This window comes from Streptococcus gingivalis (genome assembly GCF_035544715.1).
GTDB lineage: Bacteria > Bacillota > Bacilli > Lactobacillales > Streptococcaceae > Streptococcus > Streptococcus gingivalis.
On the sequence record NZ_JAYKTO010000002.1, the window covers coordinates 230,686 to 288,356 of the forward strand.

51 protein-coding genes, 23 tRNA genes and 3 rRNA genes (2 of these 77 only partly in view) are annotated in these 57,671 nt (G+C 38.4%); 56 read left to right on the plus strand and 21 right to left on the minus strand.

All coding sequences use genetic code 11. The annotated features are described in order from the left end of the window. The 4 genes from mnmG to apf all read right to left on the minus strand — a co-directional run. Nucleotides 1-219: the beginning of a tRNA uridine-5-carboxymethylaminomethyl(34) synthesis enzyme MnmG gene (gene mnmG / locus SM122_RS07330; protein ID WP_195327045.1), read on the minus strand. 1,692 nt of this gene lie to the left of the window's left edge; only the first 219 of its 1,911 coding nucleotides appear in the window; its start codon is at nt 217-219; its stop codon lies off the left edge, out of view. An 8-nt stretch (nt 220-227) separates the two neighbouring features. Further along, nucleotides 228-683, minus strand: a complete 456-nt coding sequence (locus SM122_RS07335; RefSeq protein WP_195327046.1) for an NUDIX hydrolase — start codon at nt 681-683, stop codon at nt 228-230. 137 nt (nt 684-820) lie between these two features. Then, on the minus strand, nt 821-1,942 hold the full coding sequence (gene mnmA, locus SM122_RS07340; protein WP_195327047.1) for a tRNA 2-thiouridine(34) synthase MnmA: 1,122 nt from the start codon (nt 1,940-1,942) through the stop codon (nt 821-823). Between the two features lie 204 nt (nt 1,943-2,146). Then, nucleotides 2,147-2,689 (minus strand): aggregation-promoting factor, encoded by a 543-nt coding sequence (gene apf / locus SM122_RS07345; RefSeq protein WP_195327048.1) that lies wholly within the window; start codon nt 2,687-2,689, stop codon nt 2,147-2,149. Between the two features lie 228 nt (nt 2,690-2,917). On the opposite strand from apf, the gene sdaAB reads away from it, so the two are divergent. Genes sdaAB through SM122_RS07360 form a run of 3 tightly spaced genes read left to right on the plus strand, consistent with a single transcriptional unit; the run spans nt 2,918 to nt 5,102 of the window. Further along, nucleotides 2,918-3,589: an L-serine ammonia-lyase, iron-sulfur-dependent subunit beta gene (gene sdaAB / locus SM122_RS07350; RefSeq protein WP_023919982.1), complete on the plus strand. Its 672-nt coding sequence runs from the start codon at nt 2,918-2,920 to the stop codon at nt 3,587-3,589. Between the two features lie 9 nt (nt 3,590-3,598). Next, on the plus strand, nt 3,599-4,471 hold the full coding sequence (gene sdaAA / locus SM122_RS07355; RefSeq protein ID WP_023919983.1) for an L-serine ammonia-lyase, iron-sulfur-dependent, subunit alpha: 873 nt from the start codon (nt 3,599-3,601) through the stop codon (nt 4,469-4,471). 1 nt (nt 4,472) lies between these two features. Further along, the gene (locus SM122_RS07360) at nt 4,473-5,102 is read left to right on the plus strand and encodes an HAD hydrolase-like protein (RefSeq protein WP_023919984.1); all 630 of its coding nucleotides are present in this window, start codon (nt 4,473-4,475) and stop codon (nt 5,100-5,102) included. Nucleotides 5,103-5,126: 24 nt separating this feature from the next. On the opposite strand, the gene SM122_RS07365 is transcribed toward SM122_RS07360, so the two are convergent. The 8 genes from SM122_RS07365 to yfmF form a co-directional block, all read right to left on the minus strand. Further along, a complete protein-coding gene (locus SM122_RS07365) occupies nt 5,127-5,768 on the minus strand; it encodes a LysM peptidoglycan-binding domain-containing protein (protein WP_023919985.1) in 642 nt (213 codons plus the stop codon). A 157-nt stretch (nt 5,769-5,925) separates the two neighbouring features. Next, complete coding sequence (locus SM122_RS07370) at nt 5,926-6,723, minus strand: energy-coupling factor transporter transmembrane component T family protein (RefSeq protein ID WP_195327049.1); 798 nt, start codon at nt 6,721-6,723, stop codon at nt 5,926-5,928. Then, nucleotides 6,716-7,558, minus strand: a complete 843-nt coding sequence (locus SM122_RS07375; RefSeq protein ID WP_227197677.1) for an energy-coupling factor transporter ATPase — start codon at nt 7,556-7,558, stop codon at nt 6,716-6,718. The genes SM122_RS07370 and SM122_RS07375 overlap by 8 nt, the downstream gene beginning before the upstream one ends. Then, complete coding sequence (locus tag SM122_RS07380) at nt 7,543-8,367, minus strand: energy-coupling factor ABC transporter ATP-binding protein (protein ID WP_003018376.1); 825 nt, start codon at nt 8,365-8,367, stop codon at nt 7,543-7,545. Before SM122_RS07380 ends, SM122_RS07375 begins: the two co-directional genes overlap by 16 nt. Next, nucleotides 8,368-8,907, minus strand: coding sequence for a CDP-diacylglycerol--glycerol-3-phosphate 3-phosphatidyltransferase (pgsA, locus tag SM122_RS07385; protein ID WP_003009208.1), 540 nt, complete (start codon nt 8,905-8,907; stop codon nt 8,368-8,370). A 31-nt stretch (nt 8,908-8,938) separates the two neighbouring features. After that, nucleotides 8,939-9,346 (minus strand): helix-turn-helix domain-containing protein, encoded by a 408-nt coding sequence (locus tag SM122_RS07390; RefSeq protein WP_195423607.1) that lies wholly within the window; start codon nt 9,344-9,346, stop codon nt 8,939-8,941. A gap of 26 nt (nt 9,347-9,372) precedes the next feature. Continuing rightward, nucleotides 9,373-10,647, minus strand: coding sequence for an EF-P 5-aminopentanol modification-associated protein YfmH (gene yfmH / locus SM122_RS07395; protein ID WP_272106822.1), 1,275 nt, complete (start codon nt 10,645-10,647; stop codon nt 9,373-9,375). 8 nt (nt 10,648-10,655) lie between these two features. Continuing rightward, nucleotides 10,656-11,903, minus strand: a complete 1,248-nt coding sequence (gene yfmF, locus SM122_RS07400) for an EF-P 5-aminopentanol modification-associated protein YfmF (protein ID WP_195327053.1) — start codon at nt 11,901-11,903, stop codon at nt 10,656-10,658. A 155-nt stretch (nt 11,904-12,058) separates the two neighbouring features. Between yfmF and yaaA the strand changes: the two genes are divergently transcribed. Beyond that, entirely contained in the window at nt 12,059-12,421 is a 363-nt protein-coding gene (yaaA, locus tag SM122_RS07405; protein WP_049483330.1) for a S4 domain-containing protein YaaA, read from the plus strand. Continuing rightward, nucleotides 12,421-13,515, plus strand: coding sequence for a DNA replication/repair protein RecF (gene recF / locus SM122_RS07410; RefSeq protein WP_125826820.1), 1,095 nt, complete (start codon nt 12,421-12,423; stop codon nt 13,513-13,515). Before yaaA ends, recF begins: the two co-directional genes overlap by 1 nt. A gap of 45 nt (nt 13,516-13,560) precedes the next feature. Here the strand turns inward: recF and guaB are convergent, their stop codons facing one another. After that, nucleotides 13,561-15,042 carry an IMP dehydrogenase gene (guaB, locus tag SM122_RS07415; protein ID WP_155170354.1) on the minus strand — a complete coding sequence of 494 codons (1,482 nt, stop codon included), beginning with the start codon at nt 15,040-15,042 and terminating at the stop codon, nt 13,561-13,563. Between the two features lie 141 nt (nt 15,043-15,183). After that, nucleotides 15,184-16,212 (minus strand): tryptophan--tRNA ligase, encoded by a 1,029-nt coding sequence (gene trpS / locus SM122_RS07420; RefSeq protein ID WP_155170352.1) that lies wholly within the window; start codon nt 16,210-16,212, stop codon nt 15,184-15,186. 205 nt (nt 16,213-16,417) lie between these two features. Here trpS and SM122_RS07425 point away from each other — a divergent pair, with 205 nt between their 5' ends. Next, nucleotides 16,418-18,043 carry an ATP-binding cassette domain-containing protein gene (locus SM122_RS07425; RefSeq protein WP_003009224.1) on the plus strand — a complete coding sequence of 542 codons (1,626 nt, stop codon included), beginning with the start codon at nt 16,418-16,420 and terminating at the stop codon, nt 18,041-18,043. Between the two features lie 49 nt (nt 18,044-18,092). Further along, nucleotides 18,093-20,660 (plus strand): YfhO family protein, encoded by a 2,568-nt coding sequence (locus SM122_RS07430; RefSeq protein ID WP_155170350.1) that lies wholly within the window; start codon nt 18,093-18,095, stop codon nt 20,658-20,660. Nucleotides 20,661-20,761: 101 nt separating this feature from the next. Here SM122_RS07430 and SM122_RS07435 read toward each other — a convergent pair. The 6 genes from SM122_RS07435 to rlmH all read right to left on the minus strand — a co-directional run bounded on the left by SM122_RS07435 (nt 20,762) and on the right by rlmH (nt 24,004). Then, nucleotides 20,762-20,835, minus strand: a tRNA-Asn gene (locus SM122_RS07435). Between the two features lie 8 nt (nt 20,836-20,843). Further along, nucleotides 20,844-20,915 (minus strand) — tRNA-Glu (locus SM122_RS07440). A 50-nt stretch (nt 20,916-20,965) separates the two neighbouring features. Then, nucleotides 20,966-21,724 (minus strand): response regulator transcription factor, encoded by a 759-nt coding sequence (locus SM122_RS07445; protein ID WP_003009229.1) that lies wholly within the window; start codon nt 21,722-21,724, stop codon nt 20,966-20,968. Further along, complete coding sequence (locus SM122_RS07450; RefSeq protein ID WP_195327054.1) at nt 21,721-23,061, minus strand: sensor histidine kinase; 1,341 nt, start codon at nt 23,059-23,061, stop codon at nt 21,721-21,723. The genes SM122_RS07445 and SM122_RS07450 overlap by 4 nt, the downstream gene beginning before the upstream one ends. 347 nt (nt 23,062-23,408) lie before the next feature. Then, a tRNA-Arg gene (locus SM122_RS07455) sits at nt 23,409-23,482 on the minus strand. A gap of 42 nt (nt 23,483-23,524) precedes the next feature. Then, nucleotides 23,525-24,004, minus strand: a complete 480-nt coding sequence (gene rlmH, locus SM122_RS07460; protein ID WP_003009233.1) for a 23S rRNA (pseudouridine(1915)-N(3))-methyltransferase RlmH — start codon at nt 24,002-24,004, stop codon at nt 23,525-23,527. Between the two features lie 204 nt (nt 24,005-24,208). Here rlmH and SM122_RS07465 point away from each other — a divergent pair, with 204 nt between their 5' ends. The 5 genes from SM122_RS07465 to SM122_RS07485 all read left to right on the plus strand — a co-directional run bounded on the left by SM122_RS07465 (nt 24,209) and on the right by SM122_RS07485 (nt 29,349). Continuing rightward, entirely contained in the window at nt 24,209-25,390 is a 1,182-nt protein-coding gene (locus SM122_RS07465) for a S1C family serine protease (protein WP_324737924.1), read from the plus strand. Between the two features lie 71 nt (nt 25,391-25,461). Beyond that, entirely contained in the window at nt 25,462-26,223 is a 762-nt protein-coding gene (locus SM122_RS07470) for a ParB/RepB/Spo0J family partition protein (RefSeq protein ID WP_324737925.1), read from the plus strand. Between the two features lie 267 nt (nt 26,224-26,490). Further along, the gene (gene dnaA, locus SM122_RS07475; protein ID WP_031574821.1) at nt 26,491-27,849 is read left to right on the plus strand and encodes a chromosomal replication initiator protein DnaA; all 1,359 of its coding nucleotides are present in this window, start codon (nt 26,491-26,493) and stop codon (nt 27,847-27,849) included. Between the two features lie 159 nt (nt 27,850-28,008). Next, a complete protein-coding gene (gene dnaN / locus SM122_RS07480; protein ID WP_021154169.1) occupies nt 28,009-29,145 on the plus strand; it encodes a DNA polymerase III subunit beta in 1,137 nt (378 codons plus the stop codon). A 12-nt stretch (nt 29,146-29,157) separates the two neighbouring features. Then, a complete protein-coding gene (locus tag SM122_RS07485) occupies nt 29,158-29,349 on the plus strand; it encodes a DUF951 domain-containing protein (protein WP_003002008.1) in 192 nt (63 codons plus the stop codon). A gap of 35 nt (nt 29,350-29,384) precedes the next feature. Here the strand turns inward: SM122_RS07485 and SM122_RS07490 are convergent, their stop codons facing one another. Beyond that, nucleotides 29,385-29,882: a DUF1307 domain-containing protein gene (locus SM122_RS07490; protein ID WP_031574824.1), complete on the minus strand. Its 498-nt coding sequence runs from the start codon at nt 29,880-29,882 to the stop codon at nt 29,385-29,387. A gap of 177 nt (nt 29,883-30,059) precedes the next feature. Here SM122_RS07490 and ychF point away from each other — a divergent pair, with 177 nt between their 5' ends. The 44 genes from ychF to plsX form a co-directional block, all read left to right on the plus strand. Then, nucleotides 30,060-31,175, plus strand: a complete 1,116-nt coding sequence (ychF, locus tag SM122_RS07495; protein WP_003009244.1) for a redox-regulated ATPase YchF — start codon at nt 30,060-30,062, stop codon at nt 31,173-31,175. Nucleotides 31,176-31,243: 68 nt separating this feature from the next. Continuing rightward, nucleotides 31,244-31,813, plus strand: coding sequence for an aminoacyl-tRNA hydrolase (gene pth, locus SM122_RS07500; RefSeq protein WP_324737926.1), 570 nt, complete (start codon nt 31,244-31,246; stop codon nt 31,811-31,813). 4 nt (nt 31,814-31,817) lie between these two features. After that, nucleotides 31,818-35,312, plus strand: a complete 3,495-nt coding sequence (gene mfd / locus SM122_RS07505; protein ID WP_024056450.1) for a transcription-repair coupling factor — start codon at nt 31,818-31,820, stop codon at nt 35,310-35,312. A gap of 68 nt (nt 35,313-35,380) precedes the next feature. After that, the gene (locus SM122_RS07510; RefSeq protein ID WP_003002258.1) at nt 35,381-35,647 is read left to right on the plus strand and encodes an RNA-binding S4 domain-containing protein; all 267 of its coding nucleotides are present in this window, start codon (nt 35,381-35,383) and stop codon (nt 35,645-35,647) included. Continuing rightward, the gene (locus SM122_RS07515; RefSeq protein WP_003009251.1) at nt 35,640-36,008 is read left to right on the plus strand and encodes an FtsB family cell division protein; all 369 of its coding nucleotides are present in this window, start codon (nt 35,640-35,642) and stop codon (nt 36,006-36,008) included. Before SM122_RS07510 ends, SM122_RS07515 begins: the two co-directional genes overlap by 8 nt. A gap of 3 nt (nt 36,009-36,011) precedes the next feature. Then, complete coding sequence (locus SM122_RS07520; RefSeq protein ID WP_003009253.1) at nt 36,012-36,140, plus strand: SP_0009 family protein; 129 nt, start codon at nt 36,012-36,014, stop codon at nt 36,138-36,140. Continuing rightward, nucleotides 36,112-37,398, plus strand: a complete 1,287-nt coding sequence (locus tag SM122_RS07525; protein ID WP_155170346.1) for a serine hydrolase — start codon at nt 36,112-36,114, stop codon at nt 37,396-37,398. Before SM122_RS07520 ends, SM122_RS07525 begins: the two co-directional genes overlap by 29 nt. Further along, nucleotides 37,398-38,672 carry a tRNA lysidine(34) synthetase TilS gene (tilS, locus tag SM122_RS07530; protein ID WP_155170344.1) on the plus strand — a complete coding sequence of 425 codons (1,275 nt, stop codon included), beginning with the start codon at nt 37,398-37,400 and terminating at the stop codon, nt 38,670-38,672. The genes SM122_RS07525 and tilS overlap by 1 nt, the downstream gene beginning before the upstream one ends. A 4-nt stretch (nt 38,673-38,676) precedes the next feature. Continuing rightward, a complete protein-coding gene (gene hpt / locus SM122_RS07535) occupies nt 38,677-39,219 on the plus strand; it encodes a hypoxanthine phosphoribosyltransferase (RefSeq protein ID WP_045760073.1) in 543 nt (180 codons plus the stop codon). Nucleotides 39,220-39,229: 10 nt separating this feature from the next. Further along, a complete protein-coding gene (gene ftsH, locus SM122_RS07540) occupies nt 39,230-41,203 on the plus strand; it encodes an ATP-dependent zinc metalloprotease FtsH (protein ID WP_324737928.1) in 1,974 nt (657 codons plus the stop codon). A gap of 91 nt (nt 41,204-41,294) precedes the next feature. Next, a tRNA-Glu gene (locus SM122_RS07545) sits at nt 41,295-41,366 on the plus strand. 154 nt (nt 41,367-41,520) lie between these two features. Beyond that, nucleotides 41,521-42,000 (plus strand): sigma-70 family RNA polymerase sigma factor, encoded by a 480-nt coding sequence (locus tag SM122_RS07550; protein WP_003009261.1) that lies wholly within the window; start codon nt 41,521-41,523, stop codon nt 41,998-42,000. 242 nt (nt 42,001-42,242) lie between these two features. Then, nucleotides 42,243-43,790 (plus strand): 16S ribosomal RNA (locus SM122_RS07555). Nucleotides 43,791-43,843: 53 nt separating this feature from the next. Continuing rightward, nucleotides 43,844-43,916, plus strand: a tRNA-Ala gene (locus tag SM122_RS07560). A gap of 124 nt (nt 43,917-44,040) precedes the next feature. Further along, a 23S ribosomal RNA gene (locus SM122_RS07565) occupies nt 44,041-46,944 on the plus strand. A gap of 79 nt (nt 46,945-47,023) precedes the next feature. Then, nucleotides 47,024-47,139, plus strand: a 5S ribosomal RNA gene (gene rrf / locus SM122_RS07570). Together the 16S, 23S and 5S rRNA genes with 19 tRNA genes alongside form the textbook arrangement of a ribosomal RNA operon. 133 nt (nt 47,140-47,272) lie before the next feature. Further along, a tRNA-Val gene (locus SM122_RS07575) sits at nt 47,273-47,345 on the plus strand. 2 nt (nt 47,346-47,347) lie between these two features. Beyond that, nucleotides 47,348-47,420, plus strand: a tRNA-Asp gene (locus tag SM122_RS07580). A 24-nt stretch (nt 47,421-47,444) separates the two neighbouring features. Next, nucleotides 47,445-47,517, plus strand: a tRNA-Lys gene (locus tag SM122_RS07585). A gap of 6 nt (nt 47,518-47,523) precedes the next feature. Beyond that, a tRNA-Leu gene (locus tag SM122_RS07590) sits at nt 47,524-47,605 on the plus strand. A 17-nt stretch (nt 47,606-47,622) separates the two neighbouring features. Beyond that, a tRNA-Thr gene (locus tag SM122_RS07595) sits at nt 47,623-47,695 on the plus strand. A gap of 23 nt (nt 47,696-47,718) precedes the next feature. Then, nucleotides 47,719-47,790 (plus strand) — tRNA-Gly (locus SM122_RS07600). A gap of 7 nt (nt 47,791-47,797) precedes the next feature. Continuing rightward, nucleotides 47,798-47,883, plus strand: a tRNA-Leu gene (locus SM122_RS07605). A 19-nt stretch (nt 47,884-47,902) separates the two neighbouring features. Next, nucleotides 47,903-47,976 (plus strand) — tRNA-Arg (locus tag SM122_RS07610). Between the two features lie 36 nt (nt 47,977-48,012). Next, nucleotides 48,013-48,086 (plus strand) — tRNA-Arg (locus SM122_RS07615). A gap of 19 nt (nt 48,087-48,105) precedes the next feature. After that, a tRNA-Pro gene (locus SM122_RS07620) sits at nt 48,106-48,179 on the plus strand. 6 nt (nt 48,180-48,185) lie between these two features. After that, nucleotides 48,186-48,259, plus strand: a tRNA-Met gene (locus SM122_RS07625). A gap of 16 nt (nt 48,260-48,275) precedes the next feature. Further along, nucleotides 48,276-48,349: transfer RNA gene (locus tag SM122_RS07630), tRNA-Ile, on the plus strand. A gap of 10 nt (nt 48,350-48,359) precedes the next feature. Continuing rightward, a tRNA-Ser gene (locus tag SM122_RS07635) sits at nt 48,360-48,449 on the plus strand. 9 nt (nt 48,450-48,458) lie between these two features. Next, nucleotides 48,459-48,532: transfer RNA gene (locus SM122_RS07640), tRNA-Met, on the plus strand. 3 nt (nt 48,533-48,535) lie between these two features. Continuing rightward, nucleotides 48,536-48,608, plus strand: a tRNA-Phe gene (locus tag SM122_RS07645). A 16-nt stretch (nt 48,609-48,624) separates the two neighbouring features. Then, a tRNA-Gly gene (locus SM122_RS07650) sits at nt 48,625-48,695 on the plus strand. Nucleotides 48,696-48,728: 33 nt separating this feature from the next. Then, nucleotides 48,729-48,802 (plus strand) — tRNA-Ile (locus SM122_RS07655). 4 nt (nt 48,803-48,806) lie between these two features. Beyond that, nucleotides 48,807-48,894, plus strand: a tRNA-Ser gene (locus SM122_RS07660). A gap of 62 nt (nt 48,895-48,956) precedes the next feature. Beyond that, nucleotides 48,957-49,775: a rod shape-determining protein MreC gene (mreC, locus tag SM122_RS07665; protein WP_070675998.1), complete on the plus strand. Its 819-nt coding sequence runs from the start codon at nt 48,957-48,959 to the stop codon at nt 49,773-49,775. A 1-nt stretch (nt 49,776) separates the two neighbouring features. Further along, nucleotides 49,777-50,277 carry a rod shape-determining protein MreD gene (gene mreD, locus SM122_RS07670; protein WP_024054580.1) on the plus strand — a complete coding sequence of 167 codons (501 nt, stop codon included), beginning with the start codon at nt 49,777-49,779 and terminating at the stop codon, nt 50,275-50,277. A 93-nt stretch (nt 50,278-50,370) separates the two neighbouring features. Next, nucleotides 50,371-51,636, plus strand: a complete 1,266-nt coding sequence (pcsB, locus tag SM122_RS07675; RefSeq protein WP_324737929.1) for a peptidoglycan hydrolase PcsB — start codon at nt 50,371-50,373, stop codon at nt 51,634-51,636. 181 nt (nt 51,637-51,817) lie between these two features. Next, the gene (locus SM122_RS07680; RefSeq protein ID WP_049490632.1) at nt 51,818-52,792 is read left to right on the plus strand and encodes a ribose-phosphate diphosphokinase; all 975 of its coding nucleotides are present in this window, start codon (nt 51,818-51,820) and stop codon (nt 52,790-52,792) included. A 49-nt stretch (nt 52,793-52,841) separates the two neighbouring features. Further along, the gene (locus SM122_RS07685; RefSeq protein ID WP_173018797.1) at nt 52,842-52,982 is read left to right on the plus strand and encodes a hypothetical protein; all 141 of its coding nucleotides are present in this window, start codon (nt 52,842-52,844) and stop codon (nt 52,980-52,982) included. Nucleotides 52,983-53,207: 225 nt separating this feature from the next. Further along, complete coding sequence (gene abpA / locus SM122_RS07690; protein WP_134974866.1) at nt 53,208-53,828, plus strand: amylase-binding adhesin AbpA; 621 nt, start codon at nt 53,208-53,210, stop codon at nt 53,826-53,828. 88 nt (nt 53,829-53,916) lie between these two features. Next, nucleotides 53,917-54,765 carry a class B sortase, LPKTxAVK-specific gene (gene srtB, locus SM122_RS07695; RefSeq protein WP_125826835.1) on the plus strand — a complete coding sequence of 283 codons (849 nt, stop codon included), beginning with the start codon at nt 53,917-53,919 and terminating at the stop codon, nt 54,763-54,765. Nucleotides 54,766-54,920: 155 nt separating this feature from the next. Then, nucleotides 54,921-56,102, plus strand: a complete 1,182-nt coding sequence (locus SM122_RS07700) for a pyridoxal phosphate-dependent aminotransferase (protein WP_070464565.1) — start codon at nt 54,921-54,923, stop codon at nt 56,100-56,102. Further along, on the plus strand, nt 56,086-56,865 hold the full coding sequence (gene recO / locus SM122_RS07705) for a DNA repair protein RecO (RefSeq protein WP_070666601.1): 780 nt from the start codon (nt 56,086-56,088) through the stop codon (nt 56,863-56,865). Before SM122_RS07700 ends, recO begins: the two co-directional genes overlap by 17 nt. After that, a protein-coding gene (gene plsX, locus SM122_RS07710; protein ID WP_049506930.1) for a phosphate acyltransferase PlsX crosses the window boundary here: on the plus strand, nt 56,862-57,671 show its 5' portion. 186 nt of this gene lie beyond the right edge of the window; 810 of the gene's 996 nt are visible here — the first part of the coding sequence; it begins with the start codon at nt 56,862-56,864; its stop codon lies off the right edge, out of view. The genes recO and plsX overlap by 4 nt, the downstream gene beginning before the upstream one ends.

A 57,671-nucleotide genomic window follows, 5' to 3' on the forward strand; every position in this document is an offset into this window, starting at 1 on the left:
CGCCATTTCTCCACCGAGGGCATCGACTTCACGCACGACAATCCCCTTAGCGGAACCACCAATAGAGGGATTACAAGGCATAAAAGCCAGCATTTCAATGTTAATAGTCGCAAGTAAGACCTTACAACCCATACGGCTAGCAGCTAGGGAGGCTTCTACCCCCGCATGTCCCGCACCGATTACAATGATATCGTATTCTTCAATAAAATTATAAGTCATTTTTTCTCCTATTTCTCAAGATGGATGTGTCGTAATTTTCCGTCCCATTCTGGTAGGGCTGATTTTAAAAAGGCCGGTTTCAGGTCAACAGTGTGTAAATCATCGAAAGCAATCCAACGGCAAGGTAATTGCTTGGTATCTTCCTGCATGACCAAAGGTGCATCTTCTAGCAAGTCCACCAAATAATGAAATTCAATGTTATGGTAGTGGATTCCAGCTTGTTCAAAGTGATTTTCAACCACGAAAGCTAACGGCCCTGCTGTAGATGTGACACCAAGTTCCTCTTTGACTTCCCGAACTACAGCATCTTCTGTAGTTTCATTGACTTGAATAGCACCTCCGATTGTATAACAGCCGTCCTCATCTTCTATGACGAACAAGCGATTATCTTTTACAATCAAAGCAGTCGCTCTCACGCCAAAAACAGTAGAACCTATTTTCGTCCGAAAATCCTGTTGCCTCATTTTACTTCCTTTCGAAATCACACAAAAATAGTCAAAACTCTGAGAAGTGCAGGACAAAAAAGCCTGCAACATCCATGAGCTTTGACCATCATTTCTATTGCTTTTATTATTGTAGCAAATTGAGAAAATTTGTCAATTTAAATATACTGACAAACTTTTCCATCCCGATAAGCATTGTCAATCAAGCCACCGCCTAGACACTCTTCACCGTCGTAAAAGACAACAGCTTGTCCTGGTGTAATGGCTCGTTGAGGTTCTGCGAAAATCACTTCTGCCTTGTCACCTTTAACGTGTACAGTCACCTTGGAGTCAGGCTGACGATAGCGGAACTTAGCTGTACACTCTAATGTAAACTCTTCTGGCATATCTCGTGTAAAGTGAACTTGACTAGCCTGTAAACTTGTTGACATCAATGCTTCATGATAGAAGCATTGACCGACATAAAGAATATTTTGACTGAGGTCTTTCCCAACTACAAACCATGGAGCATTGTCTCCACCTTGTTGGCCACCAATTCCAAGTCCACCCCGTTGACCGATTGTGTAATACATCAAACCAGCATGTTCACCCATATCTCGTCCATTGATAGTCATCATTCGACCTGGTTGGGCAGGAAGGTAGTTCCCTAGAAATTCTTTGAAATTCTTTTCTCCGATAAAGCAAATCCCAGTTGAGTCTTTCTTTTTAGCTGTTGCTAATCCAGCTTCTTCAGCTAGACGACGAACCTCTGGCTTTTCCAAATGTCCCAATGGGAACATGGTTTTTTGAAGTTGTTCTTGTGACAGCTGGCTTAAGAAATAAGTTTGGTCCTTCCCGTTGTCAACGCCACGTAACATATGGACAATGCCATCCTCATCGCGCACCACGCGCGCATAGTGCCCTGTCGCTACATAATCGGCACCGAGTGTCATAGCATAATCTAGAAAGGCCTTAAATTTGATTTCCTTATTACACATGACATCCGGATTTGGTGTGCGACCTGCACGGTATTCAGCAAGGAAATATTCAAAGACACGATCCCAGTATTCTTTCTCAAAGTTGACAGAATAGTAAGGAATGCCAATTTGGTCTGCAACCGCTGCTACATCTTTGTAATCTTCTGTAGCTGTACAGACGCCATTTTCGTCTGTATCATCCCAGTTTTTCATGAAGATGCCGATGACATCGTAACCCTGTTGCTTTAATAATAAAGCTGTTACAGATGAATCCACACCACCACTCATACCAACAACAACACGTGTTTTCGAGTTATCACTCATAGGTTTCTCCCATCTTTTCGTTTCTCACGATTGAAGGTCGTGGTTTGCTTCAACGATTGAAGGTCGTTTTGAGCAGTTACCATTTTAACACGCTTTATATTAGAAAACAAGCATCTTACTATTTTTTTTGTTGATCATTATCGATGGGTTTACAGGTCTGTAAATTAAAAAAGAGTCCTATTCAAGAACTCTTTTTAAACGAATTTAATACCAACCATTTGCTAACCAGAAATTTTTAGCTGCTGACCATGATCCATAACGGTTGACAACATATTGATTGGCCACTTTTTCTTGGTTTGCAGGTGATAAATCACCATTCAAATAAGTGATAGTCAATTGGTAACGACCATAAAATTGGCCATTTTGTGCTGTATAACTACCACTTGACTCTTTTTGGGCAATCCATTCCTTAGCAGCTGCATCTTCCGCACTCAAGCCATCTGAAGCAGAGACAGTAGTTGTTGCTTGTGTAGTATCCGTTTTACTAGCAGGAGCTTGCTCCGTAGTTTTCTGCGTTGTATTTGCATCTTCAATCTCAAGAACTTGACCAACTGAGATGAGATTCACGTTACTAATCTTATTTTTCTTAGCAATTGCATCAACCGTTGTGTTCTTCTCTTTAGCAATAGCTGATAAAGTATCACCTGATTTTACAGTATAAGAATCTGCATTCGCTACAATTGGAAGGAAAAGTCCTGCAAGTAAACTAAGTCCAATCATTCGTTTCATCATTTGTTTTTTATTCATTATTATGTACTCCTTTATTGGTATACCTCTATACTACACAAGAAATATTTCATATTTATTGAAATAATGTGTCAAATATTTCAGTCAGATGTTAGAAATACTAAAAATCAAGGATAATATAAATGCTTTAAGTTCCCTTTAAGATTTCTCAGATATTTCGGGAAAAATAGAAGAAATCATCAGCCATATCTGATATAATGAAGTAAAGTGATCACAAAGGAGCAGAGCATGAACTCTTTAAAATTCCAATCAGTTTTTGATATTATTGGACCTGTGATGATCGGCCCATCCAGTAGTCACACTGCAGGTGCTGTTCGAATTGGTAAAATTGTTTCTTCTATCTTTGGAGAGGAACCAAAAGAAGTTGAGTTCCAATTATTTAATTCCTTCGCCAAAACCTATCGTGGTCATGGAACAGATTTAGCCTTAGTAGCGGGCATCTTAGGAATGGACACGGATGATCCTAGAATCCCAGATAGTCTAAAAATTGCACATGAACGAGGCATTCGGATTGTTTGGTCTATTCAAAAAGAAAGCAATGCTCCTCACCCAAACACAACGACTATTACTGTTAAAAATGATCATAAAACGATTTCTGTCACTGGAATCTCAATTGGTGGTGGGAACATACAGGTTACTGAGTTAAATGGCTTTGCTATCTCGCTAAATATGAATACTCCAACCATTATCATTGTTCACCAGGACGTCCCTGGAATGATCGCTCATGTGACAGAAGCTCTTTCTCGCTATGATATTAACATTGCACAAATGAATGTGACGCGGGAAAAAGCTGGAGAAAAAGCGATTATGATTATAGAAGTTGACTCAAGGAGTTGTGAAGCAGCGATCGACGATATCCGTAAAATTCCTCATCTTCATAATGTCAACTTTTTCAAATAAGGAGTTCATATGTTTTATTCAATTGTAGACCTCGTAGAACAAGCAAGCACGCAATACCAAGGAAACGTCGCAGAGTTAATGATTGCGACTGAATTTGAACTAACTGGTCGTGAACGAGAAGAAGTCCTACGATTAATGACCCGTAATTTAGAAGTGATGATTGATTCTGTAAGGTTAGGGTTAAATGAAAACCACTCTCGTAGTGGGTTAACCGGTGGGGATGCCGCAAAATTAGATCGCTATATCAAATCAGGAAAAACGTTATCTGACTTGACCGTCCTAACCGCAGCGAAGAATGCTATTGCTGTCAACGAACACAATGCTAAGATGGGACTGGTCTGCGCAACACCCACTGCAGGATCTGCTGGCTGCCTTCCCGCAGTTCTCACTGCAGCAACTCAAAAATTAGGGTTAAACCGTCAGCAACAACTAGATTTTCTACTGACAGCTGGAGCTTTTGGTTTAGTCATCGCCAATAATGCTTCTATTTCAGGTGCAGAAGGTGGTTGTCAAGCAGAAGTTGGTTCTGCTTCAGCTATGAGTGCGGCTGCATTGACACTTGCTGCTGGAGGAACTCCTTATCAAGCGAGTCAAGCAGTCTGTTTTGTCATCAAAAACATGCTTGGGCTCATTTGTGATCCAGTAGCAGGACTCGTGGAAGTTCCATGTGTCAAACGAAACGCAATGGGAGCCAGCTATGCCTTCATTGCTGCTGACATGGCCTTAGCAGGTATTGAATCAAAAATACCTGTGGATGAAGTGATTGACGCCATGTACCAAGTTGGTTCTAGTCTTCCGACTGCCTTTAGAGAAACAGCTGAAGGAGGATTGGCAGCAACACCAACCGGACGTAGATTACAAAAAGAGATATTTGGAGAATAACATGCAAGCCTTATTTTTTGATTTAGATGGAACATTAGTTGACAGTTCCAAGGGAATTACAGAGAGCTTTCAACATACATTCGATACTTTGAAGGTTCCTCAACCCGATCTCAAAACCATCCGTAGTTTTATGGGACCACCTTTGATTTCTAGTTTTGAAGCTACCCTTCCTGAAACTTTGGTAGATCAAGCAGTGACGATCTATCGCCAGTATTATCATGAAAAAGGTCAATACAAATCAACTCTGTTTCCTCAGATAGTAGAAGCTTTGAAAGCATTACAAGACGAAAACATTCCTCTTTATGTAACTACTTCAAAACATGAACCGGTTGCTTTACAGATGTGTCAAGATTTAGGTATCGCTAAATACTTTAAAGGAATTTATGGATCAAATTCAGATCGTATCCACAAAGCCGATGTCATTCGATACGCCTTGTCAATCAATGACCTTCCAAAAGAGGAGACAGTGATTATTGGAGACACAAAATTTGACCTCATTGGAGGTCAAACAGTTGGCATAAAAACCATGGCAGTCACTTGGGGATTTGGAGATCTTGAAGAGCTACTTTTTTACTCACCAGATTTTATTTGTCACTCTCCACTTGACATTCTTGAGACATTAAAAAAATAGGTTTACAAATTGTAAACCTATTTTTTAATAACCCCAAGCTGATAAACCTTGTGAACTATATGCATTGTATGCAGCCTGGATTTGATCATCAACTGTTGCAGTTGAACCCCAACCTGGCATTGTTTGGAACAAACCACTGGCACCAGAAGCATTTGCTGCATTTACTTGACCATTTGATTCACGGGCAATAATTGCTTCCCAAGTAGAAGCAGGTACACCAGTCATTTCAGCCATACGAGCAGCTGCATAAGATCCTTGTTCTCCAGCAGTATTCCCATTTGATAGAACAATTCCACCATTTGTTGATTGTGCAGAAGTCACTGCAGCATTTGCTGCATAAGTTGTTTGTTTTTGAGCAGTTTGTGCTGCTGCAGGTGCACTTTCAGCAGGTTTTGCTTGCTCTTGTGGAGCAACTTTATCAATCATAGATTTTGAACGCTCACCTAACTCAATAATTTGTCCTGCATAGATCAAATCTTCATTAGTCAGATTGTTAGATGCAATAATATTTTCTACTGAAGTGTTATTTTCTAGTGCAATTTTTGATAGAGTATCTCCAGACTTCACTTCGTAAGTTTCAGCATTCACTGTAGCAATACCAGAAATGAAAAGTGATGCTGCTGAAAGTAGGGAAGTGACTGTCCATTGGAACTTTTTACTGTTCATGAATTCTATTCTCCTTTCGAACATAATTCTATCATACACACAAAATGTTACAGTTTATTGTAGAATATATTACAAATGTTACAAGAATATGTGAATTTAATGTAAAAAGCGCTTTGTATAGCGCTTTTTCCTTATTTTTGAACCAATTCAACTAGCTCTATCCATTTTTTAGATAAAAAACTATCAACATGAGGCACAGAATAACGAGCAATGCCAGGGTATCTTTTACTCCCCACTGCAGAGTCCGATAGCGTGTTCGTCCCTCACCGCCTTTGTACCCTCTCGCTTCCATCGCAATTGCTAATGCATCTGCGCGTTTAAAACTTGAGGCAAACAAAGGAATGAGGATTGGAATAAAGGAACGGATCCTTTTTAATAGATTTCCTTCACCAAAATCAACACCACGCGCCCTTTGCGCATTCATGATTCGATTCGTATCATCTACTAAGGTTGGAACAAAGCGCAAACTCATAGATAACATTAACCCAATCTCATGAGCCGGAACCTTAATAATTTTTAGTGGTGTAAGGAGCTTTTCAACAGCATCTGCTAAACTCAATGGTGTCGTCGTCACTGTTAAAATCGTCGAATAAAAAATGATTAAAATAAATCTACAAAATATGATGGCAGCTTGCATCAATCCTTGGTCGGTTAATTTAAAAAACCACCATTGATACAAAATAGTTCCTTGAGAGGTCGCAAATAATTGAAAAATAGTTGTAAAAGCAATGATAAAAATCATTGATTTTAAGCCTTTAATATAAAAACTAACCGAAATCCTCGTTAGATACATTAATACAAAAATAAAACCAAAGAGAAGAACATTTGTCTGGATATTATTTGCCCAAAACAGAAGAAAAATGAACAAAAACATTGAGAGCAACTTCCCACGAGGATCTAGTTGGTGGATAATGGAGTTTCCAGGAATATACCTTCCCAAAATCATATTATTCATGAAGTAACAGCTCCTTTAGTTCCTCAATTTTGATTGGTAGTCTGCCCAGAGAAAGCCCTCTTCGTTTCAATTGAAGAGCAAAATTCGTAATTTGTGGAACTCCTAATTGAAGTTTTTGTAAATAATCAACCTGTTGAAAGACTTCCCTTGGGGATCCTTTTAGGACAAGTTTTCCCGCTTCCAAAGCAAATACGGTATCTGCAAAATTGGCTACATCATCCATCATATGAGTTACCAGAACTAGGGTCATCCCATTTTTATGTAATGCCTCAAACAGCGCCATCAATTCCTTTCTCCCAGCAGGATCTAACCCTGCTGTCGGCTCGTCCAATACTAAAATCTCTGGTTCTATAGCTAAAATACCCGCGATCGCAACTCGCCTCATTTGTCCACCAGATAGTTCAAATGGACTTTTATCATAGATAGACTCTTCTAAACCAACGATCGCTAATTTTTCTTTAGCTATTTCCTCAGCTTTGTCCTTAGGTACCCCAAAATTCTGTGGTCCAAAGGCTACATCAGCTAGAACAGTTTCCGCAAATAGCTGACTTTCTGGAAATTGAAAAACCAAACCGACTTTTTTTCTCAGGCACTTCATTTCTTTTGGCTCAGAATTGTTATCTAAAACAAAATTTTCAAATTGAATCGTTCCTTTAGTCGGACGCAGTAAACCATTTAGTAATTGCAACAAAGTAGACTTGCCACTACCAGTATGCCCGATGATGGCTGTATAAGATCCATCTTTTATTTCCAAACTAATATCAGAAAGCGCCTGCCCTTCAAAAGGACTTCCCTCTTGATAAGTATAATAGACATTCTTTAAAGAAATTCCCATAGTTGGTCTAATAACTCACTTTCTGTTAGATAGTCCTGCTTTAGCGGAAAATGCGAGCTGAGAGATTCTTGGACCTGCTTACTAAAAGGCTTATCTAGTCCAATCTCATTCAGATCATTTCTTGAAAACAATTCCCGTGGCGTCATAGAAGACTCTAGTTTTCCTTTTTGAAACACGAGTGTTCGATCACTTAAGGCAATTTCGGATAAATCATGGGTAATGGAGATAATCGTTAATTGGAACTTTTTCTGAAGTTCTCTCATTACTGCCATTAGGTCCTCTCGGCCTTCCGGATCTAACATACTAGTTGCTTCATCAAGGATAATAATAGTTGGTCTCAAGGCGATAATACCTGCTATAGCCACTCGTTGCTTTTGACCACCTGACAAACGAGATGGTTCACGATCTTTAAACTTCAGCATACCAACTTGGTCAATAGCCTTTTCCACACGTTGAAGCATTTCTCCCCGTGGAATTCCTTGATTTTCTAAACCAAAGGCTACATCATCTTCTACTGTCGCACCAACAAATTGGTTGTCAGGATTCTGAAATACAATTCCAATTTTACTACGGATTTCCCATATAGTTTCACGAGTCAGTTTTTTTCCATCAATGTAAATCTCACCAGACTCAGCTTCCAAAAGACCATCAATCAAGCGTACAACTGTAGATTTCCCACTACCATTGTGTCCGACAATCGAAAGCCACTCTCCTTGTTTCACGTGAAACGAAACCGTGTCAATTTGATATTCTTCTACTGTTTTATCGTATCGAAAGGATACATTTTTTAGCTCAATAATCTGTTTCATTTATTTAAATGTGTCTTTAAAGAGATAACTACTTCCCTTAAAGTAGTCGTAACCAGAATAAATTGTGAAAATCAATGCAATATAAAGCAACACTTGCCCTGGAAGAGTCCAATGGCAAAGCAAAAAGATAATGGCAAACATTTGGCTAAAGGTTTTAATTTTTCCTGGCATAGCTGCAGCAAGAACTGTACCACCTGTCTCAACAAGTAGAAGACGCAAACCAGTAACAGCTAACTCACGACAAATGATAACGGCTGCAATCCAAGCAGGAACCATTTTTAATTCAATCATCATGATAAAGGCTGACATAACCAATAATTTATCCGCCATTGGATCTGCAAATTTACCAAAATTACTAACCACATTCCATTTTCGTGCTAGAAAGCCATCCAAATAATCTGTAATACTTGCAATTGCAAAAATAACTGCCGCTACAATATGTCCTAGATAAGAGTGACTTAAACTTAAAATAGCAATAAAAATAGGAATCATCACAACCCGAATTAATGTCAATGCATTAGGAATATTTTCTTTTTTCATACTTCCTCCAAAAAATAAACTATCTTTACATCTATTTTACAGATGCTGTAAACTCATAAAAATATACGATATAAATCACAAAACCAAGAATAGCAAAACTAACTAGCAGATAATACAGAATTGGTAACCAGCTTGTTTTCTGTCTTAATTTTCTTGAATGAAGCTCTTCGTCATCTACAAGTATTTCTTCATCAAATAACAATTCTTTTCCTTCGCGAAAAGCTGTCAATAGGATGGACTCATCTAATCCCAAAGCCCATGATAACTTTTTAAGATAGATCTGGGCATAAAAGGGACTCGGTAATAGATCAAACTCATCGTTTTCCAACGCTTCTATATATGGAATTTCGATGGCTGTCTTACTTGACACATCTTGTAAACTCAAGTGTAAATTTACTCTTGACAATCTTAACACTTGACCAATCGTTCTCTTCTTCATGTTTTCCCTTCTTAATACATTGTGTACTACTTTTGAAAAATCATATAGTCAACCATCTCAGCTTGGTCGACGAATTGACGACCTAATTTGATGATATCTTGTAAACTAATACCTTGTAAAATCTTTGGAAGATCATAAGAAGTGCTACCGTCTGAAAAATATTCAAACTGAGTGGCACTATACTCAAGCGAATTTAAACCTTGTAAGAAATCACCAAACATTTCGCTTTTAATCGTATCCAAATGTTCCTGATTGACATCTGGATCCTTTTCAAATTGTTTGATCGCTGACCTAAATTGATGAGATAAGGAGACCGGTTCTTGAGTATCCATTGTCAAAATAACGAAATGAAATAATTCCTCAACCTCGACTTCAAGTGTCAATGAGTTGTCAATCTTCCCGGCTTCATATAAACTTTGAAACCGTTGCGAGGTCCAACCAAACATCATCGAAAATAGTAATTTCAACATCAATTTATATCGAAATTTTTCCTCTTCCCTAATGATATCATTTCCTCGAATTCCAATTGCCAACTTAGGAGTAGCAACTTCCATTCTACAAGATTGATTCAATCTTACTTCATTTTTTTCTACAGGAAAACGTTCTAACTCCACAGATGGATGAAGAGGAACTCGATCATATTTCTTTACTACTTGCAATACTTCATCAACATCAAAGTTTCCGATCACTAATAAGTGCATTTGAGAGGGATGATAGAATAGGTCAAAGTTTTCACGGAGATTGTCTATTGTAATGTTAGAAATAGAATCCCTCGTCCCAGCAATATCGTCTGCTAAAGGTGTTCCAGGATATAAATTTTCTAACGCACCAAAAAATAATCGATAGTCTGGGCTATCTTGGTACATTCCAATTTCTTGTTGAATGATTTCTCTTTCCTTAGATACAGATTTTTCTGTAAAGGAAGCCTTTGAAACCATCTCCAATAACAATTGAATATTTTCAGTGACTTTTGAAGTTGTTGAGAAAAGATAACTTGTCTTTGTAAAGCTTGTAAAGGCATTGCTTTCCGATCCTAAATGAACGAATTTTTTTAAATAATCTTGACCATTTTCATCTTCAAATACTTTATGTTCTAGAAAATGAGCAATTCCTGCAGGATATTGTCGTTCATCCCCATTCACTAGAATTCGTGTATCCACTGAGCCAAACTTAGTTGTGATGATTCCATAGGTTTCATAATAATCTTCTTTGGGAATTAAATGAATAGTCAACCCATTTGACAAGCGTGTAAAGTAAACTTGCTCGCCAACTGATTCATAATATTTTTCTTTAATTTTCAATCTTTACACTACTTTCCTTCCATAAAATAAACAGACTGTAAATTAATTGTTTTTGCCACTTCAATAATTTCTTCTCTACTAACCTTATCGATGGACTCTAACCACTCTTCTAAAGAAAGGACTTTCGTTCCTAGGATCGTTTTCAGATATTCCCTTTCAATCAAGGTATTTTGCCGATCCTGTGCTAATAAGGTCGTATTCACCAACATTTCTTTTGTCAATTGAAGCTCTGACTCTGTAAACTTTCCCCGTTTTAAATCATTCAACTGTCTCATAATCAAGGTCATTACTTTCGTACGAGATTCCTTATCAATGCCTGCAAAAACTCTCATAAAGCCTGTAAAAATATCAAAATGGCTTGAGATAGTATAAGCAAGACCTTCTTTCTCTCGAATAATTTGAAAAAGTCTCGAATGCGAGAAAGCTCCCAGCATCCCATTTAATACAACTAGTGGGATATGGAGAGATTCTCCATACTGGGTAGAAAAATGGTAACCTAATTCTAAAATAGATTGTTGGTTTTGTTTTTGCTCTAACTTTTCTCTTACAACATTTGTAAAAGGTTGTTGATAGGTGACAGACAAATTGTTATCACGTGGCTTGAATTCAAACTGGTTCACTCGATCCACAATAGCGACCTCATTAAAGTCACCTATGAAAAAGAAGTCAATGTTATCTAATTGGAGCATCTGATGAAACTGTTCAAGAGAACTTTGAGCTGTCTCTTGTCTCGCTAAATCAACTTTCCCCAATCTTGACATCCCGATTGTTTCGTCTTCAAAAAATAGTTGATTCAATTGCCCATGTGCATAATAATAAGGCTCTTCAATTTCTGACTCCAAATCGGAAATCGTATTTTTCTTTTCAACGTCAAATGTATCACTGTCAAAGTGATCTTCTACTACCAAAGGTGAAAAGAAGATAGTTTCTATAATGTCCAAAACCTCATCAGTAAGAACATTTTTCTTACTCAAAAAGTCATCGCGCACAAAGGAAATATTCAAATCAACATAATGAACACGCCCCCTCTTAGAGACTGAGGTTGACAATTCTACCCCGTATAGACTCGCTAATTTTTCACGGAATAATTGTGAAGTTGGATATTTTTGATTTGCAGTTTCCATCATACAGGCTACTAAAACACGCGCAGCCACGATATTTTCATCTAATGGCGATGAAAAACGGACCTTAATTTTATTGGTTTTAAATTTTTTTGATTGAAGAAAGTGAAGATTCACGCCCTTTACTAATTCCATTTTCATCCTCGTTCTACTCAATAGTAACTTTCATTATAACACGAAATCACACTAAAATCCTAATTCAAACTGTGAAAAAGCTCCTCAAATCACTCAACATTCTCTACCCTAGAAAAACTAAAAATATGGTATAATAACACGCAAAGAGGTGAACTATGAATTACAAATTATTTGATGATTTTATTACATTACAAGCAATCTTAAAAGAACTCGGTATTATACAGAGTGGTGGTGCAATCAAAGCCTTTCTTCAAGAAAAAGAAGTCTTTGTTAATGGTGAATTAGAACAACGGAGAGGCCGTAAACTTCGTGTCAATGATCAAATTGACATTCCTGAACTGAGCATAACTATCACCATTCTTGAACCTTCTCAAGAAGAAATAGAAGAGCATCTTAAAGAGAAAGAAGAAAAGGAACGTGTTGCTAAACTTGTCAAGCAACTCAATCAACAACAAAAGAAACTACCGACAAAGACTAACAAAAAAGAAAAAGCAATTCGCTTTCCTGGTATCTCGTAATGTGGTTAAAACAGTTATCCATTCAACATTTTCGTAATTATCAAGAACTTGAAGTCGAGTTTCATCCTGGATTAAATATTTTCCTAGGTCAAAATGCTCAAGGAAAGACCAATATTCTCGAATCAATTTATTTTCTAGCTTTAACCAGAAGTCATCGAACACGAAATGATAGAGATCTCATCTATTTTGAATCCACCGATTTTAAAGTTTCTGGTCAATTACAAAGAGAAACTGGTCCCCTTCCATTAGAAATTTCCTTGACACCAAAAGGTCGGATAACTAAGGTAAATCATTTGAAACAAGCCAAATTATCGAACTATATTGGCCATATGAATGTTGTCCTTTTTGCACCCGAAGATTTGCAACTGATCAAAGGATCACCTGCAGGGCGTCGAAAGTTTATTGACATTGAATTAGGTCAGATGAAACCTCTCTATTTATCCGACTTATCTCAATACAACCATGTACTGAAACAAAGAAACAGTTATCTAAAAAATTCGGAAAAAATTGATGCTACATTTTTGGAGGTCTTAGATTTACAACTAGCTAATTTTGGAAGTCGCGTCATCCATCATCGGCTTGAGTTTATTAAAAAATTAGAAGCTAAAGCAGAAGAAAAACACACTCGACTTTCTGACAACAAAGAAGACCTATCGATTCAATATCAGTCAACTGTTTTTTCTGAAGAAGGAAATGATATAGAAGAGCAGTTTCTCTCTATGTTGGAAAAAAACCGTCAGAAGGATATTTTTAGGAAAACAACAAGTATTGGGCCTCACAGGGATGATTTGGCATTTTTTATCAATAATATGAATGCTACCTTTGGTAGTCAGGGCCAGCATCGAAGTGTTGTTCTCTCTCTAAAATTAGCAGAAATCGAATTGATGGAAGAAATCACAAGAGAAAAGCCTATTTTATTACTTGACGATGTCATGAGCGAACTTGACAATTATCGTCAACTTCAACTACTTGAAACCATCTCTAATAATATTCAAACATTTATTACAACGACCACTCTCGATCATTTAAAAGACCTGCCTGAAGAGTTGAAAATTTTCACTGTTCAAGCCGGTCATATCAAAACAGCATCTTGACAATACTGTCAAGATGCTGTTATTTTTGTTTACAAATGTGTAAATTTATTGTGCTGAGTAGTTAGGAGCCTCGTTTGTGATTTGCACATCATGAGGATGGCTTTCTTTCAATCCTGCACCACTCATTTCAACAAATTGTGCATGATCATGTAAATCTTGAATGGTTGCTGCACCAACATAACCCATACCTGAACGAATACCACCGATCATTTGGAATACCATATCTGCTACAGAACCTTTATAAGCAACACGTCCCTCAATTCCTTCAGGAACCAATTTATTGGCTTCATTGACAGATCCTTGGAAGTAACGGTCGCTAGAACCTTTCTTCATTGCTGCAATAGATCCCATACCACGGTATGTTTTAAATTTACGACCTTGGAAGATTTCTGTTTCACCTGGTGCTTCATCTGTACCTGCAAGCATTGAACCAAGCATTACCGCATTTCCACCAGCTGCGAGTGCTTTGACAATATCTCCTGAATACTTGATACCACCATCAGCAATGATCGTTTTTCCATATTCACGAGCTACAGCGGCTGCATCATAAATAGCAGTCACTTGAGGAACACCAACCCCTGCAACAACACGAGTTGTACAGATTGATCCTGGACCAATTCCGACCTTAACTACGTCTACTCCTGCATCAAATAATGCGCGCGCACCTTCAGCAGTTGCAATATTTCCTGCAATCAAGGTACGATCTGGGAAGTGAGCACGAATTTCCGCGATCTTACGAAGAACACCTGCAGAATGTCCATGAGCAGTATCGATGACAATAGCATCTGCACCAGCTTCAAAAAGAGCTTCTGCACGTTCAAAGGTGTCTGAAGTAACCCCTACGGCACCAGCCACAAGCAAACGACCAAATTCATCCTTAGCCGCATTTGGAAACTCAATAACTTTTTCAATATCTTTGATTGTAATCAAGCCAGAAAGACGACCATTTTCATCTACCAATGGTAATTTTTCAATGCGGTGTTCTTGTAGAATACGCTCAGCTGTTTCCAAATCAGTACCAACTGGTGCAGTCACCAAATTTTCACTTGTCATGTGATTTGAAATGGGTTGATTGTAATCAGAAATAAAGCGCAAGTCGCGATTCGTAAGAATACCAACTAATTTACGATTTTCAAGTGTTTCAACGACTGGAACACCACTGATTCGGTATCGTCCCATCAACTCATTTGCTTCTGAAATTGTATGAGACGGGGTCAAATAGAACGGATCAATGATAACCCCATTTTCAGAGCGTTTTACTTTGCGTACTTCATCTGCCTGTTGCTCAATTGACATGTTTTTATGGATAACACCAAGTCCACCAGCACGCGCCATAGCAATTGCCATTTGACTTTCAGTCACTGTATCCATAGCAGCAGTAATGATTGGGATATTCAAGCGTAAATTACTTGCTAATTGTGTACTTAAATCTGCATCATTAGGCAATACGTGACTTTCTGCTGGAATCAAAAGCACGTCATCAAATGTAAACCCTTTTTTTAAAAACTTTGTGTCCCAATTAGACATTAGCTGGATCCTCTTTTCTTTTTATTTGAGCAAGGCTCGAATTTTTATTGTTAATATCATACCATTCTATCGTAATTTGTCAATCATTTATTGGTAACTATCAACGAACGGTAAAAAATGTTCGCAATTAATGAAGTCGTTTTATTTTTTAAAATAGGTAATTCCCATCGCAGATTTGACTTCATCCAATGTTTGAGCCGCTACATTTCGAGCACGATCACTTCCTTTTTCAAGAATAGAGTAGACTTCACCCATATCCTTTGCAAACTCAAGGCGTCTTTCACGAATTGGTCTTAATTCACGATCTAAAATTTCTAAAAGATATCGTTTAGTCTTTACATCACCAAGTCCACCACGTTGATAATGTTCTTTCATTTCTGCAATTTCAGCTGCATCTTCTGGACGGCCAAATACATCCAGGTAATGAAATACCATATTGCCTTCGATTTTTCCTGGATCCTCTACTCTAATATGATCCGGATCAGTATACATACTCATCACTTTTTTCTTTAAAGTATCCGCATCATCAGCTAGGTAAATTCCATTATTTAATGATTTAGACATTTTAGCATTTCCATCTAAACCAGGTAAGCGCCCCGCTGCTTCATTTTCAGGATAAATTCCTTCCGGTTCCACCAAAGTATCTGTGTTGTATGCATGATTAAAGGAACGAACAATCTCACGAGTTTGCTCAATCATTGGCTTTTGGTCATTTCCTACTGGAACAAAATTTGCTTTAAATGCTGTAATATCGGCTGCTTGTGAAATAGGGTATACCAAAAATCCTGTTGGAATACTCTCGCCAAAACCTTTTTGAGAAATCTCAGTTTTTACAGTTGGGTTTCTTTCAAGTCGCGCCAAAGATACAAGATTCATGTAGTACATGGTCAATTCTGCCAGTTCAGGAATCTGACTTTGAATGAAAATCGTTACTTTTTCAGGATCTAGTCCAGCTGCCAGATAATCCAAAGCAACATTTCCAATAGATTCTACAATCGTTTTTGGATCTTTTGCATGATCCGTCAAAGCTTGCTGGTCTGCTAGAAAAACAAACATATTATACAAATCTTTATTTTGCAACAAGACGCGATTTTTTAAAGAACCAACATAGTGGCCAATATGGAGTTTTCCTGTCGGTCTATCTCCTGTCAGAATGATGGGTTTTGTCATACTCTTCTCCTTAATCGTTATCCCTATCATTATAGCACTTTCTAGTTGAAAATGTTAGTCTATCCTCTATGTTTGTAAGGAATTAACACTTTACTAAACTGTCAATTTCGTTTACACCATTGTAAAAACAAATTGACAGTAAAAAAGTTGAATTTTCCCCTATTTTCTAGTAAAATGAAGACATTATAGAAAGAGGAGAAAATCATTGCTTACAGTATCAGACGTCTCACTACGTTTTAGTGATCGAAAATTGTTTGACGATGTCAATATCAACTTTACAGAAGGAAATACATACGGTCTCATCGGTGCCAACGGTGCTGGAAAGTCAACCTTTTTAAAAATTTTAGCTGGAGATATTGAACCAACAACTGGTCATATTTCTCTTGGCCCTGATGAACGTTTGTCTGTTTTGCGTCAAAATCACTTTGACTACGAAGACGAGCGGGTCATCGATGTTGTCATTATGGGAAATGAAAAGCTCTACAACATTATGAAGGAAAAAGATGCTATCTACATGAAAGAAGATTTCTCTGATGAAGATGGTGTCCGTGCAGCTGAACTTGAAGGTGAATTTGCCGAACTTGGTGGATGGGAAGCAGAAAGTGAAGCATCTCAATTGCTTCAAAATCTAAATATTTCAGAAGACCTTCATTATCAAGCTATGAGCGAGTTAGCCAATGGGGATAAAGTGAAAGTTCTCTTAGCTAAAGCCCTTTTTGGTAAACCAGATGTCCTTCTTTTGGACGAGCCGACCAATGGATTGGATATTCAATCCATTACCTGGTTAGAAGATTTTCTGATTGATTTTGAAAATACGGTTATCGTTGTATCCCATGACCGCCACTTTTTGAACAAAGTCTGCACCCATATGGCGGATCTCGACTTTGGAAAAATTAAACTTTACGTCGGAAACTATGATTTCTGGAAAGAATCTTCTGAACTTGCAGCAAAATTACAAGCAGATAGAAACGCAAAAGCTGAAGAAAAAATTAAACAATTACAAGAGTTTGTCGCACGTTTCTCAGCCAACGCTTCAAAATCAAAACAAGCAACTTCGCGTAAAAAAATGCTTGACAAGATTGAACTTGAAGAAATTGTTCCATCTAGTCGGAAGTACCCATTTATCAACTTTAAGGCAGAACGAGAAATTGGTAACGATCTCTTGACAGTTGAAAATCTTTCTGTCAAGATTGATGGAGAAACTATCCTTGACAATATCAGCTTTATCTTACGTCCTGGTGACAAAACTGCCCTTATCGGACAGAACGATATTCAAACAACTGCTTTGATCCGTGCATTGATGGATGATATTGAATATGAAGGAACTGTCAAGTGGGGAGTTACAACTAGTCGATCATATCTACCAAAAGACAACAGTCGTGATTTTGCAGGTGGTGAAAGTATTCTTGATTGGCTTCGTCAATTTGCAAGTAAAGAAGAAGATGACAATACTTTCCTTCGTGGTTTCTTAGGACGTATGCTCTTTTCGGGTGACGAAGTTAACAAGTCTGTCAACGTCTTGTCAGGGGGAGAAAAAGTTCGTGTCATGTTGTCTAAATTGATGCTCCTCAAGTCAAATGTTCTTGTACTGGATGATCCAACCAATCACTTGGATTTGGAGTCTATTTCAAGTTTGAATGATGGATTGAAGAATTTTAAAGAATCGATTATCTTTGCCAGCCATGACCACGAATTCATTCAAACACTCGCCAACCATATTATCGTTCTTTCAAAAAATGGCGTGATCGATCGTATTGATGAAACCTATGATGAGTTTCTTGAAAATGAAGAAGTTCAAGCAAAAGTGAAAGAACTTTGGAGCCAATCATAAAAATAAAGAGCCCTGAAATCATTATTTCAGGCTCTTTCAGTAGAAATATATGAATAAAACAAAGCTAAAAACATCCCTTTTTATAGTATCTTCTTTCCTGATTCCAGCTATCATGATGTTCTTTATTTACCTCTCACAAGGAATCTACTGGAACAGTGATACATCCCCCTTATTAGGAGATGGTTATCATCAGTATGTCATTTTTGATACCACACTTCGAAATATTTTACACGGGACAGACAGCCTATTTTACAGTTTTCAAAGTGGATTAGGTATTAATTTCTATGCACTCAGTAGCTATTATCTAGGAAGTTTCTTTTCTCCTCTTGTCTACTTCTTTAATGCACAATCCATGCCGGATGCTGTTTACCTCATCACTCTTCTTAAATTTGGAGCTATTGGGTTAAGCACTTATATTAGTTTACATGGAATGTTTTCTAAAATTCCTAGATCCCTGGTTCTTACCCTTTCAACCTCATTTGCTCTTATGAGTTTTGCTATCAGCCAAATTGAAATCAAAACTTGGCTAGATGTTTTTATCCTAGCACCATTAATTCTTTATGGATTCAAAAAACTCATTTACAATGAGGGAGAGATTCTCTACTTTATCAGCTTAACCAGCTTGTTTATCCAAAATTATTATTTTGGGTTTATGATGTCTATTTTTCTTATTTTATGGTACTTGACACAACTGTCATGGGACATCAAAGGAATTGGAAAACGCTTCTTTCATTTTGTGATTGTATCTCTTTTATCAGTTATAACAAGCCTTGTGATGTTATATCCAACCTTCTTAGATTTACGCACTCATGGAGAAAGTTTTTCAAATGTTGACAGTATCTTTACAGAAAAAAGTTGGTATCTTGACGTATTTGCAAAAAATTTCATTGGAAGTTTTGACACTACTAAATATGGATCAATTCCAATGATCTACGTGGGATTATTTCCACTTCTTTTAGCGATTACCTTTTTCTTTGTAAAGTCGATCAAGTTTCACGTGAAACTTTCTTACTTTATACTCTTGACCATTCTTATTTTGAGTTTTCGTTTTCAATTATTAGATCTCCTTTGGCAAGGTATGCACGCGCCAAATATGTTTCTTCATCGATACTCTTGGATCTTTTCTTTGACGATTATTCTGATGGCAGGAGAAGTACTAAATCGAATAGAGGAGATCACTTGGATTCGTTTTAGTCTTGCTAATTTCCTCCTTATTCTAGGATTTGGAGCAACTGTCCTTTACAGCAGTCACTATAAATTTTTAGATGCTGTCAATTTTATTGTTACTTTTGAATTTTTAATTGCTTTCTATTTGGTCTGTTTAGGATTTATCCTAAAAAAGATACCGCCTAGACTTTTCTATCTTTCGATCCTTTTTTTCTCCATTTTTGAATTATCGGTAAATAGTTATTATCAAATGGAAGGAATTGCGAATGAATGGGTCTTTGCTTCTCGATCATCCTACGAACGCGACTTAAAAGCCATCCAATCCTTAGTAAGAGAGAAGACAGACTCAAATTATCGGACTGAGATTCTACATCCACAAACGGGCAATGATAGCATGAAGTATGGTTATAATGGAATTTCTCAATTTTCATCTGTACGAAATACGGATGCTAGCTCGACATTGGACAAACTAGGATTTAAATCTGAAGGAACTAACCTCAATCTTCGATACCAAAACAATTCTATTTTAATGGATAGTCTATTTGGTGTTCGCTATAATTTAAGCCAACAACCTGTTCAAAAATTTGGATTTAAAGAGATTGCAACCAAAAATGGAGTCTCACTTTCAGAAAACGAATATGCCTTACCAATCGCCTTTCTGTCAGCAAAACCTTATAAAAATACTTCCTTTACGAATTTGACACTGGATAATCAGACACGATTCATCCATCAAATCACGGATGAAAAATATAAATTTTATAAGAAATTAAATATTCTCTCGCCTACTTCACAAAATACTACATCTTCGTTGCAAACTGCAAAAATTGAAGAAGATAGTCATCTTTCCTACGCAAGTATTCAATATGAAGTAACGGTTCCTACCCATAGCCAACTATATGTCAATGTTCCAAATTTACAATTTTCAAACGATGATCGGAAAGATATTGAAATCAGCTACAATGGACAGACCCAACGCTATACCATTGATAATGCCTTTCCATTCTTTTCAATTGGCCATTTTGACACAGAAGAAACAGTTACTATTCGTATGAGTTTTCCAGAAAATTCGACAGTCTCCTTTGATACACCAGAATTTTTTGCTCTGGATCTTGACCAATACACACAAGCTATCGCTAGTATTCGTCAGCAAGAAGTTGCTATTTACAAAAAGAAAAACAAATTGGTAGCAGCCTATAACGCAAATAGAGACACTACCCTTATTTTTACACTCCCTTATGATAAAGGCTGGTCAGCTAAACAAAATGGAAAGCCTATCCAAATTCATCGCATCCAGAAAGGATTGATGGGAGTTCGTGTTTCAAAAGGATCCGGAACAGTCACCTTAACATTTGTTCCCCAAGGCTTCATTGAAGGACTCATTGCCTTTTTCATTGGAATCATTCTCTTCTTCCTCTACGAATGGAGACAAATAAAAAGACGAAAAAGTTAAGGAATCTAACCATCGTTCACTTATAAATAAAAGGCTAGGATAGTCATTATCCTAGCCTTTTTCAAAACAAAAAAAAAACACCCAAATGGGTGCTATACTAGCTCCGCCAGTAGGACTCGAACCTACGACATCATGATTAACAGTCATGCGCTACTACCAACTGAGCTATGGCGGAATGAGATATAGTCCGTACGGGATTCGAACCCGTGTTACCGCCGTGAAAAGGCGGTGTCTTAACCCCTTGACCAACGGACCATATATTCATTAACAGAACATATCCCATTATATCAAAATTTAACTAATTGTCAAGCACTAAATTCTAAATTTTGCTCTTCAATTAATTTTTTGGCACGTTTGATATTGCTTCTTGAGATTGGACAAGAATACCCTTCTTTCAACAGCAGCTGTTTCTTTTTCTTATCCATTCCAATGATCATACTTCTATTCACGATAAAAGATTGATGGGGACTGAAATATCTCTCCTCCACATCTTTCTCCAAGACATCTGATAAACTTCCCGCAATTTCTTTTTGAAAATTTTTCCCAACTAAGTTTAATTTATAAGCCGAACCAACAGTTTCAATATAAAGAATATCCTTAAATGGAATTTTTATCTTTTTATCCTTAAAGTCATACTCAAAATAATCTGTCAAATCATCATTTCCAATTTGAATAGTTGTTAGGTACTCAATACACTCCTTGATTTTTAATCTAAATAAATCTTCATTCAAATTTTTATCAATAAAATCTAAGGCAGATACTTTATAACGATAGGTAATCGAAGCGAATTCTGATTTTGTAGTAATAAAAACAATAATGGCATAAGGATTTGCTTCTCGTATTTTTTGAGCAATTTCCAGCCCACAATACTCATTGTCTTGGATATGAATATCTAGAAAATATAATTGGTGGATATCCGAATGTTGGATATAATTTTCAAATTCCGAAATTTTACCGGTAGAAATCACTTCAAGTTTAATTTCTAATTCCTTAGCAATTTCTGCAATATGTTTTTCTACCCGTATCTGTTGAGAGAGCTCATCTTCTAATAAAAAAATCTTCATTCTTGTTCGTATCCTCCAATCTTCAAAACTTGTAAAAAACGATTTTCTTGCAATTCTGTTTCTAAAAACATCGTTCCATAATTTGCTAAGATTTTTCTCACATTATTTAATCCTAGTCCTCTATTTTCTCCTTTTGTTGAATAGCCTTCTTCATATATTTTCTTGATATCAAAAGTGATTTCATTTGTTGTATTATGAATCACTAAGTAAACAATTTTTGAAATAGAAAAAATAGCAACATGAACTTTCTTTTCTTCCGCTTCTTTTGAAGCTTCCAAAGCATTTGTCACCAGAATTCCAACAATTCTTACGATATCTAATAAATCAACTGGTAGTTGCTCAATTGGTTCACTTGTTTCAAAGGTCATTTCTACCCCAGCATCTCTTGCATCCAACCAGCCTCGAATCAAAATACTTCGTAAAGCAGAATCTTTGATATTGACCAAGTTGAATCCTGATAATTCTTCTGTGTTTATCTCTTTATAACCTTTTTCCAATACTTCTCTATGGATTCTCTGTATTTCTGGAATATTTTCTTCCTTAATAGCTAATGACATAGAAATCACCAAATTTCCCAAATCGTGACGAAATCCCCTAACAATAGAATAGAGGCTTTGAATTTCAGCCATATACCGACTCATTTGTTGCTCAGAAAATTCTTTATACTCCAGTTCTAAATTTTTACGATACTGATCTCGCTCGATTTTCATATGAAATAAGCTGACTACAAAAGAGAAAAAACAAATCGTTGCCAACATACTCCCAAAATTTTTATATTGCGCTTGCTCACTAATCCATAAAGCAAAATTAATCACTACAAATATGGCGAAATAGACACAGATAAGTCTCTTTAAATATTTTTCAAATTCTTTCTCATAAAATGGAGTAAAATCAAATTCAAATAAGTCAATTAACTTCAAGATGATCACTAAAGAAACCAAACGAATGCACATATTGTAAACAATCGAGTGAGTTGCTACAAAAGCATCCCCCAACACTGAAGAGACAATTATCGTCAGAAAAGTTGCTGTTCCTTCAACCGCTAAATAAGTAAAAAAAGAATAAAAAATGGCGCACAAGCGATTCGTCCGATTGGCATAATGATAATAAGGATATAAATAAACCGGCCATAAGAGCATATTTAAATCAGAGAGTCGAATATTTGAAAATAAAGTCACATCTAAAAATACTAAGAGACTTTCAAAAAGAAGAACAAAGGTGCTCAGCAGAAAGATAAATGCAAATTGATGTTCCTGATAGATTTTTTCGTCCACTAATGCAAACGTCAGAACAATGATCCCTCCCAAGAGAAAAGACAAGACTAATGACTGAATCACACAAACTCTCCCACTTTATTTTCTATTTTATTATACTTTAGTATTATTATAATAAAAATAAAATTTTATATACAAAAAATTATAATATAAAATAGCCTAAAATTAAAGGGAAACGATAAAATTGTAATCTTTTTAATGTTTTTGTTACATGATTGAAAACTATTTTACACAATTTATATAATCGACACTTTGCACTATATAGGGATTATTAGTTATTTTTCAAAAAATTCCTAATAAATCATTCCATTACTATTTGTCTATAGTGAAGTATACAAAAATTAACAGATAATGAAAATTTATACATTTTCACACAAAAAAAAGATACAGCGGAAGCTGCATCTTTCATTTGATCCCAGCAGGATTCGAACCTGCGACCGTTCGCTTAGAAGGCGAATGCTCTATCCAGCTGAGCTATGAGACCGAACTTACTTCATTTTAGCAGAAAAAGGAAGGAGCGTCAAGGTTATTTATGGTAAGGACTCCCCTGTTGAATCATGAAAGCACGATAGATTTGTTCCACCAACACTAATTTCATCAACTGATGAGGAAGAGTTAATTGACCAAAGCTCATTAATAGATTTCCTCTTTTTTTCACTTCAGGAGAAAGACCAAGACTGCCTCCAATAACAAAAGTAAGGTTTGAATAACCAGATGTCATAATCTGGTCGATCGTTTGACTAAATTTCTCTGAAGGAAATTGTTTTCCTTCAATGGCCAGTACAATCACATATTCCTTATCTGAAATTTTAGAGAGAATTCGTTCCCCCTCTTTTTCAAGAATTTGTTGATTTTCGAGTTGACTAGCACGATCTGGAGTTTTTTCATCAACTAACTCAACCTGTTCTACTTTTGCAAATCGACCAAGCCTTTTAATATACTCCGCGATCCCATCTTTTAGGTATTTTTCTTTTAATTTTCCAACGGTTATCAATTTAATTTTCATTCCCCTATTGTAGCATAATTCTTAAATTCCACAAATAATCCACAGCTATAGAAAGAAAACCTATTCGATAAAGTTTTTTTTATAGCCATTTCTTAACTAAATGTTACAAGTTATCCACAATTTGTGGATAACTTTAATTATTTAAGTTATAATTAAGAAAGTTTGTCTATACTCTAGACAATTTGATAGCCTTAGGAGGAAAATATGAAATCTTCATCTAATTTACTGAAAAAAGTTGTGAACATAGCCCTCATTTTTGTTGTGGGTTTACTAGGTGGAATTCTTGGAACTTTTTTAACCTTACAAACATCTCACTCTTCTACTTCCAATACTGAAAGTAAACAAGTCCACTCAACCACTGTTAAAACAGCCTATAAAAATACAACCTCAACTAGTGAGGCCGTCGATAAGGTGAAAAATGCTGTTGTTTCTGTAATTACTTACTCTGATTCTTCGAATCAAGGATTGTTTGAAAAAGAAGACAATTCAGACTCACAAATTTCTAGTGAAGGTTCTGGGGTCATTTATAAAAAAGAAGGAAAATATGCCTACCTTGTTACCAATACCCATGTGATCAATGGTGCTAAAAAAGTAGATATTCTTTTAGCAGATGGGAATAAAGTCCCCGGAGAAGTAGTTGGGTCAGATGTCTATTCTGATATTGCAGTCGTTCGCATTAGTGCAGATAAAGCAAAGGCAGTAGCTGAATTCGGAGATTCAAACCAATTAACGGTCGGTGAGACTGCAATTGCAATTGGTAGCCCTCTTGGAACAGATTATGCTAATTCTGTTACCCAAGGGATTATTTCCAGCCAAGGCCGCAATGTGAAATTGAAAGCCGATAATGGACAAAATATCTCTACACGCGCCTTACAAACAGACGCAGCCATCAACCCAGGAAACTCTGGAGGTCCATTAATCAATATTCAAGGACAAGTCATCGGGATTACCTCAAGTAAAATTTCAAATAACGGACAAACTTCAGTAGAAGGAATGGGATTTGCAATTCCTGCAAATGATGTTGTCAATATTATCAAGCAGCTAGAAGAAAAAGGAAAAGTAGTTCGACCAGCTCTTGGAATCCAAATGATGGATTTATCCAACCTTTCAACTTCTGATTTAAGCCAATTAAAACTTCCTGAAAAAATCTCTGGAGGAGTACTGGTTCGTTCAACACTTGAAAATATGCCTGCTTCAGATAAATTGCAACGTTATGATGTCATCACAAAGATCGATGATACAGATATCGAGTCAACGGCAGATTTACAATCCGCCCTCTATTCTCACCAAATCAATGATACGATCAAGGTCACATTCTATCGTGATGGAAAACAACAAACAACTTCTATCAAGTTGACAAAATCAACTGAGGATCTGAGCGATTAACTTTCACTTTCTTGACATACTTGTAAACACACCTTTACGAATTTGTAAAGGTGTGTTATTCTATTCATAAGATGGAAAAATTAGAAAAAATAGCGGTAAAGGACATTCGAACCAATCCTTTCCAACCAAGAAAAGTATTTGATCAAGAAAAATTAGAAGAACTGGCTCAGTCAATCAAAGAAAATGGCTTAATTCAACCCATTATTGTCAGAAAATCTCCAATAATTGGTTTTGAATTGCTTGCAGGTGAAAGACGTTTTAGAGCTTCAAAAATTGCTGGATTAGAGCTTGTTCCTGCGATTATTAAAGAGTTAACGGATCAAGAAATGATGCGACAAGCCATTATTGAAAATCTTCAACGAGAAGATCTCAATCCAATTGAAGAAGCTATCTCCTACCAGAAGCTCGTTGATCATGGCTATAAGCACGACCAAATCGCTCAATTTATGGGGAAATCTAGACCCTATATCAGCAATATGCTTCGCTTGTTACAACTAGCTCCCTCTGTTCAAGAAGCAGTCATTCAAAATGATATTTCTTCGGCTCACGCGCGTGTTCTTGTTCCTCTTGATGAAGAAGAGCAGCGCTTTTGGTTGGAGCGAATCAAACAGGATCATTTAAATGTTCGAACATTAGAAAACAAGATTAGTTCAAAAAGAAAACAGAAAAAACAAAAAGCAAAAGAGAGCTTCCTACTAGAAGAGGAACAACGATTGAAAAAAATATTAGGAACAGATGTGACGATACACTCCTCTTCTCAAAATAAAGGAACTATCCAAATTTCTTTTTCCAGTCTTGATGAATATCAACGAATTATCAACAGCCTTAAATAAGGCTGTTATTTTTATTTTTTGTATTGACAAGCTTTTCCACCATAAAAATCTTTTGTAAATAGCAGAAAAATAAGGATGTTCTCTAGTTATCCCCACTTTGTGGATAACTTTTAAAAACAATGTGAATTTAAATCCACAACTTGTGGAAAAGTTTAAAACTATAATTTAATTTCATGAAATTTAGCCTGTGGAAAACTATTTTTGTTTGTGGTAGAATAGGAGTACGTATGATTTGATACAATTCAAGAAAAGGAGGGAAGTCTGATAGTGTCACAAGAAGAGCAATTTTGGTCTCGTTTTTTAGAATTAGCCCAATTACAACTAAAAGATAGTGCCTATGATTTTTTTGTCGCCGATTCAAAATTAGTCAAAATCGATGGAGAGACGGCAACCATTTATCTTGATGGAAATTATAAAGAATTATTTTGGGAAACAAATCTAAAAAATGCTTTGATCACAGCCAGCTTTGAAGTCTACAATACAGATTTGAAGTTTCATTTCGTTTTTGAAGATACCGAAGAAATTCCTAGTAGTCATAGCGGTGAGAATAGGAGATTATCTTCAGGTAGCTTAACAACCGAACCGTTGCCTAAAATTGATACAGGTCTGAAATCAAAGTACACCTTTGATAATTTTGTGCAAGGGGATGGAAATATTTGGGCGAAAGCAGCAGCGCTTGCAGTTTCTGAAAATCTTGCAACAACTTACAACCCTCTCTTTATCTATGGTGGACCAGGGCTTGGAAAGACTCACCTATTGAACGCAATTGGAAATCAAATCCTAGAAAATATTCCAAATGCACGGGTTAAGTATGTTCCAGCAGAAACCTTTATTAATGAATTTTTAGAACACCTTCGATTAGGAGAAATGAAGACGTTCAAGAATACCTATCGAAGTCTTGATCTCTTACTGATCGATGATATCCAGTCACTCGGCGGGAAAAAAGTCACGACTCAAGAGGAATTCTTTAATACCTTTAATGCCCTCCATAGCGACAACAAACAGATTGTTCTAACAAGCGATCGAAGTCCGGATCATTTAGATAGTCTTGAAGAGCGGCTGGTTACTCGTTTCAAATGGGGACTAACGCAAAATATAACACCACCTGATTTTGAAACTCGGATTGCCATCTTACGGAATAAAATTGAAGATCTAGACTATATTTTTCCTAATGACACACTGGAATATCTAGCAGGTCAGTTTGATTCAAATGTCCGAGACTTAGAAGGTGCCTTAAATGATATTTCTTTAATGGCGAAGGTGAAAAAACTAAAAGAAATTACGATCGATGTTGCAGCTGAAGCTATTCGAGCTCGTAAAAACGATAATAGCAAGACGCTTGTCATCCCCATTGAAAAAATTCAGGAAGCAGTTGGAGCCTTTTATGGAGTCAGTGTAAAAGAAATCAAAGGTTCTCGAAGAGTTCAGAATATTGTCCTAGCACGACAAGTGGCCATGTATCTTTCAAGAGAGATGACGGACAACTCACTTCCTCGAATCGGAAAAGAATTCGGTGGAAAAGACCACACGACTGTCATTCATGCTTATGAAAAAATTAAAAGTATGGTCGACACAGATGATAATCTACGACTCGAAATTCAAAGTATCAAGAAAAAGTTAAATTAATCTGTGGATAACTTCCTCTAAACTTCTAAGGGTTATGCACAATTTTTAAACAAGTAACTTTTTAAGTCATAGATAGGATTCTGAGACTTTTCCACAACTTCCACACAACCTACTATTACTATTAACTTACTAATCATAAAATAAATAAAAGGAATGACCATGATAAATTTTTCTATTAACAAAACTTTATTTTTACAAGCACTAAATACTACCAAAAGAGCGATCAGTTCAAAAAATGCTATTCCAATCCTTTCCACGATTAAAATTGATGTCACTCCAGAAGGAGTTGCCTTATCAGGATCGAATGGCCAAATTTCAATCGAAAACTTTATTTCTATCAAAGACGAAAATGCTGGTTTACTAGTGACCTCCCCAGGTTCTATTTTATTGGAAGCAACTTTCTTTATTAATGTGGTTTCAAGTTTACCAGATGTTACTTTAGATTTTAAAGAGATTGAACAAAAACAGGTTCTTTTAACAAGTGGAAAATCAGAAATTACACTTAAAGGAAAAGATGCAGATCAATATCCACGTATTCAAGAAATTGCTGCAAGTAATCCATTAGTTTTGGAAACAAAATTATTAAAACAATTAATTAATGAAACAGCATTTGCAGCAAGTGTACAAGAAAGTCGGCCAATTTTGACAGGTGTTCACTTTGTTCTATCGGATAATAAAGAGCTAAAAACAGTAGCAACAGACTCTCACCGTATGAGTCAAAAAGTGATTACACTGGAGAAAAATGGAGACAACTTTGATGTTGTCATCCCAAGTCGCTCTCTTCGTGAATTCACCTCTGTCTTTTCTGATGATATTGAAACAGTTGAAGTTTTCTTTGCTAACAATCAAATCCTATTTAGAAGTGAACACATTAGTTTTTATACCCGTTTGCTAGAAGGAAATTATCCTGATACAGACCGTCTCATTCCAACAGAATTCAATACAGAGGCAACCTTCAATGTGGCCAACCTTCGATTTGCAATGGAGCGTGCTCGTCTTCTTTCAAATGCGACTCAAAACGGAACGGTTAAATTAGAGTTCAAAAATGGAGTGGTTTCTTCTCACGTTCATTCACCAGAAGTTGGGCGAGTAAATGAAGAGATCGATACGAGCGCCGTTTCAGGAGAGGATTTGTCTATTAGCTTTAATCCAACTTATTTGATTGAAGCGCTCAAAGCTATTGACAGTGAACAAGTTGTTATTCGTTTTATTTCTTCTGTTAGACCGTTTACATTGGTTCCAGAAGGAAATGAACAAGGGTTCATTCAATTGATTACGCCAGTTCGCACAAATTAACAAAGGTGAATCATGTATACGTTAGGTGATTTTGTAGAAATGAAAAAGCCTCACGCTTGTGTGATTAAAGAAACAGGCAAGAAGGCAAATCGTTGGGAAATTACGCGACTTGGTGCAGACATAAAAATCAAGTGTAGCAATTGTGATCATGTGGTCATGATGAGTCGCCATGATTTTGAACAGAAAATGAAGAAAGTACTATAAAAGGTTCAGTCACTTATGTGACCGAACCTTTTCGATTATTTTAATTCTTCAAATTTTCCATTTTTAACTTCTTTGAAACCACCCTGTTTCATCATATCAAAAGTTGATTTGAAGCTGATATAGTCGACTTTTTTATCTTTTTGTGTCGTTACTAATTTCTTTTCAATTAGCTGATCTAAGTCTGCCTTTTCATAATTTAGTGTTGTTTTTTCAACCATATAATCATCTTTATATTCAGCAGAATGTGTGAATCCTTTGACATCTTTGTATTCTTCATCATATTTATCGATCATTTCCTTTAATTGATCTTTCGTAACTCCCGCCTCTTTGTAATAAATAGTAGTGGTGGTTTGGTTACTGATCGCTTTATCACCTTTATGTTCTAGTGTAATACGAACATCTGTTTTCTTTTCTTGGTTGATTGCCTGAAGATAGGATTTTTGAACAGATTGTTGTCCACAAGCTCCAAGAAGAAAGAGAGTGAAGATAGCGATTAAAGAAAGAAAAATAGATTTCCATGTTTGTTTTTTCATCTGAAAAACTCCTTTGTTCATTGTTAAATATAGTATACCATTTTTATCTTTTTAGAACGTTACAGTTTGATGAAAAAATCTAGTTTCAAAGGTGATGAAATATTTCATTTTTCATCACTTGTCTTTTGAATTATGTTATAATAAAAGAGATTGAAATTTGAACGGAGAAAAAGAAAAATGGCATTAACAGCAGGTATCGTTGGCTTACCAAACGTTGGTAAATCAACCCTATTTAACGCAATTACAAAAGCAGGAGCAGAGGCCGCAAACTATCCCTTTGCGACCATTGATCCAAACGTCGGGATGGTAGAAGTTCCAGATGAACGCCTCCAAAAATTGACGGAAATGATTACTCCTAAGAAGACAGTTCCGACTACTTTTGAATTTACAGATATTGCTGGGATTGTGAAAGGAGCTTCTAAAGGGGAAGGACTTGGTAATAAATTCTTGGCCAACATCCGTGAAGTAGATGCCATTGTCCATGTAGTGCGTGCTTTTGATGATGAAAATGTCATGCGGGAGCAAGGTCGTGAAGATGCCTTTGTTGATCCACTAGCAGATATTGATACCATCAATTTAGAATTAATTTTAGCTGACTTAGAGTCTGTCAATAAACGATATGCGCGTGTAGAAAAAATCGCTCGTACACAAAAAGATAAGGATTCTGTTGCGGAATTTAATGTTCTACAAAAAATCAAACCAGTTCTTGAAGATGGTAAATCAGCTCGGACCATTGAATTCACTGAGGAAGAACAAAAAGTGGTGAAAGGACTTTTCCTTTTGACTACCAAACCAGTTCTTTATGTAGCCAATGTGGATGAAGATGTTGTTGCAGATCCAGATTCTATTGACTATGTGAAGCAAATTCGTGACTTTGCGGCAACAGAGAATGCGGAAGTCGTGGTGATTTCTGCGCGTGCTGAGGAAGAAATTTCTGAGCTAGATGATGCAGATAAACAAGAATTTTTAGAGGCGATTGGCCTAACAGAGTCTGGAGTTGATAAACTCACGCGTGCAGCTTATCACTTGTTGGGACTTGGCACTTATTTCACAGCTGGTGAAAAAGAAGTACGTGCTTGGACCTTCAAACGTGGCATGAAAGCTCCTCAAGCTGCTGGAATCATCCACTCTGATTTTGAAAAAGGATTTATTCGTGCCGTGACCATGTCCTATGATGATTTGGTTAAATACGGTTCTGAAAAGGCTGTAAAAGAAGCAGGACGCTTGCGCGAAGAAGGAAAAGAATATGTTGTCCAAGACGGGGACATCATGGAATTCCGTTTTAATGTATAAGAGAGTTAAAAAGATGTAAAGGTTGGAAAAAATATTTCCAACCCTTTTAGTGTTTTGAAAGGAAAGAGATGACGAAATTAATTGTTGGATTGGGAAATCCAGGTGATAAGTATTTTGAAACCAAACACAATGTAGGCTTTATGTTAGTTGATCAAATGGCAAAGTCTTTAAATCTTACTTTCTCCCATGATAAGATTTTTCAAGCTGATATCGCCTCAACATTTTTGAATGGAGAAAAGGTCTATTTTGTAAAGCCGACCACTTTCATGAATGAGAGTGGAAAAGCAGTCTATGCCCTTCTGACTTATTATGGTCTGGATATTGAAGATCTTTTGGTTATTTACGATGATTTAGATATGGAAGTTGGTAAGATTCGTCTTCGAGCGAAAGGATCAGCTGGAGGTCATAACGGAATCAAATCGATTATCAATCATATTGGAACTCAGACTTTTTATCGAATTAAGATTGGAATTGGAAGACCTAAGCAGGGCATGTCAGTTGTTCATCATGTCTTAGGAAAATTTGATAAAGACGATTACATCACTATTCTACAAACAATTGATCGAGTAGAAGAAGCGGTTAACGATTACTTGGTAGAAGAAAATTTTGAAAGAAGCATGCAGAAATACAACGGGTAAATAGATGAATGTAATTGATTTAGTGAGTCAAAACTCCAACCTTCTATCCTGGCAACAAGGTTTGCAAAAAAATAATAGGGAATTGATCTTAGGATTGTCTGCGACCACAAAGGCTATTGTAATGGCTTCAGCCTTTGATTCTATTGAAAAAGCAGTCCTCATTACTTCCAGTTATAACGAAGCAGAACGATTGGCTAGTGATTTTATTGCTTTACTTGGAGAAGAGAAAGTCCATACATTTTTGGGAGATGATAACCCTTTAGCAGAATTTGTTTTTGCTTCACAAGAAAGGCAATTTTCACGATTAGAGGCTTTGAACTTTTTATGTCAAGAGGATCGTCAAGGCATCCTTGTGACCAATGTGAGTGGTATAAAACTACTATTACCTTCTCCTAAAGTTTTTGCATCTAGCATTTTTCAATTGAAGGTCGATCAAGAAATAGACTTAACTACTCTGAGTGAAACATTACAGAAGATTGGCTACCAAAAGGTGAGCCAAGTTTTGCAACAGGGAGAGTTTAGTCTACGAGGAGATATTTTAGATATCTTTGAGATCGACCAACTCCAACCCTATCGGATTGAATTTTTCGGAGATGAGATTGATGGAATCCGAATCTTTGACCCAGAAAGTCAGCGTTCTGTTGAAAATGTTGAAGAAGTTCAACTGAAGGCAGTGAGTGATCTATTGTTGCAAGAGGAAGATTTCATCCGTGGTCAGCAGCAAATCGAACAATTGCAAGAACAGAGCGCGAATGAAGAATTTAAATCTTATCTAGCAGAAATTTTAGGAGATATTTCTCAAAGGAAACTTCATCCGGATCTTAGAAAATTTATTAGTTTCTTTTACGAGAAGCAATATACCCTATTCGATTATCTCCCTAAACACACTCCTGTTTTTCTGGATGATTATCAAAAAATAGCAGATCAAATAGCGAGATTTGAACTAGATACAGCTAATCTCTTGACGGAAGATTTACATAAAAATAGAGCTTCTTCTCGCCAAGTGTATTTTGCAGACACCAGTACAACATTACGAAAATATACGCCTGCAACTTATTTTTCAAACTTTCAAAAAGGATTAGGAAATCTGAAGTTTGATCATTTGTATCAATTCAATCAATATCCCATGCAGGAGTTTTTTGGACAATTTGATTTACTAAAAGAGGAAATTGAACGGTATCGAAAATCAAACTATACAGTTATTATCCAAGCAACTTCTCATCACAATCTTCAACAGCTCCATAAAAATTTAGAAGAGTATGGGATTCGATTAGATTATATTGATGGGGATACGATCATTCCTCAAGCTAGTCAATTAGTCGTTGGAGGATTAGCTCACGGTTTTCAATTTGTTGATGAAAAAATTGTCTACATTACAGAATCAGAGATTTATCAGAAAAAGATCAAACGAAAGATTCGCAGGCAAAATATTTCCAATGCAGAACGCCTAAAAAATTATAATGAATTGGAAAAAGGGGACTATGTTGTTCACCAAGTTCATGGTATTGGTCAATATTTGGGAATTGAAACGATTGAAATTTCGGGTGTCCATCGTGATTATGTTTCAATTCAATATCAAAATGGAGATCGCATCTCGATTCCTGTCGATCAGATTCAGATGTTGTCCAAATACGTTGCAAGTGATGGAAAAACGCCAAAAATTAACAAGTTAAATGATGGGCGTTTCCAAAGAACGAAGCAAAAGGTTCAGACCCAGGTGGAGGACATTGCGGATGATTTGATAAAACTTTATGCGGAGCGTAGTCAATTAGAAGGCTTTGCCTATTCCCAAGATGATGAAAACCAAGAGGCTTTTGAACAAGATTTTCCATATATTGAAACAGATGACCAATTACGTTCCATTGAAGAAATTAAAAAAGATATGGAATCGAATCGTCCGATGGACCGATTGCTGGTTGGAGACGTCGGTTTTGGGAAAACAGAGGTCGCTATGCGAGCAGCTTTTAAGGCAGTAAATGATCATAAACAAGTAGCAGTGCTGGTTCCTACCACTGTTCTTGCCCAACAACATTATGCCAATTTTAAGGAGCGTTTTGAATCTTTTGCAGTAGAAGTTGCTGTTTTAAGTCGTTTCCAGAGTAAGGCAGAGCAGAAAGAAACGCTTGAAAAGTTGAAAAAAGGACGAGTGGATATTATTATTGGAACTCACCGGCTCTTGTCCAAAGATGTTGTTTTTTCAGACTTAGGCTTAATCGTGATAGATGAAGAACAACGTTTTGGAGTGAAGCACAAAGAAACCTTGAAAGAATTGAAAAAAAAGGTGGATGTGCTTACCTTGACAGCTACCCCTATACCTCGAACTCTTCATATGTCTATGCTAGGAATTAGAGATTTGTCTGTCATTGAAACACCTCCTACCAATCGATATCCTGTGCAAACTTTTGTACTAGAGACCAATCCAACTATTATTCGAGATGCTGTGTTGCGGGAGATGGATCGTGGAGGACAGGCCTATTATCTTTACAATAAGGTAGATACAATTGAACAAAAGGTGTCTGAATTAAAAGAGTTGATTCCAGAGGCTTCGATTGGCTTTGTTCATGGCCAGATGAGTGAAGTTCGCCTGGAAAATACCCTGTTGGATTTCATTAATGGCGAATACGATGTCTTAGTGACGACAACCATTATTGAGACAGGTGTGGATATTCCAAATGCTAATACACTCTTTATTGAAAATGCGGATCATATGGGACTTTCAACGCTTTATCAATTAAGAGGTCGTGTGGGACGAAGCAATCGAATTGCTTATGCCTATTTGATGTATCGTCCAGACAAATCTCTTACAGAAGTGTCTGAAAAACGTTTAGAAGCTATTAAAGGTTTTACTGAGTTGGGGTCTGGATTTAAAATTGCTATGCGAGATTTATCGATCCGTGGAGCAGGGAATATCCTTGGAGCTTCTCAATCTGGTTTCATCGATTCAGTTGGTTTTGAAATGTATTCTCAATTGTTAGAAGAAGCTATTGCTAAGAAACAAGGCCAAGAGCATCGTAGGCAAAAGAGCAATGCAGAGTTGAACCTTCAAATAGATGCATATTTACCTAATGAATATATTTCAGATCAACGTCAAAAAATTGAAATTTACAAACAAATTCGTGAAATGAATTCTGCGACGGACTATGAATATTTGCAAGATGAATTGATCGATCGTTTTGGAGAATACCCAGATGTTGTGGCCTACCTACTTGAAATTGGTTTAGTGAAAGCTTACTTGGATCAAGTCTTTGTCCGTCTTGTTGAGAGAAAACAACAAAAAGTGACAGTGAAATTTGAACCTATTGCCAAACAACTGTTTTTAACACAGGATTATTTCAAAGCTCTGTCAATGACACAGTTAAAGGCACAGATTGCAGAGGAAAAAGGATTGATTGAAGTGATCTTCGATATTCGAAATAAGAAAGATTTTGAAATTTTAGAAGCTCTGAAGCAATTTGGTCAAACCTTATTGGAAATTAAACAGGAAAAAGAAGAGGACTAGAAGTTCTTAGCTCATTTTTCGCATTTTATGTATAAAAAATGATACAATACTATGTTAGAGGTGACAGTATGAGATTAGATAAATATTTAAAAGTTTCTCGCATTATTAAGCGTCGTCCTGTTGCAAAGGAAGTTGCAGATAAAGGGCGGATCAAAGTCAATGGAGTATTAGCCAAAAGTTCAACGGATTTGAAAGTGAATGATCAAATTGAAGTTCGTTTTGGAAATAAAGTATTGACGGTTAAAGTCTTGGAAATGTTGGATAGTACAAAAAAAGAAGATGCATCCAAAATGTACGAAATAATTAGTGAAACAAGGATAGAAGAAGATGCCTAAAAATATCGTTCAAATGAACAATAAATATATCAAAGACGAAAGTCAGCGAAAACGTTTTTTAGAAGAAGAAAGAAAAAAACGCAATCGTTTTCTAGGGCTCGTTTTGATATTGGTCATGTTACTGTTTATTCTTCCAACTTATAATTTAGCCCAGAGCTATCAATCGCTACAAGATAAAAAAGAACAATACAAACAGTTGGAAAAAGAGTATAAAGAAACAAGTGAACAAAAAGAATACCAACAAGACATCGCTAAAAAATTAAAAGACGATGATTATGCAACAAAATATGCACGCGCTAAGTATTCTTTTTCAAAAGATGGTGAATATGTTTATACCATCCCAGATTTACTCCCCCAATAACCGATGGAAAATATCTTACAAACAGTTAAACAATTTCTTGAATTTTCGGATGAAAAATTAGAGGAATTAAAAAAGAAAAACCAAATGATTAAACTTCAAAAGGATGAAAAGGAAAGGAATACAGGTGTCTAAACGATTTCTGCTCCTATTGTTAGTTCCAATTTTATTTATTGGATCTCAAGCAGCGAGTGTCGAGCAGTCTGAGTCTTCTCAGACAATAGCTCATCCATCAGAACTTTATTTTTCTTCAATTCCAGCGAACCCTAATATCTATCGCAAAATTTCTGTTTTTTCTGATCCTCAGTTGAAAAAAGCAAAAGGAGAAATTCTTCCCAACACATCGTTTACAATCGAACAACTCTTTGTAAATGATGAAGGGAAAGCTGTATTTAAAATAGCAGATAAAGGATATGTATTAGCAGATTCTTCTGTCATTTTTTCTGATGTTGTACAAGAAACACAAGAAAAAAAACAAGACATGTGGCTAAAACCTGGTTTTAAAGTGTATGACCGACCCTTAATAAATGGTGCAAAAGAAAAAAATACACCTCTTTCTCCTTATACAAAAGTGACAGTCTTACGTACAGCTAAGACTTTACGAGATGAGTTTGTGGAGATTGAAGGTCAGGGCTGGGTGAACAAATCATTCGTTACTGAAAAAGATAATCGAATGGAAAAAGTTCAGGACTTGTTAAATAGTAAATACAATTCTCCTTCATATGGAATCTATGTAAAACAATTAGAGACTGGAAATACTGCTGGAATCAATCCGCAAAAAGAAATGTATTCTGCCAGTGTAACGAAATTACCATACTTGTACTACGTCCAAGAACAGCTCAATAAAAAAGCCATTTCTCCAACTACAACCTACAAATATATTCCAGAAGTCAATGATTTCAAAGGTGGCTATGAACCAGAAGGAAGTGGTAGCCTTTCAAAAACACCAGATGGAAAAGAATATAGTGTTCAAGAGTTGGTAGATAAAATTGCAAAAGAATCAGATAATGTTGGACATAATATCTTGAATTATTATGTCACTCATCAATCAGATCAAGACTTCCAAAAAACTTTGGATAAAATTGCAAAGAAACATTGGGATGTTGAAAAAAGAGAAGCATCCGCTGAAATGGCTGGCAATGTCATGGAGGCTGTCTATCAACAAAATGGCCCTATTATTGATGCACTCTCCTCTACAAAATATGATGATCAACGGATTGCGCGTGACCTTCCAGTAAAAGTTGCTCATAAAATTGGAGATGCCTATGATTTTAGACATGATGTTGCAATTGTATATACAAATTCACCCTATGTAATAGCCATTTTTACAGATCATTCGAATTATGATACGATTTCCAATATTTCAAAAGATATCTATGAGGTATTGAAATAATGGAAAAGCGATTTTTAGAGTTTTGTGAAAAACAAGATCTATTTACTCCCCATCGCCGTGTTTTAGTTGCCTTATCTGGTGGATTGGATTCAATGAATCTGTATGAACTTTTATATAAGAATAAAGAACGATTGAAAATCCATCTGGTACTCGCTCATGTCAATCATGGACAAAGACCAGAATCGGATTTAGAAGAAAGTGAACTTCGAACGCTAGCTGATAGGCGAGAGACACGTATCCATGTGGCTCACTATTCGGGTGATTTTACAGAAGCAAAAGCTCGTACCTTTCGTTATGATTTTTTTAAACAGATTATGGAGAAAGAGGATTGCACCGCTTTAGTAACAGGTCATCATGCAAACGATCAAGCCGAAACAACTTTCATGCGCTTAATACGAGGAACAAAATTACGCCATTTAAGTGGTATTCCTGTACGCCAACCATTTGGTAAGGGTGAGTTAATCCGTCCTTTGTTAACTTTTACCAAAGATGAGTTGATGAAAATCCCTCACTTTGAAGACAGTAGCAATGACTCACAGGACTATTTTCGAAATCGTGTACGCCATCAATACCTTCCAGAATTTGAAAAAGAAAATCCCCAAATGCAAGCAAGTCTTCGCTATTTAGCAGAGGAAGTGAATCATTGGCACCAAGCACTGAAAGAATTGACTAGCGAGTTAAGCATTCAAGATTTAGCTTCTTTTAGAACGTATTCTCATTCTGTACAATCATTCTTATTAGAAGAGTATTTGGCACAATTTCCAGATTTGCAACTTGGTAGGGCCCAGTTTCAAGAATTATTAGATTTACTGCGAAAAAAAAGAAATTGCATTCATTATTTAAAGTCGAATTATGAATTACATCAAGAATATGATTTCTTTGAAATACAAAAAATCAGTCAAAAGTCGGATGACCAAGTCCTCCCATTTTTGTTAGAATTTGGGAATATCTTTGAGATTGCAAATTATAAATTATCTTTTGGCCACCCATTAGTAGGGAAAAATGTGGAAATTCTTTCTGTTTCACGCGAAACGCCCATCTTAATTAGAAGGCGAGAGGAAGGAGATCAGCTACTTGTTAATGGTCACCATCAAAAATTAAGGCGGTGGTTTATCAATCATAAAATCCCAATTTCTCTTCGGCAAAAGGCTCTCATTTTAGAACAGAATCATAATATTCTTTCAGTCGTGGGATTGGTAACGAGTGATTTGAGTAAGCCCTCAAAAAGTGGTATAATGAAAGATAATCTTTATATTCAAAAAATAGATAGGTAAAAACATGTTAGAAAAAGATATAAAAAAAGTATTGGTTTCACATGATGAAATTGTAGAAGCAGCAAAAAAATTGGGTGAAACCCTAACAAAAGAGTATCAAGGAAAAAATCCTATTTTCGTTGGTATTTTGAAGGGTTCTGTTCCATTTATGGCAGAGTTGATCAACCACGTGGATACACATATTGAATTAGACTTTATGTTGGTGTCAAGTTATCATGGCGGTACAGCAAGCTCAGGTATCATTAATATTATCAAGGATATTGATCAGGATATTACAGGTAGAGATATTTTATTTGTAGAAGATATTATCGATACAGGTAAAACCCTCAAGAGTCTAAAAGAACTCTTTGAAGAACGAAATGCAGCATCTGTGAAGATTGCTACCTTACTGGATAAACCTGAAGGACGTTTGGTTGAGATCGAAGCAGATTACACCTGCTTTACGATTCCAAATGAGTTTGTTGTCGGATATGGTTTAGACTATGAAGAAAATTATCGTAACCTACCATATGTTGGTGTATTAAAAGAGGAAGTGTACTCAAAATAGAGGAGACTAGATGAATAACAGAAAAAATAACGGTTTTGTTCGAAATCCTTTTCTGTATTTGTTGATTATTGTAGCGGCTGTGACAGGATTCCAGTACTTTTTTGCGGGTAATGGAGTTGGTCAAAGTCAGCAAATCAACTACACAGAATTGGTCAAAGAAATTAAAAATGACAATGTAAAAACGATCAGTTACCAACCAAATGGTAGTGTGATTGAAATTGCAGGGACCTATAATAAAGCTAAAGAATCAAAAGATGATACAGGAATTCAATTTTTTACCCCAAGTGTTCAAAAAGTATCTCGCTTTACTAGTGTCATCCTTCCATCTGATATCACCGTCAATGAATTACAAAAATTAGCAGCTGACCACAAAGCAGAAATCACCATCAAGCGTGAGAGTTCAAGTGGCATGTGGATAACAATTCTCACTTCAATTGTTCCATTTGTTATCGTCATGTTCTTCTTCTTCTCAATGATGAACCAAGGCGGTGGCGGAGGTGCCAGAGGTGCAATGAACTTTGGTCGTAATAAAGCCCGCGCTGCTAATAAAGAAGATATTAAAGTTCGTTTTTCAGATGTAGCAGGAGCTGAAGAAGAAAAACAAGAACTTGTTGAAGTTGTTGAATTTTTAAAAGATCCAAAACGCTTTACTAAATTGGGTGCAAGAATCCCAGCAGGTGTGCTTCTTGAAGGCCCTCCCGGAACTGGTAAAACCCTTTTAGCAAAAGCAGTAGCTGGTGAAGCTGGAGTGCCATTCTTCAGTATCTCTGGTTCTGACTTCGTTGAAATGTTTGTCGGAGTCGGTGCTAGCCGGGTTCGTTCACTTTTTGAAGATGCTAAAAAAGCAGCTCCAGCCATTATCTTTATCGATGAAATTGATGCTGTTGGGCGCCAACGTGGTGTAGGTCTTGGTGGTGGAAATGATGAACGTGAACAAACCCTCAACCAGCTCTTGATTGAGATGGATGGTTTTGAAGGTAACGAAGGAATCATTGTTATCGCAGCAACTAACCGTTCTGATGTCCTTGACCCTGCCCTTCTTCGTCCTGGCCGTTTTGACCGTAAAGTATTAGTTGGACGTCCAGATGTGAAAGGTCGTGAGGCAATTCTTCGTGTTCATGCTAAGAACAAACCACTCGCTCCAGATGTGGACTTGAAATTGGTTGCTCAACAAACACAGGGATTTGTCGGTGCTGATCTCGAAAATGTTTTGAACGAAGCAGCCTTGGTTGCAGCTCGTCGAAATAAAAAAGTAATTGATGCTGCTGATATCGATGAAGCAGAAGATCGTGTTATTGCAGGTCCATCTAAGAAAGATCGGACGATTTCACAAAAAGAACGTGAAATGGTTGCTTATCACGAAGCTGGTCATACAATCGTTGGTCTGGTCTTATCAAATGCTCGTGTAGTTCATAAAGTTACGATTGTTCCACGTGGTCGTGCAGGCGGTTACATGATTGCCCTTCCTAAAGAAGATCAAATGTTACTTTCTAAAGAAGATATGAAAGAACAATTAGCTGGGCTCATGGGAGGACGTGTTGCCGAAGAAATTATTTTCAATTCGCAAACAACGGGTGCTTCAAATGACTTTGAACAAGCTACCCAAATGGCGCGTGCAATGGTGACAGAATATGGTATGAGTGAAAAACTTGGACCGGTCCAATATGAAGGAAATCATGCGATGTTTGGTGCTCAAAGCCCACAAAAAATGATTTCAGAACAAACAGCTTACGAAATTGATGAAGAAGTTCGTGGTTTGTTGAATGAAGCCCGTAATAAAGCAGCAGAAATTATTCAAGGAAATAGAGAAACGCATAAATTAATTGCGGAAGCTCTATTAAAATATGAAACCTTGGATAGTGTTCAAATTAAATCATTATATGAAACAGGAAAAATGCCTGAAAATTCAGAGCATGAATTAGAAGAAGAAGCAAAACCTCTATCATATGATGAGATTAAGTCAAAATTAGAAGAAAATAACTAATTCAAAAGAAGGAAAATATTTCCTTCTTTTTTTATTAAAAAAGTGTTGACAGAGTAAAAATATTCTGTATAATAGAATATGTTGTAAAAATGGTCCGTTGGTCAAGGGGTTAAGACACCGCCTTTTCACGGCGGTAACACGGGTTCGAATCCCGTACGGACTATCGATAAACTGTCACCAGGTGGCAGTTTTTTTGTGTATTTGGACAAAATAGTTAAAAATAATAACCAAATAGTTAAAAAAACGTGCAGAATAGAAAAAAAGTCCAATGGGCTTCTTTATTTTTATAAAATACAGATAAAAATAAAGGAGAGCTTATGGAATTTAATAAAATGTATCAAAAAGTAAAATATATCGTAAGAAAATGTGAAAAAGAGTATTATATTCAATTATGGGAAAAGGATGATTGGGAACAAGAAGGTCAGCTAACTCTGTTTGAACTTTATCAAAAAAATCCTGAAATTGAAACAAATGAAGAATTACTTTATACATATTTCAAAACAAAATTTAGAAATCATATTAAAGATAAAATAAGACAACAGGAAAGTGATAAGAGAAAAATTAATAGACTTCCATATATTGAAATTGGAGAAATTAGTCACAGAATTTCATCAAGAAAAATATATTTAGATGAGCTGGTTGTTCTGAGAGATGCATTAAAACGTTTTAAAGAAAAATTAACAGTAAAAGAAAAAGAACAATATGAAGCATTACTAGCAAACAGAAGATGTCTAGGAAAAACAAAAATGAAAAAGAAATTAGAGAACTATCTAAAGGATTTTAAAAATTCAATTTAAGAACTGAAAGTTGACAGTGTATAAATGAACTTTCAAAAAAATAAAAAATTTTGAAAAAAAGTGTTGACAGTAAGGGTGGGTCATGATATACTAATATAGTTGTCGCGCGAGAGCGACAAAGACCTTTGAAAACTAAACAAGACGAACCAATGTGCAGGGCGCTACAATGAAAGTTGTAGTAACTGAACAATAAAAAACAATAAATCTGTCAGTGACAGAATGAGTTTAAGACAAACAATTATTTTAATGAGAGTTTGATCCTGGCTCAGGATGAACGCTGGCGGCGTGCCTAATACATGCAAGTAGAACGCTGAAGCTTGGTGCTTGCACCGAGCGGATGAGTTGCGAACGGGTGAGTAACGCGTAGGTAACCTGCCTGGTAGCGGGGGATAACTATTGGAAACGATAGCTAATACCGCATAACAGTAGATGTTGCATGACATTTGCTTGAAAGGGGCAATTGCTCCACTACCAGATGGACCTGCGTTGTATTAGCTAGTTGGTGAGGTAACGGCTCACCAAGGCGACGATACATAGCCGACCTGAGAGGGTGATCGGCCACACTGGGACTGAGACACGGCCCAGACTCCTACGGGAGGCAGCAGTAGGGAATCTTCGGCAATGGACGGAAGTCTGACCGAGCAACGCCGCGTGAGTGAAGAAGGTTTTCGGATCGTAAAGCTCTGTTGTAAGAGAAGAACGAGTGTGAGAGTGGAAAGTTCACACTGTGACGGTAACTTACCAGAAAGGGACGGCTAACTACGTGCCAGCAGCCGCGGTAATACGTAGGTCCCGAGCGTTATCCGGATTTATTGGGCGTAAAGCGAGCGCAGGCGGTTAGATAAGTCTGAAGTTAAAGGCTGTGGCTTAACCATAGTACGCTTTGGAAACTGTTTAACTTGAGTGCAGAAGGGGAGAGTGGAATTCCATGTGTAGCGGTGAAATGCGTAGATATATGGAGGAACACCGGTGGCGAAAGCGGCTCTCTGGTCTGTAACTGACGCTGAGGCTCGAAAGCGTGGGGAGCAAACAGGATTAGATACCCTGGTAGTCCACGCCGTAAACGATGAGTGCTAGGTGTTGGGTCCTTTCCGGGACTCAGTGCCGCAGCTAACGCATTAAGCACTCCGCCTGGGGAGTACGACCGCAAGGTTGAAACTCAAAGGAATTGACGGGGGCCCGCACAAGCGGTGGAGCATGTGGTTTAATTCGAAGCAACGCGAAGAACCTTACCAGGTCTTGACATCCCTCTGACCGCTCTAGAGATAGAGTTTTCCTTCGGGACAGAGGTGACAGGTGGTGCATGGTTGTCGTCAGCTCGTGTCGTGAGATGTTGGGTTAAGTCCCGCAACGAGCGCAACCCCTATTGTTAGTTGCCATCATTCAGTTGGGCACTCTAGCGAGACTGCCGGTAATAAACCGGAGGAAGGTGGGGATGACGTCAAATCATCATGCCCCTTATGACCTGGGCTACACACGTGCTACAATGGCTGGTACAACGAGTCGCGAGTCGGTGACGGCAAGCTAATCTCTTAAAGCCAGTCTCAGTTCGGATTGTAGGCTGCAACTCGCCTACATGAAGTCGGAATCGCTAGTAATCGCGGATCAGCACGCCGCGGTGAATACGTTCCCGGGCCTTGTACACACCGCCCGTCACACCACGAGAGTTTGTAACACCCGAAGTCGGTGAGGTAACCATTTGGAGCCAGCCGCCTAAGGTGGGATAGATGATTGGGGTGAAGTCGTAACAAGGTAGCCGTATCGGAAGGTGCGGCTGGATCACCTCCTTTCTAAGGAAATGGAAACCTGTACGTTGGTCTTGTTTAGTTTTGAGAGGTCTTGTGGGGCCTTAGCTCAGCTGGGAGAGCGCCTGCTTTGCACGCAGGAGGTCAGCGGTTCGATCCCGCTAGGCTCCATTAACACTTTAGTAGTGTTAAGTTTGAACATTGAAAATTGAATATCTATATCAAATAGTAACAAGAAAAATAAACCGAAACGCTGTAAATATTTAAAGAGTTTAGGTCGTAAGACCAAAAATAAGGTTAAGTTAATAAGGGCGCACGGTGGATGCCTTGGCACTAGAAGCCGAAGAAGGACGTGACAAACGACGAAATGCTTTGGGGAGCTGTAAGTAAGCGACGATCCAGAGATGTCCGAATGGGGGAACCCACTAGCTAATGGCTAGTACTCCTATCTGTTAAGGATAGGTAGAGGAAGACGCAGTGAACTGAAACATCTAAGTAGCTGTAGGAAGAGAAAGCAAAAGCGATTGCCTGAGTAGCGGCGAGCGAAACGGCAGGAGGGCAAACCGAAGAGTTTACTCTTCGGGGTTGTAGGACTGCAATGTGGACTTAAAGAGTATAGAAGAATGACATGGGAAGGTCAGCCAAAGAGAGTAAGAGCCTCGTATTCGAAATAGTCTTTATACCTAGCAGTATCCTGAGTACGGCGGGACACGAGAAATCCCGTCGGAATCTGGGAGGACCATCTCCCAACCCTAAATACTCTCTAGTGACCGATAGTGAACCAGTACCGTGAGGGAAAGGTGAAAAGCACCCCGGGAGGGGAGTGAAATAGAACCTGAAACCGTGTGCCTACAACAAGTTCGAGCCCGTTAATGGGTGAGAGCGTGCCTTTTGTAGAATGAACCGGCGAGTTACGATATGATGCGAGGTTAAGTTGAAGAGACGGAGCCGCAGGGAAACCGAGTCTGAATAGGGCGCTTTAGTATTATGTCGTAGACCCGAAACCATGTGACCTACCCATGAGCAGGTTGAAGGTGAGGTAAAACTCACTGGAGGACCGAACCAGGGCACGTTGAAAAGTGCTTGGATGACTTGTGGGTAGCGGAGAAATTCCAAACGAACTTGGAGATAGCTGGTTCTCTCCGAAATAGCTTTAGGGCTAGCGTCGACATTAGAGATTCTTGGAGGTAGAGCACTGTTTGGGTGAGGGGTCCATCCCGGATTACCAATCTCAGATAAACTCCGAATGCCAATGAATTATGGTCGGCAGTCAGACTGCGAGTGCTAAGATCCGTAGTCGAAAGGGAAACAGCCCAGACCACCAGCTAAGGTCCCAAAATAATTGTTAAGTGGAAAAGGATGTGGGGTTGCACAGACAACTAGGATGTTAGCTTAGAAGCAGCTATTCATTCAAAGAGTGCGTAATAGCTCACTAGTCGAGTGACCCTGCGCCGAAAATGTACCGGGGCTAAAACAATTTACCGAAGCTGTGGATACCTTTATAGGTATGGTAGGAGAGCGTTCTATGTGTGGAGAAGGTGTACCGTGAGGAGCGCTGGAACGCATAGAAGTGAGAATGCCGGTATGAGTAGCGAAAGACAGGTGAGAATCCTGTCCACCGTAAGACTAAGGTTTCCAGGGGAAGGCTCGTCCGCCCTGGGTTAGTCGGGACCTAAGGAGAGACCGAAAGGTGTATCCGATGGACAACAGGTTGATATTCCTGTACTAGAGTATGTAGTGAAGGAGGGACGCAGTAGGCTAACTAAAGCGTGCGACTGGAAGTGCACGTCTAAGCAGTGAGGTGTGAATTGAGTTAAATGCTTAATTCTATAACATTGAGCTGTGATGGGGAGCGAAGTTTAGTAGCGAAGTTAGTGACGTCACACTGCCAAGAAAAGCTTCTAGCGTTTAAACATACTCTACCCGTACCGCAAACCGACACAGGTAGTCGAGGCGAGTAGCCTCAGGTGAGCGAGAGAACTCTCGTTAAGGAACTCGGCAAAATGACCCCGTAACTTCGGGAGAAGGGGTGCTGGCTTTCAGTCAGCCGCAGTGAATAGGCCCAAGCAACTGTTTATCAAAAACACAGCTCTCTGCTAAATCGTAAGATGATGTATAGGGGGTGACGCCTGCCCGGTGCTGGAAGGTTAAGAGGAGTGCTTAGCGGTAACGCGAAGGTATGAATTGAAGCCCCAGTAAACGGCGGCCGTAACTATAACGGTCCTAAGGTAGCGAAATTCCTTGTCGGGTAAGTTCCGACCCGCACGAAAGGCGTAATGATTTGGGCACTGTCTCAACGAGAGACTCGGTGAAATTTTAGTACCTGTGAAGATGCAGGTTACCCGCGACAGGACGGAAAGACCCCATGGAGCTTTACTGCAGTTTGATATTGAGTGTCTGTGCCACATGTACAGGATAGGTAGGAGCCATTGAGATCGGGACGCCAGTTTCGATGGAGGCGTTGTTGGGATACTACCCTTGTGTTATGGCCACTCTAACCCGGTAGGTTCATCATCTACGGAGACAGTGTCTGACGGGCAGTTTGACTGGGGCGGTCGCCTCCTAAAAGGTAACGGAGGCGCCCAAAGGTTCCCTCAGAATGGTTGGAAATCATTCGCAGAGTGTAAAGGTATAAGGGAGCTTGACTGCGAGAGCTACAACTCGAGCAGGGACGAAAGTCGGGCTTAGTGATCCGGTGGTTCCGTATGGAAGGGCCATCGCTCAACGGATAAAAGCTACCCTGGGGATAACAGGCTTATCTCCCCCAAGAGTTCACATCGACGGGGAGGTTTGGCACCTCGATGTCGGCTCGTCGCATCCTGGGGCTGTAGTCGGTCCCAAGGGTTGGGCTGTTCGCCCATTAAAGCGGCACGCGAGCTGGGTTCAGAACGTCGTGAGACAGTTCGGTCCCTATCCGTCGCGGGCGTAGGAAATTTGAGAGGATCTGCTCCTAGTACGAGAGGACCAGAGTGGACTTACCGCTGGTGTACCAGTTGTCTCGCCAGAGGCATCGCTGGGTAGCTATGTAGGGAAGGGATAAACGCTGAAAGCATCTAAGTGTGAAACCCACCTCAAGATGAGATTTCCCATAACTATATGTTAGTAAGAGCCCTGAGAGAAGATCAGGTAGATAGGTTAGGAGTGGAAGTTGTGTGAGCAATGGAGCGGACTAATACTAATAGCTCGAGGACTTATCCAAAGAGTCAGAAGATATTGACAACGTGAGTTTAACTTGTTAGAATATAGATATTCAATTTTGAATGTTTAAGCATTCAGAGTTAAGTGACGATAGCCTAGGAGATACACCTGTACCCATGCCGAACACAGCAGTTAAGCCCTAGAACGCCGGAAGTAGTTGGGGGTTGCCCCCTGTGAGATAAGGTAGTCGCTTAGCAAGAGATTGAGCCTAGTTAATTCTAGGCTCATTTGGGAGTTTAGCTTAGTTGGAATCGAGAGGTATTCGAGATTCCAATCGGCGGATAAGAGAAACGTAGTTTCTCACCGTTGGCTGAGTTAAACGACCATCTGGGAGTTTAGCTCAGCTGGGAGAGCATCTGCCTTACAAGCAGAGGGTCAGCGGTTCGATCCCGTTAACTCCCATAGGTCCCGTAGTGTAGCGGTTATCACGTCGCCCTGTCACGGCGAAGATCGCGGGTTCGATTCCCGTCGGGACCGTTAAGATAATGAAAATTATTTTAAGACTCGTTAGCTCAGTTGGTAGAGCAATTGACTTTTAATCAATGGGTCACTGGTTCGAGCCCAGTACGGGTCATATTTTGCGGGTTTGGCGGAATTGGCAGACGCACCAGATTTAGGATCTGGCGCTTTACGGCGTGGGGGTTCAAGTCCCTTAACCCGCATAGAAGAATAATAATGAGCCGGCTTAGCTCAGTTGGTAGAGCATCTGATTTGTAATCAGAGGGTCGCGTGTTCAAGTCATGTAGCCGGCATTTTTTTATATAAAGAAAGCAATGCGAACGTAGTTCAGTGGTAGAACACCACCTTGCCAAGGTGGGGGTCGCGGGTTCGAATCCCGTCGTTCGCTTGAGGAGGCCGGGGTGGCGGAACTGGCAGACGCACAGGACTTAAAATCCTGCGATTGGTAACGATCGTACCGGTTCGATTCCGGTCCTCGGCATAGACAAAGGTTGAAAGAAGCACCCTTAGCTCAACTGGATAGAGTACCTGACTACGAATCAGGCGGTTAGAGGTTCGACTCCTCTAGGGTGCATGGTCGCAAGGCTATGTAATAATTGAATAGGAACGAGCACCCTTAGCTCAACTGGATAGAGTACCTGACTACGAATCAGGCGGTTAGAGGTTCGACTCCTCTAGGGTGCATAAAGCGGTAGCTTTAGATCGGGAAGTAGCTCAGCTTGGTAGAGTACTTGGTTTGGGACCAAGGTGTCGCAGGTTCGAATCCTGTCTTCCCGATATTATGGCGGTGTAGCTCAGCTGGCTAGAGCGTCCGGTTCATACCCGGGAGGTCGGGGGTTCGATCCCCTTCGCCGCTATATTGTTGATCTTGTTGGACCTTTAGCTCAGCTGGTTAGAGCTCTCGGCTCATAACCGAGTGGTCGTAGGTTCAAGTCCTACAAGGTCCATTGTTATCTTGGAGGATTACCCAAGTCCGGCTGAAGGGAACGGTCTTGAAAACCGTCAGGCGTGTAAAAGCGTGCGTGGGTTCGAATCCCACATCCTCCTTAATATTAACGCGGGATGGAGCAGCTCGGTAGCTCGTCGGGCTCATAACCCGAAGGTCGTAGGTTCAAATCCTGCTCCCGCAATTTGGCTCGGTAGCTCAGTTGGTAGAGCAATGGATTGAAGCTCCATGTGTCGGCGGTTCGATTCCGTCTCGCGCCATTTCTTTTAATAATAAGCGGGTGTAGTTTAGTGGTAAAACTACAGCCTTCCAAGCTGTTGTCGCGAGTTCGATTCTCGTCACCCGCTTTGAACATAGGTTCTTTACCAAGTTTTTAACTTGGGCGCGTAGCTCAGGTGGTTAGAGCGCACGCCTGATAAGCGTGAGGTCGGTGGTTCGAGTCCACTCGTGCCCATTTTGGAGAATTACTCAAGAGGCTGAAGAGGACGGTTTGCTAAATCGTTAGGTCGGGTAACCGGCGCGGGGGTTCGAATCCCCCATTCTCCGTATAATTTCCAAGTTTGAGATGTCATCTCAAACTATTTTTTATATTTTTGAAGGTTTTGTCTATGTTCTTGAATCGATTCTTTAAAATTTTTAGTTTTGTGTTTGTTTTAACTGTTTCAGGAATTTTATTTCTTTTTCCATCTGTTAGAACTTCGATTGTTTTAAAATCTTCTGATATATTTGCTATTGTTGATAAGGCAGTATCGGTACCATTTGTTGTTGTGGAATCTAAGGCAAAGGATTTAAAGAATTTATCTGAATTAAATGATGAAAACCGTTCGTTAAAATCACGTCTTTATCAAAAGGATATTGACCAGTCAAAACTTAACCGTTTGGAATCAGAAAATAGAGAATTAAAGGATTTGATGTCAATCAAGAATTCTGTATCGGGTTCTAAACAAGTCGTTAGTGAGATTATTGACCGTAATTATGGTTCGTGGGATCAGGAATTTGTTATTGATAAAGGTAGTTCAGATGGAATTTCTGATTCTATGTTTGTTCTTTCGTCTGGTGGCGTCATTGGTGTGGTAGAAAGTATAGAGAAAAATTCTAGCAAAGTGAAATTATTAGTCGAAGATACTATTTCTTCACAACACCTGACGTTTAAAATTGAGAGTCAAGGTCAATCTATTTTTGCTTTATTAAATGGTTATGACGAGAAGACAGGTGAGTTTCGGTTGTTGCAAATTGGAGATCCAGTTGAAATTAAAAAAGGATCTCTGGTTTCAACAAGTGGTTTAGGAAAATATAAGAGTAGTGACTTACCTCTTGGTACAGTGGCTTCTACTCAAAAGGCATCTGATCAGTTAGGGCAAGAAATTCGTGTGAAACCAAAGGCTAATTTAGATGTCAATCGTTATGTACTATTGATTGGAGAGTAGTGTGAAAGTCATACGTAAGTACCATTTTTTCCCTTTAATCTTATTCTTATCTTTATTTGTTGACGGACAGATCTCTTTTCTTATTTCTCGTTTCAGTCCAAACTCCTTTGAACCTACTTCATTTTTATTTCTATATGGTTTTATGTTATTGAGTCTCTATTTCTCTGAGATAGCTAGTATTTGGTGGGGAGTCTTCTTTGGTTTTTGTTTTGATGTGTATTTTTTACACACTTTAGGAATTACCTTCCTAGTATTTCCTTTACTACAGGTGATTTTTTATCGGTGTAATCAGATTATTTTGGTCAATCGATTGACTCGTTTTTTTACATTTTTATTAACGATTCTATTATTTCAGATTTTAACAAATCTTCTTTTGATTCTTTTTATCGGCATAAAATTTAACTGGATTACACTAATTATTTACCAAATTTTTCCAAGTTTAATTTTGAATGTGCTTCTAATGATCGTATTACAGCCTTTACTTGAAAAGATTTATTTATAAACTCGAAATAAAAATGTAACAATAGCGTAATATAAATCTTCAAAAAATTTGTTATACTAGTTAGTGTCTTATTAGAAAGGGAAAATTTATCTAATGAAGAAAAAATTATTTGCCACAATCTTATTGAGTACAGTTGCTTTATCACAAGGTGCTGTTGTAGCAGGTGTATCAGCTGACTCAACAGATGATAAGATTGCTGCTCAAGATAACAAAATCAATAGTATTAATCAACAACAACAAAGTGCACAAGCTCAGGTAGATCAAATCCAAGGTCAAGTATCTGAAATTAAACAACAACAAGAAAATCTTCAAGCTGAAAATGACCGTTTGAATGAAGAATCTGAACGATTGTCAGCTGAGATTGATGAGTTGTCAAAAAATATTGTTGCTCGTCAAGAATCACTTGCAAATCAAGCACGTAGTGCTCAAACAACTGGAACTGCAACAAGCTATATTAATGCGATTGTTAGCTCTGGATCTTTGACAGAAGCTATCTCACGTATTTCTGCTATGAATGAAATTGCAGATGCTAACAACAAAATGTTGCAAGAGCAAAAACGTGATAAAGAAGACATTGCACAAAAACAAAAAGAAAACAACGACGCTATCAATACTGTTATTGCAAATAAACAGCAATTAGAAGATGATGCGCAAGCTTTGTCAACTAAAGAAGCTGAGTTGAAAGTGGCACAATTGAATTTGGCAGCTGAAAAATCATCTGCTGAAAACGAAAAGAACGCTTTGTTGCAACAAAAAGCTGAAGCTGAAAAAGCGGCAGCGGCAGCGGCAGCAGCCGAAGCAGCTTACCGTGCAAAACAAAAGGAACAACAAGCAGCTGTGAAAGCTTCTGCAAATACTTCCCTTCAAGCACAAGTTCAGGCAGCAGCACAAACACCTGTTGCAACCCCAGCGGCAGCACCTGCTGCAACACCAGCGGCAGCACAAACATCAGTAGCAGCTCAACCTGCTGTTCAAACTCAAGCAGCAGCAGCTCCAGTAGCAACTACTTCTCGTCCAACTTATAGTACATCTGCATCATCTTATCCAGTTGGTGAATGTACATGGGGTGCGAAGACATTGGCTCCATGGGCTGGCGATTACTGGGGCAACGGCGGTCAATGGGCTGCAAGTGCAGCGGCTGCTGGATTCCGTACAGGATCTCAACCACAAGTTGGTGCTATTGCATGTTGGAATGATGGTGGCTATGGACACGTAGCAGTCGTTACAGCCGTTCAATCTACAACAAGTATCCAAGTTTCTGAATCTAACTATAACGGTATCCGTAGTATTGGAAATTACCGTGGTTGGTTCAACCCAACAACAGCTCAAGGTACTGTAACTTATATCTATCCAAACTAAGAATTACCATGAAGCAGGACAGTTGTTCTGCTTCTTTTTTTTGAAAGAGTGTCAGTAGGGCCGGATTTTGTATTTTCCATAAATTAATATTTGAATATTTGCTTAAAAAGAGATAAAATGTTTACAGGAGAAATTTGTGCTGACTGTACAATATGGTTTTTAGATTTTACTGGAGGAAATCATGTCATTTTCTGATTTAATGCTCTTTGCTTTGTCGTCAAATCAAGAATTGGCTCAACGTGTGTCTCGCGAAATGGGACTACCGCTTGGAAAGTCAACGGTTCGTCAATTTTCTGATGGAGAAATTCAGGTTAATATTGAAGAATCAATCCGTGGGAAAGATGTTTATATTTTGCAATCCACTAGCTCACCGGTTAATGATAATCTTATGGAAATTTTGATTATGGTAGATGCGTTGAAACGGGCTAGTGCGCAATCTATTAATGTGGTGATGCCGTATTACGGCTATGCTCGTCAAGACCGGAAAGCTCGGGCTCGTGAACCAATCACTTCTAAGTTGGTAGCCAATATGCTTGAGGTTGCTGGAGTTGATCGCCTCTTGACAATTGATTTGCATGCCGCTCAGATTCAAGGTTTTTTTGATATTCCTGTTGACCACTTGATGGGTGCGCCTTTGATCGCCGACTTTTTTGAACGTCGCGGGATGATTGGGAAAGACTATGTTGTTGTCAGTCCAGACCATGGTGGTGTGACTCGTGCTCGGAAATTAGCTGAATTTTTGAAGACACCAATTGCGATTATTGATAAACGTCGAAGTGTCGATAAGATGAATACGAGTGAAGTGATGAATATCATTGGGAGTGTTGAAGGCAAGACTTGTATTTTGATTGATGATATGATTGATACAGCTGGTACAATCTGTCATGCGGCGGATGCCCTTGCAGAAGCAGGTGCTGTTGAAGTTTATGCAAGCTGTACTCACCCTGTTTTATCAGGACCAGCGATGGACAACATCCAAAAATCAGCCATTAAGAAGTTGGTGGTGTTGGATACGATTTATCTACCGGAAGATCGATTAATTGATAAGATTGAGCAAATTTCGATTGCGAAACTCCTTGCAGAGGCTATTGTTCGCATTCACGAAAATCGTCCTCTTTCCCCTCTATTTGAAATCGGAAATGCCAAAAAATGTTAACAATAAGGAGGCTGGGTAACTGGCCTCTTTTATTTAGGAGGATATACAAATGGAAATCAGAAAATGGTTGGAAAATCTAAAAAAAGAAAAGAAACGGAAAAAACTGGTTCAAGCAGCTAAAGAACTAGAAGCAAAGGCTGATCCTAGTTTGCCCAAGAAACGATTGCCTAAAAATGGGGTTGTGAAATAGGATTCGTATAGAAGAAAAATGAAACTTTATTGATGATATCTACAGAAATTAAATTTATTTAGGAGTGTTACGAATTCGTAATTTTATCTTTCAAATAGGTCAAAATCTTAAACTTTTTTTAAAAAATTGAAGAAAAAGTCTTGACATGGGAAGAATATCCTAGTATACTAGTCATAGTTACGAAGTAACGAATAATTTTTGAAAAGAAAAAAAGGAGATAAAACAATGAAAAAAGTTTTATTATCATCAGTAGCAGCTCTTGCAGTATTTGCTGCAGCAGCACCAGTTCTTGCCGAAGGTGGAGTCAACGGTGGAGCTAACAATCCTAGAGGACCTCAAGATACTGACGTCGCTTCAAAATACTATGATCAATCTGAATTTGTAAGTGCTCGTACAGTTGAAGAATACCTTAACGGTCACATGGAAGAAATCAAAGCTGAAGCAGCTCAAGATCCAGCTGTAGTAGCAGCTAAAGCTGAATTTGATGCTGTTGAAGGTGGTTCACACCTTTACGGAGAAAAGAAAGCAGCTTATGAAGCAGCATTCAATACTGCATTCTTGAACGTACGTAACAAATATGTACAACAATTCCAAACTGTTCAAAACACAGCTAAGAAAAAAGAAGGCCGTTACTATATCTTGAATGAAACTCCAGAACAAGCTAACGCTCGTTACTTGAAAGAACATGGAATTAATCCAGAACAAGCTAACGCAGACGCAGCTAAAGCTGACGCAGCTAAAGCTGACGCAGCTAAAGCAGAAGAAGCAGCTAAAAAAGCAGAAGCTGGTAAAGCTGGTTCAAAACAAGCTGGTAAAGCTCTTCCAAAAACAAGCGCAGTTAAATAATTTGATTATTAATTAGCTCGTAAAATATCACTGGACCTTCGGGTTCAGTGTTATTTTTTAGAAAAAATCATCAAGAGGAGATCGATCAATGAAAAGAGCTGGGGAAAAAAGTTCAACTAAATTGGGTCTTGTAATTGCTGCTCTTGTTGCAGTTGTTGTTCTTGTTGCTGGATTTATTTTCTTTAATCCATTTGGAGGAACTAAGTCATCTAGCACGGCTAAAAAAACAACTGGAACAAGCTCAACCAAGCAAGAAACTAAATATGAACCAAGCCAAGAAGAAAAAGATTACTTGAAAAATCGTTTTGCTCAGTTAACAGCTGTTAACCCTGAGGCAATTGCTTATGTCTATGCACCGGGTACTGAGTTGGATGAACCTGTTGTACAAACCACTGATAATGAAACTTATTTGAATAAGACGTTTGACGGTGGAAATGAGCCATACATGGGGACAGTCTTCATGGATATGGATAATAAGAAGGACTTCAGTGATCGTTTGACTTGGCTGTTTGGTCATGCTCGTGGTAGTAAGGTCGGCGATCATCGCATGTTTAATGATGTCAACTACTATGACAAACAAGAGTATTTGGACCAACATCCGTATGTTGTGATTGAGACACCAGAGCGGAAATACTACTATGAAGTAATGGGCTTGGTTATTGTCCCTGAGGATACTGCTTTCTACCGTACAAGCTTTACAGATGATAAAGATTTTACCACTCAGTTGAAGAATATCTATGAGTCAGCTCGTACGAAGAATCCTAATATCAAGATCAAAGCATCTGATAAGTATTTAGTATTGTCAACTTGTCGTGAAGAGGATGAAACGATTCGTTCTAACCTCTACCTTCGTCGAATTCCTGATTCAGAAATGAAGGATTTTGTGGCAAAACATGCAGATCAATTGAAATACGTGGCAACACGTGGTCAACAATAATGTCTTGAAAGACTTAGCAATGCTAAGTCTTTTTTGTATGAAAGGATTGTTGAAATGTCCTTTGATGGTGAGCAAAAGGTGGGGTTCTGGCTTGTTCTTTTGCGATGGGGTCCTATTTATAGTATAATGAATATAAGTGTTTTTGGAGGTGTTCTATGGATTTAACGAAACGTTTTAATAAAAATCTGAATCGGATTGAAGTTTCTTTGATTCGTCAGTTTGATCAATCAATTTCTTCCATTCCTGGTGTCTTGCGTTTAACTTTAGGAGAACCGGATTTTACAACTCCTGAACATGTAAAAGAAGCAGGAAAGGCTGCCATTGATGCGAATTTTAGCCATTACACTGGGATGAGTGGTTTATTGGCCTTGCGAGAGGCTGCGAGTCAATTTGTGGCGGATAAGTATGGTATTCACTATCGTCCTGAAGATGAGATATTGGTGACGATTGGTGCAACAGAAGCCCTGTCTGCAACCTTGACAGCAATCTTGGAACCTGGAGATGTAGTCCTTCTCCCAGCACCGGCCTACCCTGGTTATGAACCGATTGTGAATTTGGTTGGGGCGGAGATTATTGAAATTGATACGACAGCAGATCGTTTTGTCTTGACTCCTGAAAAGTTGGAAAAGGCGATTCTAGAGCAGGGTGAAAAATTGAAGGCTGTTATTCTCAATTATCCAGCTAATCCAACGGGTGTCACTTATTCGCGCGAACAGATGGCAGAATTAGCTGCTGTCTTAAAAAAATATGAAGTCTTTGTGATTTGTGATGAAGTCTATTCAGAGCTGACTTATACTGGAGAAGCGCATGTCTCTATGGCCTCCTTTATTCCTGAGCAGACCATTGTTATTAATGGCTTGTCCAAATCTCATGCCATGACAGGCTGGCGGCTTGGCTTTATCTTTGCGCCTGCTGCATTGACGGCCCAACTCATCAAGAGCCATCAGTATTTGGTAACGGCTGCTGGAACCATGAACCAGTATGCTGCGATCGAAGCTTTGACGGAAGGTCGGGATGATGCGGAACCAATGAAGAAGGAATATGTGAAGCGTCGGGATTATATTATCGAACAGATGTCCGCGCTTGGGTTTGAGATTATTAAGCCAGATGGAGCCTTTTATATTTTTGCTAAAATCCCAGCTGGTTATAATCAAGATTCCTTTGCTTTCTTGCAGAATTTTGCGCGTGAAAAAGCAGTTGCTTTCATTCCAGGTGCTGCTTTTGGCCAATATGGTGAAGGCTATGTGCGTTTGTCGTATGCAGCCAGCATGGAGGTTATCAAGGAAGCAATGAAACGCTTGAAGGAGTATATGGAAGAACATGCTGGAGTCAATTGAGACCCGGGGAATTGTCCTGTATAATCGGGAGTTTCGTGAAGATGACAAGCTGGTCAAAATTTTCACGGAGAAGTCAGGGAAGCGGATGTTTTTTGTGAAACATGCGGGAAAATCACGGTTGAATCCCATGTTGCAACCATTGGTAACGGCAGATATGTTGTTGAAAATCAATGATGATGGGTTGAGTTATATTGATGATTTTCAAGATGTACAGGTTTATAAGAAAATCAATGCAGATCTTTTTGCCCTTTCTTATGCGACCTATGTTCTGGCGCTTGCAGATGCAAGTATTCAGGATAATCAGGTGGATCCGGCCCTGTTTGCTTTTTTGGAAAAGACCTTGTCTTTGATGGAAGAGGGACTGGATTATGAGGTTTTAACCAATATTTTTGAGATTCAGATTCTATCACGATTTGGAGTTGTCTTGAATCTGCATGAATGCTGTTTCTGTCATCGGGTTGGACTTCCTTTTGATTACTCTTTTCGGTATAGTGGGGTGCTTTGTCCGGATCACTATGATCAGGATGAGAGACGCGCTCACTGGCATCCGAATGTTCTCTATTTATTGGATCAGTTTCAAGCAGTACGATTCAGTGAGTTAGAGACGATTTCCCTACAAGCGGAGATGAAAGCAGCTCTGCGTCAGGCAATTGATCAGTTGTATGAGGAGTATGTAGGGATCCATTTAAAAGCTAAAAAGTTTATCGATTCCTTGAGTGATTGGGGAGCGATTATGAAAGATTCATCTGGAGGTGAAACATGAAAAAAATTGCAGTAGATGCAATGGGGGGCGATAATGCACCTCAAGCCTTGGTAGAAGGTGTGAATCAAGCCATTCGTGATTTTGATGATATTGAGATTGTCTTGTATGGCGATGAGGCAAAAATCAAAGACTATTTAACCGCAACAGAACGTGTATCGATTGTGCATACGGAAGAAAAAATCGATTCAGATGATGAGCCAACACGGGCTATTCGTCGGAAGAAACAGGCTTCGATGGTCTTAGCTGCCAAGGATGTGAAGGTTGGTGAGGTCGATGCCATGCTATCTGCGGGGAATACAGGTGCGCTATTGGCGGCTGGTTTCTTTATCGTTGGCCGCATCAAAGGGGTGGAACGCCCTGGCTTGATGTCGACACTTCCAACGGTTGATGGTCGTGGCTATGATATGCTAGACTTAGGGGCCAATGCGGAAAATACACCAGAGCACTTGCATCAGTATGCTGTGATGGGGTCTTACTATGCGGAAAACGTTCGTGGGATTCAAAAACCACGTGTGGGTCTATTGAACAATGGGACAGAAGCTAGTAAGGGAGATCCTTTGCGCAAGGAAACCTACCAATTGTTATCTGAGGATGAGTCGATTCATTTTGTTGGAAACGTGGAAGCGCGTGACTTGATGGATGGCGTTGCCGATGTCGTTGTGGCGGATGGTTTCACGGGAAACGCTGTCTTGAAAACGATGGAAGGAACAGCTTTTGGAATCTTGAAGCAATTGAAACAAGCAATTGCTACTGGAAACTGGAAGGCGAAACTAGGAGCTTTTCTCCTCAAGGACCGGTTGAAATCA

Coding starts and splice junctions, on each gene's coding strand:
- SM122_RS07370 (WP_195327049.1), bottom strand. CDS start 6,723: ATGAATAATATGATTTTGGGAAGGTATATTCCTGGAAACTCCATTATC.
- pth (WP_324737926.1), top strand. CDS start 31,244: ATGACGAAATTAATTGTTGGATTGGGAAATCCAGGTGATAAGTATTTT.
- SM122_RS07465 (WP_324737924.1), top strand. CDS start 24,209: ATGAAATCTTCATCTAATTTACTGAAAAAAGTTGTGAACATAGCCCTC.
- SM122_RS07680 (WP_049490632.1), top strand. CDS start 51,818: ATGTCATTTTCTGATTTAATGCTCTTTGCTTTGTCGTCAAATCAAGAA.
- SM122_RS07515 (WP_003009251.1), top strand. CDS start 35,640: ATGCCTAAAAATATCGTTCAAATGAACAATAAATATATCAAAGACGAA.
- sdaAA (WP_023919983.1), top strand. CDS start 3,599: ATGTTTTATTCAATTGTAGACCTCGTAGAACAAGCAAGCACGCAATAC.
- pcsB (WP_324737929.1), top strand. CDS start 50,371: ATGAAGAAAAAATTATTTGCCACAATCTTATTGAGTACAGTTGCTTTA.
- SM122_RS07700 (WP_070464565.1), top strand. CDS start 54,921: ATGGATTTAACGAAACGTTTTAATAAAAATCTGAATCGGATTGAAGTT.
- recF (WP_125826820.1), top strand. CDS start 12,421: ATGTGGTTAAAACAGTTATCCATTCAACATTTTCGTAATTATCAAGAA.
- dnaN (WP_021154169.1), top strand. CDS start 28,009: ATGATAAATTTTTCTATTAACAAAACTTTATTTTTACAAGCACTAAAT.
- SM122_RS07525 (WP_155170346.1), top strand. CDS start 36,112: ATGAAAAGGAAAGGAATACAGGTGTCTAAACGATTTCTGCTCCTATTG.
- SM122_RS07360 (WP_023919984.1), top strand. CDS start 4,473: ATGCAAGCCTTATTTTTTGATTTAGATGGAACATTAGTTGACAGTTCC.
- mfd (WP_024056450.1), top strand. CDS start 31,818: ATGAATGTAATTGATTTAGTGAGTCAAAACTCCAACCTTCTATCCTGG.
- hpt (WP_045760073.1), top strand. CDS start 38,677: ATGTTAGAAAAAGATATAAAAAAAGTATTGGTTTCACATGATGAAATT.
- tilS (WP_155170344.1), top strand. CDS start 37,398: ATGGAAAAGCGATTTTTAGAGTTTTGTGAAAAACAAGATCTATTTACT.
- SM122_RS07335 (WP_195327046.1), bottom strand. CDS start 683: ATGAGGCAACAGGATTTTCGGACGAAAATAGGTTCTACTGTTTTTGGC.
- SM122_RS07430 (WP_155170350.1), top strand. CDS start 18,093: ATGAATAAAACAAAGCTAAAAACATCCCTTTTTATAGTATCTTCTTTC.
- trpS (WP_155170352.1), bottom strand. CDS start 16,212: ATGACAAAACCCATCATTCTGACAGGAGATAGACCGACAGGAAAACTC.
- sdaAB (WP_023919982.1), top strand. CDS start 2,918: ATGAACTCTTTAAAATTCCAATCAGTTTTTGATATTATTGGACCTGTG.
- SM122_RS07485 (WP_003002008.1), top strand. CDS start 29,158: ATGTATACGTTAGGTGATTTTGTAGAAATGAAAAAGCCTCACGCTTGT.
- SM122_RS07470 (WP_324737925.1), top strand. CDS start 25,462: ATGGAAAAATTAGAAAAAATAGCGGTAAAGGACATTCGAACCAATCCT.
- SM122_RS07375 (WP_227197677.1), bottom strand. CDS start 7,558: ATGGGAATTTCTTTAAAGAATGTCTATTATACTTATCAAGAGGGAAGT.
- yaaA (WP_049483330.1), top strand. CDS start 12,059: ATGAATTACAAATTATTTGATGATTTTATTACATTACAAGCAATCTTA.
- SM122_RS07390 (WP_195423607.1), bottom strand. CDS start 9,346: ATGAAGAAGAGAACGATTGGTCAAGTGTTAAGATTGTCAAGAGTAAAT.
- apf (WP_195327048.1), bottom strand. CDS start 2,689: ATGAATAAAAAACAAATGATGAAACGAATGATTGGACTTAGTTTACTT.
- abpA (WP_134974866.1), top strand. CDS start 53,208: ATGAAAAAAGTTTTATTATCATCAGTAGCAGCTCTTGCAGTATTTGCT.
- ftsH (WP_324737928.1), top strand. CDS start 39,230: ATGAATAACAGAAAAAATAACGGTTTTGTTCGAAATCCTTTTCTGTAT.
- SM122_RS07365 (WP_023919985.1), bottom strand. CDS start 5,768: ATGAACAGTAAAAAGTTCCAATGGACAGTCACTTCCCTACTTTCAGCA.
- SM122_RS07550 (WP_003009261.1), top strand. CDS start 41,521: ATGGAATTTAATAAAATGTATCAAAAAGTAAAATATATCGTAAGAAAA.
- ychF (WP_003009244.1), top strand. CDS start 30,060: ATGGCATTAACAGCAGGTATCGTTGGCTTACCAAACGTTGGTAAATCA.
- SM122_RS07520 (WP_003009253.1), top strand. CDS start 36,012: ATGGAAAATATCTTACAAACAGTTAAACAATTTCTTGAATTTTCGGAT.
- SM122_RS07490 (WP_031574824.1), bottom strand. CDS start 29,882: ATGAAAAAACAAACATGGAAATCTATTTTTCTTTCTTTAATCGCTATC.
- guaB (WP_155170354.1), bottom strand. CDS start 15,042: ATGTCTAATTGGGACACAAAGTTTTTAAAAAAAGGGTTTACATTTGAT.
- mnmA (WP_195327047.1), bottom strand. CDS start 1,942: ATGAGTGATAACTCGAAAACACGTGTTGTTGTTGGTATGAGTGGTGGT.
- recO (WP_070666601.1), top strand. CDS start 56,086: ATGCTGGAGTCAATTGAGACCCGGGGAATTGTCCTGTATAATCGGGAG.
- mreC (WP_070675998.1), top strand. CDS start 48,957: ATGTTCTTGAATCGATTCTTTAAAATTTTTAGTTTTGTGTTTGTTTTA.
- yfmF (WP_195327053.1), bottom strand. CDS start 11,903: ATGGAATTAGTAAAGGGCGTGAATCTTCACTTTCTTCAATCAAAAAAA.
- rlmH (WP_003009233.1), bottom strand. CDS start 24,004: ATGAAAATTAAATTGATAACCGTTGGAAAATTAAAAGAAAAATACCTA.
- srtB (WP_125826835.1), top strand. CDS start 53,917: ATGAAAAGAGCTGGGGAAAAAAGTTCAACTAAATTGGGTCTTGTAATT.
- pgsA (WP_003009208.1), bottom strand. CDS start 8,907: ATGAAAAAAGAAAATATTCCTAATGCATTGACATTAATTCGGGTTGTG.
- SM122_RS07685 (WP_173018797.1), top strand. CDS start 52,842: ATGGAAATCAGAAAATGGTTGGAAAATCTAAAAAAAGAAAAGAAACGG.
- SM122_RS07510 (WP_003002258.1), top strand. CDS start 35,381: ATGAGATTAGATAAATATTTAAAAGTTTCTCGCATTATTAAGCGTCGT.
- SM122_RS07380 (WP_003018376.1), bottom strand. CDS start 8,367: ATGAAACAGATTATTGAGCTAAAAAATGTATCCTTTCGATACGATAAA.
- SM122_RS07445 (WP_003009229.1), bottom strand. CDS start 21,724: ATGAAGATTTTTTTATTAGAAGATGAGCTCTCTCAACAGATACGGGTA.